General features: G+C 70.5%; 53 protein-coding genes and 1 pseudogene (2 of these 54 running past the window's edge). 22 read left to right on the top strand and 32 right to left on the bottom strand.

All coding sequences use genetic code 11. The features are described from left to right. Nucleotides 1-719, top strand: partial view of an endonuclease/exonuclease/phosphatase family protein gene (locus OHU34_RS32085; RefSeq protein ID WP_405769606.1) — the final stretch only. The gene continues 1,108 nt to the left of window position 1, outside the view; only the last 719 of its 1,827 coding nucleotides appear in the window; its start codon lies off the left edge, out of view; the stop codon is at nt 717-719. Between the two features lie 137 nt (nt 720-856). Here the strand turns inward: OHU34_RS32085 and OHU34_RS32080 are convergent, their stop codons facing one another. Beyond that, complete coding sequence (locus tag OHU34_RS32080; protein WP_230196254.1) at nt 857-1,426, bottom strand: DUF3618 domain-containing protein; 570 nt, start codon at nt 1,424-1,426, stop codon at nt 857-859. Then, entirely contained in the window at nt 1,423-1,869 is a 447-nt protein-coding gene (locus tag OHU34_RS32075) for a phage holin family protein (RefSeq protein ID WP_405772445.1), read from the bottom strand. The genes OHU34_RS32080 and OHU34_RS32075 overlap by 4 nt, the downstream gene beginning before the upstream one ends. A gap of 182 nt (nt 1,870-2,051) precedes the next feature. Between OHU34_RS32075 and dapA the strand changes: the two genes are divergently transcribed. Together dapA and OHU34_RS32065 are read left to right on the top strand one after the other, a co-directional pair. Continuing rightward, nucleotides 2,052-3,029, top strand: a complete 978-nt coding sequence (dapA, locus tag OHU34_RS32070; protein WP_405769603.1) for a 4-hydroxy-tetrahydrodipicolinate synthase — start codon at nt 2,052-2,054, stop codon at nt 3,027-3,029. A 155-nt stretch (nt 3,030-3,184) separates the two neighbouring features. Then, entirely contained in the window at nt 3,185-3,688 is a 504-nt protein-coding gene (locus OHU34_RS32065; protein ID WP_200840062.1) for a hypothetical protein, read from the top strand. A gap of 27 nt (nt 3,689-3,715) precedes the next feature. Here the strand turns inward: OHU34_RS32065 and OHU34_RS32060 are convergent, their stop codons facing one another. After that, nucleotides 3,716-4,342: a DJ-1/PfpI family protein gene (locus OHU34_RS32060; RefSeq protein WP_142269736.1), complete on the bottom strand. Its 627-nt coding sequence runs from the start codon at nt 4,340-4,342 to the stop codon at nt 3,716-3,718. A 78-nt stretch (nt 4,343-4,420) separates the two neighbouring features. On the opposite strand from OHU34_RS32060, the gene OHU34_RS32055 reads away from it, so the two are divergent. Further along, complete coding sequence (locus OHU34_RS32055) at nt 4,421-4,960, top strand: aminotransferase class I/II-fold pyridoxal phosphate-dependent enzyme (protein ID WP_235034725.1); 540 nt, start codon at nt 4,421-4,423, stop codon at nt 4,958-4,960. 164 nt (nt 4,961-5,124) lie between these two features. Here OHU34_RS32055 and dapD read toward each other — a convergent pair whose 3' ends face one another. Next, nucleotides 5,125-6,114 carry a 2,3,4,5-tetrahydropyridine-2,6-dicarboxylate N-succinyltransferase gene (gene dapD, locus OHU34_RS32050; protein WP_142269737.1) on the bottom strand — a complete coding sequence of 330 codons (990 nt, stop codon included), beginning with the start codon at nt 6,112-6,114 and terminating at the stop codon, nt 5,125-5,127. A 145-nt stretch (nt 6,115-6,259) separates the two neighbouring features. Between dapD and OHU34_RS32045 the strand changes: the two genes are divergently transcribed. Further along, nucleotides 6,260-7,168, top strand: coding sequence for a winged helix-turn-helix transcriptional regulator (locus tag OHU34_RS32045; protein ID WP_142269738.1), 909 nt, complete (start codon nt 6,260-6,262; stop codon nt 7,166-7,168). Nucleotides 7,169-7,236: 68 nt separating this feature from the next. Here OHU34_RS32045 and OHU34_RS32040 read toward each other — a convergent pair whose 3' ends face one another. Both OHU34_RS32040 and OHU34_RS32035 read right to left on the bottom strand, forming a co-directional pair. Further along, on the bottom strand, nt 7,237-7,779 hold the full coding sequence (locus tag OHU34_RS32040) for a TetR/AcrR family transcriptional regulator (protein WP_142269739.1): 543 nt from the start codon (nt 7,777-7,779) through the stop codon (nt 7,237-7,239). After that, nucleotides 7,779-8,099 (bottom strand): multidrug efflux SMR transporter, encoded by a 321-nt coding sequence (locus OHU34_RS32035; RefSeq protein WP_142269740.1) that lies wholly within the window; start codon nt 8,097-8,099, stop codon nt 7,779-7,781. Before OHU34_RS32035 ends, OHU34_RS32040 begins: the two co-directional genes overlap by 1 nt. A gap of 237 nt (nt 8,100-8,336) precedes the next feature. Here OHU34_RS32035 and OHU34_RS32030 point away from each other — a divergent pair, with 237 nt between their 5' ends. After that, complete coding sequence (locus OHU34_RS32030) at nt 8,337-9,170, top strand: AbfB domain-containing protein (RefSeq protein WP_405769595.1); 834 nt, start codon at nt 8,337-8,339, stop codon at nt 9,168-9,170. A 72-nt stretch (nt 9,171-9,242) separates the two neighbouring features. Here the strand turns inward: OHU34_RS32030 and OHU34_RS32025 are convergent, their stop codons facing one another. The 8 genes from OHU34_RS32025 to OHU34_RS31990 are packed head-to-tail and all read right to left on the bottom strand — an operon-like array spanning nt 9,243 to nt 15,838. Further along, the gene (locus OHU34_RS32025) at nt 9,243-9,575 is read right to left on the bottom strand and encodes a metal-sulfur cluster assembly factor (RefSeq protein WP_020130530.1); all 333 of its coding nucleotides are present in this window, start codon (nt 9,573-9,575) and stop codon (nt 9,243-9,245) included. Next, complete coding sequence (sufU, locus tag OHU34_RS32020) at nt 9,572-10,039, bottom strand: Fe-S cluster assembly sulfur transfer protein SufU (protein WP_054239147.1); 468 nt, start codon at nt 10,037-10,039, stop codon at nt 9,572-9,574. The genes OHU34_RS32025 and sufU overlap by 4 nt, the downstream gene beginning before the upstream one ends. An 18-nt stretch (nt 10,040-10,057) precedes the next feature. Next, nucleotides 10,058-11,314 carry a cysteine desulfurase gene (locus tag OHU34_RS32015; protein ID WP_142269742.1) on the bottom strand — a complete coding sequence of 419 codons (1,257 nt, stop codon included), beginning with the start codon at nt 11,312-11,314 and terminating at the stop codon, nt 10,058-10,060. Continuing rightward, entirely contained in the window at nt 11,311-12,075 is a 765-nt protein-coding gene (sufC, locus tag OHU34_RS32010) for a Fe-S cluster assembly ATPase SufC (protein ID WP_020130533.1), read from the bottom strand. The genes OHU34_RS32015 and sufC overlap by 4 nt, the downstream gene beginning before the upstream one ends. 7 nt (nt 12,076-12,082) lie before the next feature. Further along, nucleotides 12,083-12,400 carry a non-heme iron oxygenase ferredoxin subunit gene (locus OHU34_RS32005; RefSeq protein ID WP_142269743.1) on the bottom strand — a complete coding sequence of 106 codons (318 nt, stop codon included), beginning with the start codon at nt 12,398-12,400 and terminating at the stop codon, nt 12,083-12,085. Beyond that, complete coding sequence (gene sufD, locus OHU34_RS32000) at nt 12,400-13,617, bottom strand: Fe-S cluster assembly protein SufD (RefSeq protein WP_230196248.1); 1,218 nt, start codon at nt 13,615-13,617, stop codon at nt 12,400-12,402. The genes OHU34_RS32005 and sufD overlap by 1 nt, the downstream gene beginning before the upstream one ends. A 59-nt stretch (nt 13,618-13,676) precedes the next feature. Further along, nucleotides 13,677-15,098 carry a Fe-S cluster assembly protein SufB gene (gene sufB / locus OHU34_RS31995; protein ID WP_020130536.1) on the bottom strand — a complete coding sequence of 474 codons (1,422 nt, stop codon included), beginning with the start codon at nt 15,096-15,098 and terminating at the stop codon, nt 13,677-13,679. After that, nucleotides 15,095-15,838, bottom strand: coding sequence for a metalloregulator ArsR/SmtB family transcription factor (locus OHU34_RS31990; protein ID WP_142269745.1), 744 nt, complete (start codon nt 15,836-15,838; stop codon nt 15,095-15,097). Before OHU34_RS31990 ends, sufB begins: the two co-directional genes overlap by 4 nt. A gap of 183 nt (nt 15,839-16,021) precedes the next feature. Between OHU34_RS31990 and OHU34_RS31985 the strand changes: the two genes are divergently transcribed. The 4 genes from OHU34_RS31985 to OHU34_RS31970 all read left to right on the top strand — a co-directional run bounded on the left by OHU34_RS31985 (nt 16,022) and on the right by OHU34_RS31970 (nt 19,681). Next, nucleotides 16,022-16,822 (top strand): aminoglycoside N(3)-acetyltransferase, encoded by an 801-nt coding sequence (locus tag OHU34_RS31985; protein ID WP_020130538.1) that lies wholly within the window; start codon nt 16,022-16,024, stop codon nt 16,820-16,822. Between the two features lie 100 nt (nt 16,823-16,922). Then, nucleotides 16,923-17,843: an ABC transporter ATP-binding protein gene (locus OHU34_RS31980; RefSeq protein ID WP_020130539.1), complete on the top strand. Its 921-nt coding sequence runs from the start codon at nt 16,923-16,925 to the stop codon at nt 17,841-17,843. After that, a complete protein-coding gene (locus OHU34_RS31975; RefSeq protein ID WP_230196247.1) occupies nt 17,843-18,613 on the top strand; it encodes an ABC transporter permease in 771 nt (256 codons plus the stop codon). Before OHU34_RS31980 ends, OHU34_RS31975 begins: the two co-directional genes overlap by 1 nt. A 57-nt stretch (nt 18,614-18,670) precedes the next feature. Next, the gene (locus tag OHU34_RS31970; RefSeq protein ID WP_142269747.1) at nt 18,671-19,681 is read left to right on the top strand and encodes a heme A synthase; all 1,011 of its coding nucleotides are present in this window, start codon (nt 18,671-18,673) and stop codon (nt 19,679-19,681) included. Nucleotides 19,682-19,693: 12 nt separating this feature from the next. Here OHU34_RS31970 and OHU34_RS31965 read toward each other — a convergent pair whose 3' ends face one another. The 4 genes from OHU34_RS31965 to OHU34_RS31950 form a co-directional block, all read right to left on the bottom strand. Then, entirely contained in the window at nt 19,694-20,440 is a 747-nt protein-coding gene (locus tag OHU34_RS31965; protein ID WP_142269748.1) for a nucleotidyltransferase domain-containing protein, read from the bottom strand. Nucleotides 20,441-20,458: 18 nt separating this feature from the next. Further along, nucleotides 20,459-21,565, bottom strand: coding sequence for an amidohydrolase family protein (locus tag OHU34_RS31960; protein ID WP_142269749.1), 1,107 nt, complete (start codon nt 21,563-21,565; stop codon nt 20,459-20,461). A gap of 74 nt (nt 21,566-21,639) precedes the next feature. Next, nucleotides 21,640-21,996 carry a hypothetical protein gene (locus OHU34_RS31955; RefSeq protein ID WP_054239137.1) on the bottom strand — a complete coding sequence of 119 codons (357 nt, stop codon included), beginning with the start codon at nt 21,994-21,996 and terminating at the stop codon, nt 21,640-21,642. 98 nt (nt 21,997-22,094) lie between these two features. After that, a complete protein-coding gene (locus OHU34_RS31950; RefSeq protein WP_200840063.1) occupies nt 22,095-23,048 on the bottom strand; it encodes a heme o synthase in 954 nt (317 codons plus the stop codon). A gap of 355 nt (nt 23,049-23,403) precedes the next feature. Between OHU34_RS31950 and tkt the strand changes: the two genes are divergently transcribed. The 5 genes from tkt to pgl are packed head-to-tail and all read left to right on the top strand — an operon-like array spanning nt 23,404 to nt 30,079. Further along, complete coding sequence (gene tkt, locus OHU34_RS31945) at nt 23,404-25,491, top strand: transketolase (RefSeq protein WP_405769584.1); 2,088 nt, start codon at nt 23,404-23,406, stop codon at nt 25,489-25,491. Nucleotides 25,492-25,524: 33 nt separating this feature from the next. Beyond that, nucleotides 25,525-26,643 (top strand): transaldolase, encoded by a 1,119-nt coding sequence (gene tal, locus OHU34_RS31940; RefSeq protein ID WP_142269752.1) that lies wholly within the window; start codon nt 25,525-25,527, stop codon nt 26,641-26,643. A 3-nt stretch (nt 26,644-26,646) separates the two neighbouring features. Next, nucleotides 26,647-28,170, top strand: a complete 1,524-nt coding sequence (gene zwf / locus OHU34_RS31935; protein ID WP_142269753.1) for a glucose-6-phosphate dehydrogenase — start codon at nt 26,647-26,649, stop codon at nt 28,168-28,170. After that, nucleotides 28,167-29,300 (top strand): glucose-6-phosphate dehydrogenase assembly protein OpcA, encoded by a 1,134-nt coding sequence (gene opcA, locus OHU34_RS31930; protein ID WP_142269754.1) that lies wholly within the window; start codon nt 28,167-28,169, stop codon nt 29,298-29,300. Before zwf ends, opcA begins: the two co-directional genes overlap by 4 nt. Further along, nucleotides 29,297-30,079 carry a 6-phosphogluconolactonase gene (gene pgl / locus OHU34_RS31925; protein ID WP_020131911.1) on the top strand — a complete coding sequence of 261 codons (783 nt, stop codon included), beginning with the start codon at nt 29,297-29,299 and terminating at the stop codon, nt 30,077-30,079. Before opcA ends, pgl begins: the two co-directional genes overlap by 4 nt. 30 nt (nt 30,080-30,109) lie before the next feature. Here the strand turns inward: pgl and OHU34_RS31920 are convergent, their stop codons facing one another. The 12 genes from OHU34_RS31920 to uvrC form a co-directional block, all read right to left on the bottom strand. Further along, nucleotides 30,110-31,090 carry a hypothetical protein gene (locus tag OHU34_RS31920; protein ID WP_405769580.1) on the bottom strand — a complete coding sequence of 327 codons (981 nt, stop codon included), beginning with the start codon at nt 31,088-31,090 and terminating at the stop codon, nt 30,110-30,112. Between the two features lie 102 nt (nt 31,091-31,192). Continuing rightward, nucleotides 31,193-32,845, bottom strand: coding sequence for a glucose-6-phosphate isomerase (gene pgi / locus OHU34_RS31915; RefSeq protein WP_405769577.1), 1,653 nt, complete (start codon nt 32,843-32,845; stop codon nt 31,193-31,195). Nucleotides 32,846-33,259: 414 nt separating this feature from the next. Further along, on the bottom strand, nt 33,260-33,595 hold the full coding sequence (locus tag OHU34_RS31910; protein ID WP_078077905.1) for an RNA polymerase-binding protein RbpA: 336 nt from the start codon (nt 33,593-33,595) through the stop codon (nt 33,260-33,262). Between the two features lie 211 nt (nt 33,596-33,806). Further along, nucleotides 33,807-34,037 (bottom strand): preprotein translocase subunit SecG, encoded by a 231-nt coding sequence (gene secG, locus OHU34_RS31905; RefSeq protein ID WP_020131907.1) that lies wholly within the window; start codon nt 34,035-34,037, stop codon nt 33,807-33,809. A 127-nt stretch (nt 34,038-34,164) separates the two neighbouring features. Continuing rightward, nucleotides 34,165-34,941, bottom strand: coding sequence for a triose-phosphate isomerase (gene tpiA / locus OHU34_RS31900; protein ID WP_142269757.1), 777 nt, complete (start codon nt 34,939-34,941; stop codon nt 34,165-34,167). Nucleotides 34,942-34,947: 6 nt separating this feature from the next. Beyond that, nucleotides 34,948-36,159, bottom strand: a complete 1,212-nt coding sequence (locus tag OHU34_RS31895; RefSeq protein ID WP_142269758.1) for a phosphoglycerate kinase — start codon at nt 36,157-36,159, stop codon at nt 34,948-34,950. Between the two features lie 155 nt (nt 36,160-36,314). Then, nucleotides 36,315-37,325 (bottom strand): type I glyceraldehyde-3-phosphate dehydrogenase, encoded by a 1,011-nt coding sequence (gene gap, locus OHU34_RS31890; protein WP_020131904.1) that lies wholly within the window; start codon nt 37,323-37,325, stop codon nt 36,315-36,317. Nucleotides 37,326-37,554: 229 nt separating this feature from the next. Beyond that, nucleotides 37,555-40,509, bottom strand: a complete 2,955-nt coding sequence (locus OHU34_RS31885) for a M14 family zinc carboxypeptidase (protein WP_405769573.1) — start codon at nt 40,507-40,509, stop codon at nt 37,555-37,557. 159 nt (nt 40,510-40,668) lie between these two features. Beyond that, nucleotides 40,669-41,658, bottom strand: a complete 990-nt coding sequence (gene whiA, locus OHU34_RS31880; RefSeq protein ID WP_020131902.1) for a DNA-binding protein WhiA — start codon at nt 41,656-41,658, stop codon at nt 40,669-40,671. Then, nucleotides 41,649-42,716 (bottom strand): uridine diphosphate-N-acetylglucosamine-binding protein YvcK, encoded by a 1,068-nt coding sequence (yvcK, locus tag OHU34_RS31875; protein WP_142269760.1) that lies wholly within the window; start codon nt 42,714-42,716, stop codon nt 41,649-41,651. The genes whiA and yvcK overlap by 10 nt, the downstream gene beginning before the upstream one ends. Further along, nucleotides 42,713-43,786 (bottom strand): RNase adapter RapZ, encoded by a 1,074-nt coding sequence (gene rapZ, locus OHU34_RS31870; protein ID WP_142269761.1) that lies wholly within the window; start codon nt 43,784-43,786, stop codon nt 42,713-42,715. Before rapZ ends, yvcK begins: the two co-directional genes overlap by 4 nt. Further along, entirely contained in the window at nt 43,783-45,894 is a 2,112-nt protein-coding gene (uvrC, locus tag OHU34_RS31865) for an excinuclease ABC subunit UvrC (protein ID WP_405769569.1), read from the bottom strand. Before uvrC ends, rapZ begins: the two co-directional genes overlap by 4 nt. Nucleotides 45,895-46,200: 306 nt before the next feature. Here uvrC and OHU34_RS31860 point away from each other — a divergent pair, with 306 nt between their 5' ends. Both OHU34_RS31860 and OHU34_RS31855 read left to right on the top strand, forming a co-directional pair. Beyond that, the gene (locus OHU34_RS31860) at nt 46,201-47,169 is read left to right on the top strand and encodes a hypothetical protein (protein ID WP_405769566.1); all 969 of its coding nucleotides are present in this window, start codon (nt 46,201-46,203) and stop codon (nt 47,167-47,169) included. Between the two features lie 145 nt (nt 47,170-47,314). Beyond that, nucleotides 47,315-48,238, top strand: a complete 924-nt coding sequence (locus OHU34_RS31855; RefSeq protein WP_405769563.1) for a carbohydrate kinase — start codon at nt 47,315-47,317, stop codon at nt 48,236-48,238. Between the two features lie 236 nt (nt 48,239-48,474). Here the strand turns inward: OHU34_RS31855 and uvrA are convergent, their stop codons facing one another. Further along, on the bottom strand, nt 48,475-51,540 hold the full coding sequence (gene uvrA, locus OHU34_RS31850; protein WP_405769560.1) for an excinuclease ABC subunit UvrA: 3,066 nt from the start codon (nt 51,538-51,540) through the stop codon (nt 48,475-48,477). A 223-nt stretch (nt 51,541-51,763) separates the two neighbouring features. Here uvrA and OHU34_RS31845 point away from each other — a divergent pair, with 223 nt between their 5' ends. The 3 genes and pseudogenes from OHU34_RS31845 to OHU34_RS31835 form a co-directional block, all read left to right on the top strand. Beyond that, complete coding sequence (locus OHU34_RS31845; RefSeq protein WP_142269766.1) at nt 51,764-52,450, top strand: maleylpyruvate isomerase family mycothiol-dependent enzyme; 687 nt, start codon at nt 51,764-51,766, stop codon at nt 52,448-52,450. Nucleotides 52,451-52,459: 9 nt separating this feature from the next. Further along, nucleotides 52,460-53,116, top strand: coding sequence for an MBL fold metallo-hydrolase (locus tag OHU34_RS31840; protein WP_405769557.1), 657 nt, complete (start codon nt 52,460-52,462; stop codon nt 53,114-53,116). Between the two features lie 207 nt (nt 53,117-53,323). Then, nucleotides 53,324-53,713: pseudogene (locus OHU34_RS31835) on the top strand (ATP-binding cassette domain-containing protein); the annotation flags it as partial. A gap of 37 nt (nt 53,714-53,750) precedes the next feature. Here the strand turns inward: OHU34_RS31835 and aroQ are convergent. Next, entirely contained in the window at nt 53,751-54,224 is a 474-nt protein-coding gene (aroQ, locus tag OHU34_RS31830; RefSeq protein ID WP_142269772.1) for a type II 3-dehydroquinate dehydratase, read from the bottom strand. Between the two features lie 98 nt (nt 54,225-54,322). Between aroQ and OHU34_RS31825 the strand changes: the two genes are divergently transcribed. Then, on the top strand, nt 54,323-55,369 hold the full coding sequence (locus OHU34_RS31825; RefSeq protein WP_142269773.1) for a S66 peptidase family protein: 1,047 nt from the start codon (nt 54,323-54,325) through the stop codon (nt 55,367-55,369). Nucleotides 55,370-55,439: 70 nt separating this feature from the next. Beyond that, on the top strand, nt 55,440-56,530 hold the 5' portion of the coding sequence (locus OHU34_RS31820) for an MFS transporter (RefSeq protein ID WP_230196242.1). The gene runs 214 nt beyond the window's last position; the window shows 1,091 of its 1,305 coding nt (coding positions 1-1,091); it begins with the start codon at nt 55,440-55,442; the stop codon falls past the right edge of the window.

Genomic DNA, 56,530 nt, shown 5'->3' with positions numbered 1-56,530 from the left:
CCGCGGGCGGCCCCGAGTACGACTGGCGCTCGATCGACCCGACGAACAACACCGACGGCGGCGAGCCGGGCGGGAACATCCGTCAGGTGTTCCTGTTCAACCCGGAGCGGGTCTCCTTCACCGACCGCGCGGGCGGCGACGCGAGCACGGCCGTCGGCGTCACCAAGGTGCGCGGCAAGGCGCAGCTGACCGCCTCCCCCGGCCGCATCGACCCGGCCGACGCGGCCTGGGCGAGCAGCCGCAAGCCGCTGGTCGGCGAGTTCGTCTTCCGCGGCCGCACGGTCTTCGTGATCGCCAACCACTTCAACTCCAAGGGCGGCGACCAGGGGCTGACCGCGCAGTACCAGCCGGTGGTGCGCAGCTCGGAGACGCAGCGCCACCAGCAGGCGACGCTGGTCAACACGTTCGTCAAGGACATCCTCGACACGCAGAAGAACGCGGACGTCATCGCGCTGGGCGACATCAACGACTTCGAGTTCTCCGGCACCGCGCAGCTCCTCGAGGGCGACGGCGAGCTGTGGTCGGCGATCAAGTCGCTGCCGAGGAGCGAGCGTTACACCTACGACTACCAGGGCAACCAGCAGGTCCTGGACCAGATCCTGGTCAGCCCGTCGATCCGGCGCGGCTGCGACTTCGAGTACGACAGCGTGCACATCAACTCGGAGTTCCACGACCAGATCAGTGACCACGACCCGCAGGTGCTGCGCTTCCGGCCGTAGCGCCCGCGGCCGCGATCACCGGGGCCGGCTGAACACCGCGTCCAGCCGGCCCCGCCAGGCGTTGCTCCGACCGCTACCTCTTCGACCCCCTGCCACTTCGACGACCACCGCTCTGACGACCACTGTTTCGACGACGACTACTTCGACGGCTGCTGCTTCACCCTGCGTCGGCCGATCACCCCTGCCGCCACCAGTGCCACGGCCGCCGCGCCCACGATCACCACCGGCCGCGGGTGCCGGAGGGCGAACCGTACGGGTACGCGGACCGGAGCGGGCGCCGAGCGCTCCGCGGTGCGACCCGCGCGGGCCGCGTTGTCCCTGAGGTCGTGACGGGCGTGGAGCGCGTGATCCTGGGCGGTGCGGCCGACGCGGGCGGCGGCGTCCTGCACTGCGTGCCGCGCACGGCCCCCTCGCCCCTGGGCCGTATGGCCCGACCTTGCCTGAGCCGCGTGCCCCACGCGGCTCGCCCGTTCCTGAACGGCGTGTCCCGCACGTCCGGCCCGTTCCTGCATGTGATAGCTCGCCTGGGACGCCGTGCTGCGCAGTTGTACGGTCATCGCGCCCGCGCGGTCCATGAGGTCGGCGGCGCGGGCCCGGGTGCGGCCGCGGACGTCCGCCCTGGCCGCCAACTCCTCGACCGTGGCCCCGAGCCGGTGCCGGGTCCGCTCGATCTGCCGACGCAGGTCGGCCGTTGTCCTGTCCGTCATCGGTGTGCCCTCTCCTTGATCTCCTCGACGTCGGCCCGGACGCTGCCGAGGGTCTCCTCGGGAGTGGGCGGCGCGGCCCGGCGCAGTTGGCCACGGCCGACCGCGGCCAGCACGCCGGCGATCACGAAGAGCACCGCCGTCACGATGAGCGCGGCCGCCCAGACGGGCAGCGTCAGCGAGAGGGCGGCGACGCCCGTGCCCGCGAGCGCCAGCAGCCCGGCGTACGCGAACGCGCCCGCGGCGCCGAGCAGCCCTCCGCCGCGCCCGGCACGCCGCCCCTTCTCGGTGAACTCGTGCTTGGCGAGGGCCAGTTCCTGCCGTACGAGCCGGGAGAGCTGTTCGGTGGCCTGGCCGACGAGTTCACCGACGGTGTGGTGTCCGTCGCCGTGGTGCCCGTTGCTCCGCTGCCCGCTGCCGTGGCGCCCGTTGCTGTTGGGTCGGATGTCCGTGGTCCCGGTCACGGCGTTCCGCCTCCTCTCGGTTCCGGAACATTCGGGTACCCCGGCCGACCCCCGCCACCCCTCACGGCGACCCTCTACCGCGGAACATCTGTACAGGAACACTTATCTGTATGCCGTAGAAGAATTAAGTAGAGCTTCACCTTGGTGAGCCCGAGACTACCCCTATGACGACAGCTCGCCCCACGCCCCCGAGTCCGACTCCCGCGCCGTCCACCACCCCGTCCCCCGTCCCGCCCCCGCCCCCGCGCCCCGCTCCGGTCTTCGGCCGTGCGCTCTGCGCGATGGTCACGCCGTTCACCGGAAGTGGCGCACTGGATCTCGGCGGTGCGCGGCGGCTCGCCGACCGGCTGGTGTCCGCCGGCTGCGACGCACTGGTGCTCTCCGGTACGACGGGCGAGTCGCCGACCACGTCGGACGCCGAGAAGGCGGAACTGGTGGCCGCGGTACGGGAGGCGGTGGGCGACCGGGCGTCGATCGTGGCCGGGGTGGGCACCTCCGACACCCGCCACACCGTCGAACTCGCCCGGGCCGCCGAGAAGGCGGGAGCGGACGGGGTGCTCGTCGTCAGCCCGTACTACAGCAGGCCTCCGCAGGACGCCCTGGAGGCACACTTTCGGGAGGTCGCGGATGCCTCCGGGCTGCCGGTGATGCTGTACGACATCCCCGGCCGCACGGGCACGCGGATCGAGCCGGACACCATGCTCCGGCTCGCCGAGCACCCCCGGATCGTCGCGGTCAAGGACTGCTCCTACGACTTCCTCGGCGCCCAGAAGGTGCTCTCCCGCACCGAGTTGGCGTACTACGCGGGCTGCGAGGAGCACCACCTCGCGCTGTACGCGGTGGGCGGGGCGGGCTATGTCAGCACGGTCGCGAACGTGGTGCCGGACCGACTCCGTTCCGTCCTGGACGCGTTCGACGCGGGTGACACCTCCCGGGCCGCGAGACTCCAGCAACAGGCCATGGAACTGGTCGAGTCGATGATGGCCTCGGGCCTGCCCGGAACCGTCACCGCCAAGGGGCTCCTGGGCGACCTGGGCCTGCCGGCCGGCCCGGTGCGCTCGCCGCTGCGGCCCGCCGACCGCGAGACGGTGGTCGGCCTGCGCGCGGCCTACGACCGGCTCACGGCCCGCCCGGCGTCCTGAGCGCCGGGCGAGGGCCGGTCAGCGGCCCGCGAAGATCGGCGTCCAGCGTCCGAGGGTGCCGTCCCCGGTGGCCCGGAACCAGCCCCAGTCGCTGGTGGGGACTGCCCCCACGAAAATTCCGCCGGCCATCGGACATGCTCACGTACGGTGAGTGCATGAGTCGGCCGCTGCTGTATCTCGACGTCGACGGTCCCCTCAACCCGTACGCCGCCAAGCCCTCGAAGCGACCGGCGGGCTATACGACCGTCAGGGCGTCCGTGGGCCGCGAGCAACCGCTGCGGGTCTGGCTGCACCCCGGGCACGGCGCCGAACTGCTCCGCCTCCCCTACGACCTGTGCTGGGCGACGACCTGGATGTCCCAGGCCAACCGCTGGATCGCGCCGGTGGTGGGACTGCCCGAGCTTCCGTACGTCGACTTCGGCGAGGCGCTCTTCGCCCACCGGCCCGACGGGGTCCACTGGAAGACGGAGGCGATCGTCGCCCACGCCGCGGGCCGCCCCTTCGCCTGGGTGGACGACGAACAGTCCCCCGCCGACACGACCTACGTCACCACCCACCACCCGGCACCGGCCCTCCTGCACCACGTGAACCCCCGACTCGGCCTACGTGAAGAGGACTTCACCGCACTGGCGGAATTCGCGGCAGCACTGCAGGCATGAGGAAGTGGTGAGGAGGTCACCGGTCGTTCAGACGAGCGCCTGCGTGGGAGCGGGCAGGTACGGGGCGATGTTGCGCCAGGCGCGCTCCATGTACTCCTCCTTCTCGCCGACCGGGGCGACATAGTGCAGCGCGCCGTCGGCGGCCTCCTTGCCCCGCAGACGGGCGATGATCCAGGCGGCGAGGTAGTGCGAGGCCAGGCAGCCGCCGGCGGTGGCGATGTTGTCCTTGGCGTAGAAGGGCTGGTTGAGCACCTCGACGCCCGCGGCGACGACCCAGGGCTTGGTCGTCAGATCGGTACAGGCGGGGATGCCGCCCAGCAGGCCGAGCCTGGCCAGTACGAGCGCGCCGGAGCACTGTGCCGCGATGAGCCGGCGCGAGGGGTCCAGCCGGCGCAGGACATTCATGATCGCCGGGTCTTCGACGACCTCGCGGGTGGCGATGCCACTGCCGACGATGACGGCGTCGGCGGCGCACGCCTCCTCAAGGGTGGACATCTGCTCGATGACCACGCCGTTCATCGACGTCACCCTGGGGCCGGGGGTGGCGATGGTGACGCGCCAGTCGTCGGTCTTGATGCGGTTGAGCACGCCGAGCGCGATCAGGGAGTCGAGCTCGTTGTAGCCCTCGAAGGTGAGGATGGCGATGTGAGGCACGGCGGCTGTCCTTCCGCATGGGTGGGTGGGTCTTGACGGTATGGATCCGTGAACAGGACAGTCAAAGAATTGTCATGCATGGTCGAGGACCCTCCCCCGCCTCTGGCGGCAACCGCGCCGGACATCACCGTCTACGTCTCGGGACTGTCCAAGAGCATCGCCACCGGCCTGCGGGTCGGCTTCGTCGTCGCCCCGCCCTCCGCGGTGCCCTCGCTCGAACGCTCGATCCGGGCGACCACCTGGAACAGTCCGGCCCTCACCACCACGATCGCCTGCCGCTGGCTCGACGACGGGACGGTGGACCACCTGGAAGCGCAGAAACGGGACGACGCCGAGGCCCGGCAGGCACTCGCCCGACAAGAGCTGGCGTGCCTCCCGCTCATCGGCCACCCCTCGTCCTGCTTCACCTGGCTGCCGCTGCCCGACGACGCACGCGCCGACCGCCTGACCGCCACCCTCGCACGTCAGCACGTCTCGGTGTCCACGGCCGAGCCGTTCACCACCTCGACGCACACACCGCAGGCGCTCCGCCTCGCCCTGGGCTCAACCGATCCGGACCGTCTCCGGTCGACGCTGCGCACGGTGCGACGAGTCGCCGTCGAGGACGCCCACGCTTGAACGCCCCGATGATGCGGGCTCACACACGAGCGCCCTCCCGGGCCGTCCTCGGGCCGTGGAAGGGCGCTCCATGGTGACCAACGCCGGCGACCACCGACGGCTCGGCAGCAGGCCAGGGCGTTGATCTGTTCCGGCAGCCGCAGGTCACGGCCGCCGGTCACGGATCAGTTGTGGCTGTGCAGGATCTCGTTCAGGCCGCCCCACACCGCGTTGTTCGGGCGGGCCTCGACCGCGCCGGTCACCGAGTTGCGGCGGAAGAGGATGTTCGAGGCGCCGGAGAGCTCGCGGGCCTTGACGATCTGGCCGTCGGGCATGGTGACCCGGGTGCCCGCGGTGACGTACAGGCCGGCCTCGACCACGCACTCGTCTCCGAGGGCGATGCCGACGCCCGCCTCGGCGCCGATGAGGCAGCGCTCGCCGATGGAGATGATCACGTTGCCGCCGCCGGACAGCGTGCCCATCGTGGAGGCGCCGCCGCCGATGTCCGAGCCGTCGCCGACGATGACGCCCGCGGAGATGCGGCCCTCGACCATCGAGGTGCCGAGGGTGCCCGCGTTGAAGTTGACGAAGCCCTCGTGCATGACCGTGGTGCCCTCGGCGAGATGGGCGCCGAGGCGGACCCGGTCGGCGTCGGCGATCCGGACGCCCTTCGGCGCGACGTAGTCCGTCATGCGCGGGAACTTGTCGATGGACGTGACCTGGAGGTGCAGGCCCTCCGCGCGGGCGTTCAGACGGACCTTCTCGACGTCGTCCACGGCGACCGGGCCGAGCGAGGTCCAGGCGACGTTGGCGAGGTGACCGAACATGCCGTCCAGGCTCTGCCCGTGCGGCTTCACGAGCCGGTGGGAGAGCAGGTGCAGGCGCAGGTAGACGTCGTGCGCGTCGAGCGGCTTGTCGTCGAGCGAGGCGATGACCGTGCGGACCGCGACCACCTCGACGCCCCGGCGGGCGTCCGGACCGATCGCCTTCGTCGCACCCTCGCCGAGCAGCTCCACGGCCTTCTCGGCGGACAGGCGCTCGGTGCCGGACGGGCCGGGCTCGGCGACGAGCGCGGGCGCGGGGAACCAGGTGTCGAGAACAGTGCCGTCGGCGGCGATCGTGGCGAGGCCGGCGGCCGCGGCGCCGGTGGTGCGGGGAACAGTCGTGTCGGTCATGAGGGCAACCTAACCGGCGGGGGGCCGCAGAGGCCAACCCGCACAGCGGTGTCTCAGGACGCGGGCCGCGCGCCACCGCCGGCCTGGTGAGTTTCTCTTGGGAACCAACCGTGTCAGCATGGCCGTCATCGACGGGAGGAGGCCCATGGCCCGCAGGACGAGCCCGGAGGATTCCGGCTGCGGCATCGCGCAGGCACTGGACGTCGTCGGGGACCGGTGGACCCTGCTGATCGTCCGCGACACCGCTCGCGGAGTGCAGCGTTTCGACGAGCTCCAGCGCGAACTCGGCCTGTCCCGGAAGGTGTTGACCGAGCGGCTGCGGCTTCTCGTCGAGGCCGAGGTGCTCGCGCGGGTGCCGTACCAGGAGCGACCGGTGCGCCACGAGTACCGCCTCACCCCGCGCGGCCGGGCCCTGTTGCCCGTCCTGGTCGCCCTCCAGGACTGGGGCGACGCCTGGGTCCTGGGTGACGGCGGCACCACGGCCACGGCGGAGCAGGCGTCCGCGGAGGCCCGCCGCGTGCACGCCCTGACGGGCACCCGGCTGCCCGATCTCCGGCTGGTCGACGACCGGGACTCACCGCGCGATCCGGTCGCCGGCGACGCGCTCCACACCGTTCTCTACTGCTTCCCCGGCGCCTACGCCCGCCCCGACGCCTACCCACCGGGCTGGGCGGAGATCCCGGGCACCCCGGGCTGCACACTGGAGTCCCGCACCTACCGCGACCGGCTCGCCGGGTTCCGCGCGGCGGGCGCTGCGGTGCACGGGGTGTCCACCCAACGCCCTGACGAGCAGCGTGCGTTCGCGCAGGAGGAGCGGCTGGACTTTCCGCTGCTGTCCGACGCCGAGTTGGTGTTGATCACCGCGCTGCGGCTGCCGACGTTCCGGGCGGCGGGGGCGAGCCGGCTTAAACGGCTGACCCTGGTCGTGGACCGGGAGCGGGTCGTCCGGCATGTGCAGTATCCGGTGACGGACGTGGCGGGGAGCGTCGAGGAGGCGCTCGGCGTCGTCCGGCGCCTGGGCGAGGACGCCTCACCGGAGCGCCACCAGGGGTAGCGGGGGACCACGGGCGGCGGAGGGACCGGGAGTTGCGCGGGAACCGGGCGCGGCGGGGATGAGCCAGGTCAGCGCGGGGGGATGAGCCGGGTCAGCGCTTCCCGGGCGTACTCCTCGTCGTAGGGCGCGTCCGTCAGCAGCACCTGGAGACAGATCCCGTCCATCAGCGCGACCAACGCGCGTGCGGTGAGCGGGTCGACGTGCCCGGCAAGGAGGGTGGCGAGGTCCTCGGCCCACTCGGCGGCGACGGGACGCAGCGCGGGCCGTCGCAGGGCGGCCAGGTAGAGCTCGTACTCCAGCTCGACGCCGGTACGCTCGCCGGCCAGCCATTCACCGAGCAGTCCGGCCAGTTCGGCGGGCAGGTCGAGGCGGGTGTCCGTCAGCCCGCCGTGCGTCGCGACCGCCTTGGCGAAGCCCTCGTTGGCCTGCCGCAGGGCGGCGATCATCAGTTCGTCGAGGGTGGCGAAGTGGTAGGTGGTGGAACCGAGGGGTACGTCCGCCTCGGCGGCGACCGAGCGGTGACTCAGTCCGGCCAGTCCCTTCGCCCCGACGACCCGGATCGCCGCGTCGATGATCCGCTGCCGTCGCTCGGGGTCGTGACGCCTGGGCATCAGTGCGCACCTCCCAGGTTCAGTACGACCACTCCCCCGACGATCAGCAGGATGCCGACGGCCTTGGTGGGCGTCAGGGACTCCCCGAACAGGGCGAGCCCTATGACGGCGATGGTCGCGGTGCCGACCCCGGCCCAGATCGCGTACGCCGTACCGATGCCTACGGTCTTGAGGGTCTGGGCGAGGAGCAGGAAGGAGACGACATAGCCGGAGGCCGTCAGCAGCGACGGCCAGAGCCTGCTGAAGCCGTCGCTGTACTTCATGGCCGTCGTCGCGGCCACCTCGGCGGCGATCGCGCCGGCGAGCGTCAGGTATCCCATGCGTACAAGCGTACACAACGATGCGTACGGGTGTACACAACGAGGTGCGCACCGGCCGTTCCCTCCCAAGTCGGCGCGAAGTCGGAAGTGTTACCGACGGGGAGTCGAAAGCGTTATGGAAAGCGCTCGCCCAAACGGATGAACCTGAGCCACAGGTTCCACTACTGTTTCACCGTTCACACACCGGGTCATCGCAGCCGCGGCCGCCGTCAGGGAACGCCGCTGGAGGAACAGCGCATGCCAGACAACAAGTCCCGGCCCTCTCAGGAACAGCCCTGGGAGAACGGCTGGGCCCCGGACACCTCCCGGGCACCCGGAACACGGCGCCTCTGGCTGGCCGGCGGTCTCGCCGTGGCCACCATCGTGGCGTGCGTGACCGCAATCGCCTTGAACGACAAGCCTGTTGACGACAAGTCGGAGGCCCGTCAGGGACAGACGCTGTCGGACGAGGAGACGGAGGGCGGCCTGATCTCCTTCGCCACCCCTTCCGCGAGCGGGTCGCCGACACCGACGGGGAAGAAGAGCACGGCCGCGTCCGCGTCGCCGAAGACCTCCTCCTCCCCCGAGGCGCAGGGCAGTTCGACGCCGCACGCCCCGGCCGCACCGTCCGCGTCGTCGACGACGAAGCCGCCCGCCCCCAAGCCGGCCGCCACCCGGCGTTCGGTCCGCTCGGTCAACTACCCCGACCGCTACTGGCAGGTGAGCGGCGGCCTGGTGAAACTCGATCAGGCCGACGGCTCGGAGTCCCGTGCGGACTCCACGTTCACCGTGGTGAAGGGCCTGGCCGACAGCTCCTGCTCCACCTTCGTCACGGCGGACGGCACGTACCTGCGACACCGCGACTTCGTCCTGCGCGCCGAGCGCGACGACGGCTCGGCCCTCTTCAAGCAGGACGCCACCTTCTGTACCGTCCCCTCCTCCTACTCCTCCGGCGCGGTCATGCTGGAGTCGGTGAACTACCCCGGCCGTTTCCTGCGCCACAAGAACTTCGCGCTGCGCCTGGACACGTACGGCTACGGCTCCAACCACCGCGAGGACTTCTCGTTCAACCTGGTGGACGGGCTGGCCTGAGCACACACGAGAGCGGCGGCACCCGGTGGGTGCCGCCGCTCTCGTGTGCCGGGGAAGATCTCGGGCTGGATCTCAGACGTTGAACCCGAGCGCGCGAAGCTGCTCGCGGCCGTCGTCCGTGATCTTGTCCGGGCCCCACGGCGGCATCCAGACCCAGTTGATGCGCAGCTCGTTGACCAGGCCGTCCGTGGCGGACTTCGCCTGGTCCTCGATCACATCCGTCAGCGGGCAGGCCGCCGAGGTCAGGGTCATGTCGATCGTCGCGATGTTCGCGTCGTCGATGTGGATGCCGTAGATCAGCCCGAGGTTGACGACGTCGATGCCCAGTTCGGGGTCGACGACGTCGTACAGCGCCTCGCGGACTTCCTCTTCGGAGGCCGGCTTCATCTCAAGGGTCTCGCTCATGCCGTCTTCCTTTCGGCGTCGGCTCCGCCCAGGGCTTGGGCCGTCGCGTCCTTCCACGCCATCCAGCTGAGGAGGGCGCACTTGACCCGTGCCGGGTACTTGGAGACACCGGCGAACGCGACCGCGTCCTCCAGCACCTCCTCCATCGCGTCGTCGGGCTCGATCCTGCCCTTGGACTGCATCAGCTCCAGGAAGGTCTCCTGGATCTTCTGCGCCTCCGCCAGATCCTTGCCGACCAGCAGGTCGTTCAGGACGGACGCGCTCGCCTGGCTGATGGAGCAGCCCTGGCCCTCGTAGCTGACGTCCTCGATCTTCGTGCCGTCGTACTTCACACGGAGGGTGATCTCGTCGCCGCAGGTCGGGTTCACATGGTGCACCTCGGCGTCGCCGTCGCGCAGACCACGCCCGTGCGGGTGCTTGTAGTGATCCAGGATGACTTCCTGGTACATCGAGTCCAGCTTCACGGTCTCAGCTCACGCCCCTCAGCCGAAGAAGTTCCGTACATGCTCCAGACCGTCGACCAGAGCATCGATCTCGGCCGGCGTGGAGTACAGATAGAACGACGCTCGCGTGGTCGCGGGAATTCCGTAGCGCAGGCAGACGGGCCGGGCGCAGTGGTGACCCACCCGGACCGCGATGCCCTGCTCGTCCAGCACCTGGCCCACGTCGTGCGGGTGGATGTCGCCGAGCGTGAAGGAGATCGCCGCGCCGCGGTCCTCGGCCGTCGCCGGGCCGATGATCCGCAGGTCGGGCACCTCGGTCAGGCGACGCACCGCGTACTCGGTGATCGCGTGCTCATGGGCGAGGATCTTGTCCATGCCGATCGCGGACAGGTAGTCGACGGCCGCGCCCAGACCGACCGCCTGCGCGATCGGCGGGGTGCCCGCCTCGAACTTGTGGGGCGCCGGGGCGTAGGTCGACGAGTGCATCGACACCGTCTCGATCATCTCGCCGCCGCCGAGGAACGGGGGGAGGTCCTCGAGCAGCTCCTGGCGACCCCAGAGGACGCCGATGCCGGTCGGGCCGCACATCTTGTGGCCGGTGAAGGCCACGAAGTCGGCCTGGAGGGCCTGCACGTCCATCGGCATGTGCGGCGCGGCCTGCGAGGCGTCGATCAGGACCAGGGCCCCGACCTCCTGCGCACGGCGCACTATCGCCTCGACCGGGTTCACGGTGCCGAGGATGTTCGACACCAGCACGAAGGAGACGATCTTCGTCTTCTCGGTGATGATCTCGTCGATGTTGGAGAGGTCGAGCCGGCCGTCGTCGGTCAGGCCGAACCACTTCAGTTTCGCGCCGGTGCGCTGCGACAGCAGCTGCCACGGGACGATGTTGGAGTGGTGCTCCATCTCGGTGATGACGATCTCGGTCTCGTGGTCCACGCGGTAGGGCTCGTCGGCCCAGCCCAGCATGTTCGCCACGAGGTTGAGCGACTCGGAGGCGTTCTTGGTGAAGATCACCTCGTCGCGGCTCGGCGCGTTGATGAACGCGGCGACCTTGTCGCGCGCGCCCTCGTACAGCGCCGTGGCCTCCTCGGCGAGCACATGCACACCGCGGTGGACGTTGGCGTTGTAGCGCTCGTAGTACTCGTTGAGGGCGTCCAGCACCTGGCGCGGCTTCTGCGAGGTCGCCGCGTTGTCCAGGTACACGAGCTTCCTGCCGTCGTGGACCTGCCGGTCCAGGATGGGGAAGTCCTTGCGGATCGCCTCGGTGTCGAGGAGGCCCGGCAGCTGCGTCACGCGGATACGCCACCCTTCGTGTATGCCTCGTAGCCCTCGTTCTCCAGCTTGTCGGCGAGCTCGGCGCCGCCGGACTCGACGATGCGGCCGGCCGAGAAGACGTGGACGAAGTCGGGCTTGATGTAGCGCAGGATGCGCGTGTAGTGCGTGATCAGCAGGGTGCCGACCTCACCGGTCTCGCGGACCCGGTTGACGCCCTCGGAGACGATGCGAAGGGCGTCGACGTCCAGACCGGAGTCCGTCTCGTCGAGGATCGCGACCTTCGGCCGGAGCAGCTCCAGCTGGAGGATCTCGTGGCGCTTCTTCTCGCCGCCGGAGAAGCCCTCGTTGACGTTGCGCTCGGCGAAGGAGGTGTCCATGTGGAGACGCTCCATGGCCTCCTTGACCTCCTTCACCCAGGTGCGCAGCTTGGGGGCCTCGCCGCGGATGGCGGTGGCGGAGGTGCGCAGGAAGTTCGACACGGAGACGCCGGGGACCTCGACCGGGTACTGCATGGCGAGGAACAGGCCCGCGCGGGCGCGCTCGTCGACGGACATCTCCAGGACGTCCTCGCCGTCGAGCAGCACGGTGCCGCCGGTGATCGTGTACTTCGGGTGGCCCGCGAGCGAGTAGGCGAGGGTCGACTTGCCGGAGCCGTTCGGGCCCATGATGGCGTGCGTCTCGCCCTGCTTCACGGTGAGGTCGACGCCCTTGAGGATCTCCTTCGTGGCGTTGTCGGCCTCGACGGTGACGTGCAGGTCTCGGATTTCAAGCGTTGCCATGGGTGCCTCAGGACTCCTGGGTGAGGGAGACGAGCACGTCGTCCCCTTCGATCTTTACGGGGTATACGGGGACGGGGCGCGTCGCGGGAAGGCCGGACGGCTTGCCGGTGCGGAGGTCGAAGCTGGAGCCGTGCAGCCAGCACTCGATCTGACAGTCCTCCACCTCGCCCTCGGAGAGCGAGACGTTCGCGTGGGAGCAGATGTCGTGGATGGCGAACACCTCCCCCTCGGTACGGACGACCGAGACCGGCGTGCCGTCGAGTTCCACCCGTCTCGGGGTGTCCTCTTCCAGCTCGCTCAGCCCGCAGGCGCGTACGTAGGCCATCAGACGGTGGCCTCCAGCTCGGTCTCGATCCTGGTGAGCAGGCGCTCCTCGATGTCGTCGACACCGATCTGCTGGACCAGCTCGGCGAAGAAGCCGCGGACCACCAGGCGACGGGCCTCGTCGGCCGGGATGCCGCGGGCCATCAGGTAGAAGAGCTGCTCGTCGTCGAAACGGCCGGTGGCGGAGGCGTGTCCGGCACCGACGATCTCACCGGTCTCGATCTCCAGGTTCGGCACCGAGTCGACCCGCGCGCCGTCCGTGAGGACCAGGTTGCGGTTCATCTCGTAGGTGTCCGTGCCCTCGGCCTTGGCCTCGATGAGCACGTCACCGATCCATACGGCGTGCGCGCCCTCGCCCTGGAGGGCGCCCTTGTAGACGACGTTGGACTTGCAGTGCGGGACGTTGTGGTCGACCAGGAGGCGGTGCTCCTGGTGCTGACCGGCGTCCGTGAAGTACAGACCGAACAGCTCGGCCTCGGCGCCGGGGCCGGCGTACGCCACGCGCGGGTGGAGACGGACCAGGTCGCCGCCGAAGGTCACCACGACCGACTTGAAGGTCGCGTCGCGGCCGACGAGGGCGTTGTGCTGGGCCACGTGCACGGCCTTGTCGTCCCAGTCCTGGACGGAGACGACGGTCAGCTTCGCGCCGTCCCCGAGGACGTAGTCGACGTTGGCGGCGAGCACGGCGTCACCGGTGTGGTCGATGACGACGACGGCCTCGGCGAAGGCACCCAGCTCGATGACCTGGTGACCGTAGGAGACCCCGCCCTCGCCGTGCACCGCGATGCGGATCGGCTCGGTGAGCACCGTCTCCTTGGGGACGGTGACCACGCCGGCCTTCTCGAACGCGGAGTACGCCTGGGCGGCGACCCGGTCCACCGGGGTGCCCGCCTTCCCCAGGCGCGGGTCGTCGCGGTCCACGAGCTCGACGGTGACGCCCTCGGGCGCCTCGACGGCGACCTTCACGCCCTCGCCGGTCGCGACGGCGGTGCCGTCGTGCAGCCCGCGAAGCCGCTCCAGCGGCGTGAACCGCCACTCCTCCTCGCGACCGTGCGGGACCGGGAAGTCCTTCACGTCGAAGGAGGCGGGCGCGCTCATGCGCGTGGCGACGGTCGATTCGGCGGCCACCGCGATCTGGCCCGCGGTGGTGGAGCCCACGGGTGGGGGTCCCCCCGGTCGAGTGGATTCGAGATTGGGGGCGTTCTGAGCCTCAGCCATGGCTGTCGGTCTGCTCTCTTCCTACGTCAGAAAATTGCTGCTGCTGTCGGGGGCGGGTCTTAACCGACCGCGCCTTCCATCTGCAGCTCGATCAGCCGGTTGAGCTCGAGGGCGTACTCCATGGGCAGCTCCTTCGCGATGGGCTCGACGAAGCCGCGCACGATCATCGCCATCGCCTCGAACTCGGTCATGCCCCGGCTCATCAGGTAGAAGAGCTGGTCGTCGCTGACCTTGGAGACGGTGGCCTCGTGGCCCATGGACACGTCGTCCTCACGGACGTCCACGTAGGGGTACGTGTCGGAGCGGGAGATGGTGTCGACGAGCAGCGCGTCGCACAGCACGTTGGACTTGGAGCCGTGGGCTCCCTCGCCGATCTCGACGAGACCGCGGTAGGACGTCCGGCCGCCACCGCGCGCCACGGACTTCGACACGATGTTGGACGAGGTGTTCGGCGCCATGTGGACCATCTTGGAGCCGGCGTCCTGGTGCTGGCCCTCGCCCGCGAAGGCGATGGAGAGGGTCTCGCCCTTGGCGTGCTCGCCCATCAGGTAGACGGCCGGGTACTTCATCGTCACCTTGGAGCCGATGTTGCCGTCGATCCACTCCATGGTCGCGCCCTCGTATGCCACGGCGCGCTTGGTGACCAGGTTGTAGACGTTGTTCGACCAGTTCTGGATGGTCGTGTAACGGCAGCGGGCGTTCTTCTTGACGATGATCTCGACCACGGCGCTGTGCAGCGAGTCCGACTTGTAGATCGGGGCCGTACAACCCTCGACGTAGTGCACGTAGGCGCCCTCGTCGACGATGATCAGGGTCCGCTCGAACTGGCCCATGTTCTCCGTGTTGATACGGAAGTAGGCCTGGAGCGGGATCTCCACGTGCACGCCCTTCGGCACGTAGATGAAGGATCCGCCGGACCACACCGCGGTGTTCAGCGACGCGAACTTGTTGTCGCCGACCGGGATGACGGTGCCGAAGTACTCCTTGAAGAGCTCCGGGTGCTCCTTCAGCGCGGTGTCGGTGTCGAGGAAGATGACGCCCTGCTCCTCCAGGTCCTCACGGATCTGGTGGTAGACGACCTCGGACTCGTACTGGGCCGCGACACCGGCGACGAGGCGCTGCTTCTCCGCCTCGGGGATGCCGAGCTTGTCGTACGTGTTCTTGATGTCCTCGGGCAGGTCCTCCCAGGACTCCGCCTGCTTCTCCGTGGAGCGCACGAAGTACTTGATGTTGTCGAAGTCGATGCCCGAGAGGTCCGAGCCCCAGTTGGGCATGGGCTTCTTGCCGAAGAGCCGCAGGCCCTTGAGGCGCAGCTTCGTCATCCACTCCGGCTCGGACTTCTTGGCCGAGATGTCCCGGACGACGTCCTCGTTGATGCCGCGCTTCGCAGAGGCGCCGGCCGTGTCGGAGTCGGCCCAGCCGTATTCGTACTTACCCAGGCCCTCGAGTTCGGGGTGGGCAGTCTCCGTGGGGAGCGTCATGCGGGGTTCCTCCCGGCCGTGCTTGCAGATGCGTTGTGGGTGGCTGTGGAAACTTTGGGGATGAACGTCGTGCAGACGCCGTCGCCGTGGGCGATGGTCGCCAGTCGCTGGACGTGCGTCCCGAGCAGCTGGGAGAAGATCTCGGTCTCCGCCTCGCAGAGCTGCGGGAACTTCTCGGCGACATGGGCGACGGGGCAGTGGTGCTGGCACAGCTGCTCGCCGACCGGTGCGCTGCGCGCCGTAGCAGCGTACCCGTCCGCGCTCAGGGCCTTGGCCAGGGCTTCGGTGCGCTCCTCCGGAGCGGCCGCCTCGATCGCCGCGCGGTACCCGGCGGCCTGTTCGGCGATCCGCGCGCGGGCGAAGGCGGCGACGGCCTCGTCCCCGCCGAAGCGCTCCTGGATCCAGCTCAGGGCGTCCGCGGCGAGCTTGTCGTAGGACTGGTCGAAGGCGTCCCGGCCGCAGTCGGTGAGGGCGAAGGCCTTGGCGGGCCGCCCGCGCGTCCGTGCTCCGTACACCCGCTGCTCGCGGGCTGCCACGATGTCGTCGGCGACCAGCGCGTCGAGGTGGCGTCGTACGGCGGCCTGGGTGAGGCCCAGCCGGCCGGCCAGCTCGGCGACGGTCGACGGCCCGTGGTCCAGGATGGACCGAGCGACCCGGTTGCGCGTCGAGCGCTCACCGGTCGCGATCTCCTCCTGCGGGGTCCCCGTGGGGGTCTCCCGAGCCTCGCCGACGTATTTCACAACGCCATTGTTGCGTAATTCCTCAGACACAGGCAAGCCGTGTCCGGATCGGCGGGCGGTGCCCTGCGTCACTTAGGTAAACCTAATCTGACCTGCGGAAACGATCTTTGATCGATCAGAAGGGGACGGTGACGCGATAAAACCACTGGTCTCCGCAGCCCCCTTCCTGGACACTGCCGGACCATGCCCACACCCCCTCCCACCGGCCCACTTGTCACCCGCGACAGCCTCGCCGCGGAGCTTCGCGCGCTGGGTGTCGAACCCGGAGAAATCCTGCTCGTGCACTCCTCGCTCAGTTCGCTCGGCTGGGTCTGCGGAGGCGCCGTCGCGGTGGTACGAGGACTGCTCGACGCAATCGGCCCGGACGGCACTCTGGTGGTCCCCACCCAGTCCGGCGACCTCTCCGACCCGGCCCTGTGGAGCAATCCGCCGGTCCCTGCGCAGTGGTGGGAGCGGATCCGGACGACCATGCCCGCCTACGACCCCCTCATCACTCCCGCACTGGGCGTGGGCGTGATCCCGGAGACGGTCCGCACCTGGCCCGGCGCCCTGCGCAGCGCCCACCCGCAGACCTCGTTCGCGGCGCTCGGGGCGCGGGCCGCGGAGCTGGTCGAGGGGCACGCCCCCGACTGCCGGCTCGGCGAGCACAGCCCGCTGGCCCGACTGGAGAAGGCGGGGGCGCGGGTCCTGCTGCTCGGCGCCGGCTACGCCACCTGCACCAGCTTCCACCTGGCCGAGTACCGGATCCCGGCCCCGCTCGTCGCGGTGGGCCGGCCGGGACCCGGCGGGACGTGGGAGGTCGTGACCGAGGTGTCGATCGACTCCGACCGCTTCGACGAGCTGGGCCATGACTTCGAACGCGACCGTGACGTCGTGCGGGGCACCGTCGGGGCGGCCGACGTACGGCTGTTTCCGGTCGCGGACGCGGTGGCCTACGCGCAGCGGTGGCTGCCGCTGCACCGCTCCCGCGAGGAGGAACTCTGATGCGGCCCGCCCGCCGCCGGGGCCCCCGCCACCGCCGCGTCCGGCCGGTTCCCGCACCCCCCGGTCCGAGCCCCCACCCGCGAACCTAGACTCTTGAGCCATGCGAAGTGAGCCTGTCGTCCGGGTCGAGGCCCTGGTGAAGCGGTACGGGACGAAGTCCGCGGTGAACGGCCTCGACCTGACGGCCGGGGCGGGCGTCACCGCCGTCCTCGGACCCAACGGCGCCGGCAAGACGACCACCGTCGAGACCTGTGAGGGGTACCGCAGGCCGGACGCCGGTACGGTGCGCGTCCTCGGCCTCGATCCGCAGAGACAGGCCGCCGACCTGCGCCCCCGGATAGGCGTGATGCTCCAGTCGGGAGGCGTGTACTCCGGCGCCCGGGCCGACGAGATGCTCCGGCACGTGGCCGGGCTGCACGCCCACCCCCTGGACGTCGACGCCCTCGTCGAGCGCCTCGGCCTCGGCTCCTGCGGCCGGACGACGTACCGCCGCCTCTCCGGCGGCCAGCAGCAGCGGCTCGCGCTGGCGATGGCCGTCGTCGGCCGCCCGGAGCTGGTGTTCCTGGACGAGCCGACGGCCGGCCTCGACCCGCAGGCCCGCCGCGCCACCTGGGAACTCGTACGGGACCTGCGAGCGGACGGCGTCTCCGTCATCCTGACCACGCACCACATGGACGAGGCGGAGCAGCTCGCCGACGACGTCGCGATCATCGACGCGGGCCGGGTCATCGCCCAGGGCTCCCCCGAGGAGCTGTGCCGCGGCGGCGCCGAGAACACCCTGCGCTTCACCGGCCGCCCCGGCCTCGACGTGACCTCCCTGCTCAAGGCCCTGCCCGCCGACAGCTCGGCCGCCGAGCTGACCCCCGGCTCCTACCGGGTGACGGGCAAGGTCGACCCGCAGTTGCTGGCGACGGTCACCTCGTGGTGCGCGCAGCACGGGGTGATGCCGGACCGGATCTCGGTCGAACGGCACACCCTGGAGGACGTCTTCCTCGAACTGACCGGCAAGGAGCTGCGCTGATGACCGCCACGGGTACCTACACCCCCCGGCCCGGCGCGGCTCCGCTGCCCCGCATGATCGCGGCCCAGGCGGTGCTGGAGACGAAGATGCTCCTGCGCAACGGCGAGCAGCTGCTGCTCACCGTCGTGATCCCCACCCTGCTACTGGTGCTGTTCAGCAGCGTGGACATCATCGACACCGGCGCGGGCGAGGCGGTGGACTTCCTCACGCCCGGCATCCTCGCGCTCGCCGTGGTGTCGACGGCCTTCACCGGCCAGGCCATCGCGACCGGCTTCGAACGCCGCTACGGGGTGCTGAAGCGGCTCGCCGCCTCTCCCCTGCCCCGCTGGGGCCTGATGGCGGCGAAGACGCTGTCGGTGCTGGTCACGGAGATCCTCCAGGTGATCCTCCTGACGGCGATCGCCTTCGCCCTCGGCTGGGACCCGCACGGCAACCCGGCGGCCGTCCTGCTGCTCCTGATCCTGGGCACGGCCGCCTTCTCGGGCCTCGGCCTGCTGATGGCGGGCACCCTGAAGGCGGAGGCGACGCTGGCCGCGGCCAACCTGGTCTTCCTGCTGCTGCTGGTGGGCGGCGGGGTGATCGTCCCGCTCGACAAGTTCCCGACCGGCGCCCAGGACGTACTCGGTCTGCTGCCCGTCTCGGCCCTCTCGGACGGGCTGCGGGACGTGCTCCAGCACGGCACGGGCATGCCCTGGGGCGACCTGGGGATCCTGACGGTGTGGGCGGTCGTGGGACTCGCGGCGGCCGGCCGGTTCTTCCGCTGGGAGTAGTGGCGTGCCGCCGGCCCGGGGGACCCTCGTGAACGCGTGCACAAGCGGGCGCCTACGATGGGGCGCGTGCCAAACGTGACCCGTGCCGACGCCGTAGCCGCCGTGCGCAACCCGCTCGCCTTCATCGCCGAACGCTGGACCCCCACCCGCCGGACCGTTCAGCGGGCGGCGTTGTACCCGCTCGTGATGTCGGTGGTCATCGTGGTCACCGGCGGTGCCGTCCGGCTCACGGGCTCCGGCCTGGGCTGCCCGACCTGGCCGAAGTGCACCGACGACTCGCTCACCGCGACCGGCGCCATGGGCTTCCACGGCGCCATCGAGTTCGGCAACCGCATGCTGACGTACGTGCTGTGCGCGGCCGTCGGCTGGGCGATCATCGCCGCGCGGTCCGAGAAGCCGTACCGGCGGAGCCTGACCCGGCTGGGCTGGGCGCAGTTCTGGCTGGTGATGAGCAATGCCGTGCTCGGCGGGATCGTGGTGCTCGTCGGCCTCAACCCGTACACGGTCGCGGCGCACTTCCTGGCCGCCACGGCGCTGCTCGCGGTCGCCGCGGTGATGTGGCAGCGCGCCCGGGAGGGCGACGGGGAGCCCCGTCCGCTGGTCGGCAGGCCCGTGCAGCAGCTGGTGTGGTTCCTGGTCGTCGCCTCGACGCTGCTGATCGGCGTCGGCACGGTGGTGACCGGCGCGGGCCCGCACGCCGGTGACTCCAGCGAGGTCGAGCGGATGCCGCTGGACTGGGAGACGGTCGCCAAGCTGCACGCCGTGCTCGCCTGGATCGTGGTGACGCTGACCTTCGCCCTGTGGTTCATCCTCAAGGCGGTGGACGCGCCGAAGAACCCGCTGGACCGCACCCGGGACCTGTTCCTGGTGCTGCTCGGGCAGGGTCTCATCGGCTACGTCCAGTACTTCACGGACCTTCCCGAAGCCCTGGTCGGGCTGCACATGTTCGGCTCCTGCCTGGTGTGGATCGCGGTGCTGCGCGTGCTGCTGGCGCTGCGCGAGCGCCCCTGGACGACGATCGACCTGCCGGGCCCGGCGGCCGAGGCGACGGTCGGCACGCGCGCGTGAGCCATCCGAGGCTCACGCGTACGAGGTGACCAGCCCGTCGATCGCCGGCGCCAGGTAGTCCCGGGTCAGCTCGGCGCGGCGGGCGGGCCACCCCGCGTCGGCCTGCCCGTCCCCCTCGGCGTAGCGGCGGCGCGCGATGTCCGCCACGACCTCCGAGGGCGCCCCCAGCGCGAGCAGCTCGTCGAGGGCCTCGCGCTTGGAGATCAGCCGGCCGTCCCGCACGGTCACCGTCGCCCGCGCGAAGGTCAGCAGGCCCAGATCGACCCAGACGTTCTCACGCCACAGGTGGGCCTTGTCGACGGCGGGCCGCCAGAAGTCCCGCTGGTCGCGGACGACGAACGCCCCGAGTGCGCGATCCGGCACGGGCGGCACAAGCGCGCCGGGCGGCTTGCCGTGCAGCACCCGGCCGAAGTCGTGCAGTTCGCGCCGGGTCACCGGGGTGACCGTCCGCCGGAACAGTTGGCCGTGCGCCCAGGTGAGGTGCCGCCGCTCCGGGTCGGTGATCCGGCCGGGCGTGAGATAGGTGCAGTGCAGCAGCGGGGCGAGCGGCTCGTTCCGCAGGCGGGCGTGCAGCCGGGCAAGGTGCCACACCGCGCGCGGGGCTGCGGGCCCCGCCAGGACCGCGATGAGGTCCAGGTCGCTGCGGCCCTCCTGGTAGTCGCCCCCGGCGAGCGAACCGTGGGCCCACACGGCGACGGGGTCCAGGGCCTGGAGGCCGGCGAGAAAACGGTCCAGTAATGCGTCCGTGCGGCTGGTCATGCGCCCAGTCTGTCCACCTCAGCCGAGCCCGTACACCCGGCGCGCGTTGCCCGCCGCGATCAGTCCCGCCACCCGTTGCGCGTCCGCCTGCGACCAGGCGCCCTCCGCGACCCAGCTGCCGAGCACCCGCGCCAGTGCCTCGCGGAACAGCCGCGCCCCGACCACGTGCAGCTCGGGCAGCCCCCCGGCCCCGCTGGAGAAGAGGATCTTGCCGAAGGGGGCCAGCTCGAGGATCTCCGCGAGGATCGTCGCGGCGCGCGCGCCGGTGCGTACGAGCGCTGCGCCGGAGTCGGCGTACACGTGCGGGAAGACGCCGGCGAGGTGGGCGGCGTGCCGGTGGTAGGGGTAGCCGTGCAGCAGGACGAGGTCGGTGCCGAGGCCGGCCGTGGCCCGTACGAAGTCCGTCAGCAGGACCGGATCCGTGCGGTCGACGCGCGCCCCCGGCTCGCCGAGTCCCGCGTGCAGTTGGAGGGGCAGCCCCGAGGCGACGGCGATCCACAGCAGATGACGCAGCAGCACCGGGTCGCTCAGCTCACCGCCGACCCTGCGGCCCGCCAGCCAGCGGCCCGCCGCGCCCCGCACCTCGCCGGGCCCGGGCGGCTCGGGCGCCAGGGCGAGGCCGTGCCGGACCCCCGCGACGGACGTGAAGGCCACGGCGTTCGCGGCGGCCCCGTGCACCGACTCGGCGAGGTTGGCGAGGAAGGACTCGACGGTGCCGGAGGTGTCGGCGACCTGTTCGGCGAGAGGTTCCAGGCGCACGATCTCGCGCGCCTCGGCGGCACCGGCCGAGGCGAGCTCGCCCGGTCCGGTGAGGTCTCCGGGCAGGCCCGTGTCGACCAGGTACGTCGTGATGCCGCTGCCGCGCAGCAGCCGGCGGCCCGCTTCCAGTACGCCGAGTTCACGACGCCGGGCGAGATAACGGGCGGGGGGCGCGTGCGGTTCCAGACCGAGGAGCGGGGGGCACCAGCGGCGTACCGCGAACCCCGTCTGGGTGTCGAACAGCGTCGTGCCCGGGGCCGGCGGACCCTCGGTGCGGGCCAACTGGGCCTCGAAGGTACCGAGACCCAGCTCCGTTCTCAGGACGCCGTGGCAGTACTGGTCCACCAAGGACGGCGTTTCGATCATCCGGACTCCCGGGGGACGGCCCACGTAGTTCCTACGGGTCCTAACGGGTGACCGGGGTGTCAGGTTGTTGCTGCTCAGCCGTTCTTCGGTCCGCCGACCTGGATCCCGGCCATCCGCGTCCACTCGTACGGCCCCGTCTTCACCTTCGCCGCGAACTCGCCGTCGAAGGTCTCGTGCACGGTGATGCCGGCCTTTCCGACGGCCAGCTCGGCGACGGCGACCGAGGGGGCCACCAGGTCGCCCCAGCCGCCGTCGTCGCCGACCAGGACGATACGGGCGCCGCGCTCGCCGATGTACGCGATCTGGCCCTCGGCCCCGCCGTGCTGCTTGGCGAAGGAACTGATCTGCTTGGCGAGCCGGGCCGCCTTGCGCTCGGCCTTCGCGGCCTGCTTGGCGTCGGCGGTCTCGTCAACCTGCTTGGTGTCTGCCATGGCCAGGATGCTACCGACGGGTAGATCGAGCGGCGACGGCCGGGGTGCGTGGTGTTGACCACGCACCCCGGCCGTTCGGCGATGCGGACTCGGAGGTGTCAGCGCAGGAAGGGGTCCACCGCGACCGCCACGAACAGCAGCGACACATAGGTGATGGACCAGTGGAACAGCCGCATCTCCTTCAGCTTCCCGCCCGTCGCCTCCGCCTTCGCGCGGTTCTGGAGCGCGTGCGCCTCCCACAGCCACCAGCCGCCGGCCACCAGCGCGACCGAGGTGTAGAACCACCCGGTGTAGCCCAGCGGGGTCAGCAGCAGCGAGACGGCGACCATCACCCAGCTGTAGAGGACGATCTGCCTGGCGACGGTCTTGTTGGAGGCGACGACCGGCAGCATCGGCACGCCCACGCGCGCGTAGTCGTCCCTGACCTTCATGGACAGCGGCCAGTAGTGCGGCGGCGTCCAGAAGAACATGACGAGGAAGAGCACGACCGGCGCCCAGGAAACCGAGTTCGTCACGGCCGACCAGCCGATCAGCACAGGCATGCAGCCGGCGATGCCGCCCCACACGATGTTCTGCGAGGTACGGCGCTTGAGGATCATCGTGTAGACGACGACGTAGAAGAGGAGTGCGCCGAGGGCGAGCCAGGCCGACAGCCAGTTGACGGTCAGCCCGAACAGGAGTGTGGAGACCACCGCGAGGGTGATGCCGAAGGCGAGGCATTCACGCGGGCTGACCATTCCGGTGACCAGCGGGCGCTGCGAGGTCCGGTCCATCAGCGCGTCGATGTCGCGGTCGATGTACATGTTCAGCGCGTTGGCGCCGCCCGCGGACAGGTAACCACCGAGGCAGGTCAGGACCACCAGACCGAGGTCCGGAACGCCCTGCTGCGCCAGGAACATCACCGGAACGGTGGTGATCAGCAGCAGCTCGATGATCCGCGGCTTGGTCAGCGCCACGAACGCCTTGACCCGGGCCCCGAACGGCCGCCGGCTCGGGCTCTGGCTCGTCCCGATAAGCCCCGCTGGACGGGATTCAACGGCCGTCACGCACACCCCTGACAGAGACTCCCAGCAAGCCTCCCCGTGTGAATGCGGGGTAAAGGCTCGCGCGTACCACGCCACTGTAGACGTTGCCCAGACCCCGACATTCGCGGGGGTGGGGTCGTGTTGGACGGCACCTGCGGAAGAGCCGGAGGGCACTCTGTTGAGCACTCGTACGAGCGGCTCCGTATTCACTTGCCGAACAGGGAACACACCGGTCGGCAGGCGGATCACCAAGTCTCCCGGCAGTCTGGAATGACTCGAAAAAATGCACGTTCTCACGGGGGTAGGCTCGACAACGGCCGGTGGGCGCCGCGTGCACCGGCATTCGACATGCGTGACATGTGGAGAGGAGCCCTGACCCAGGGTGAGCACCAAGCCGACCACCACAGACCTCGAGTGGACCGAGTTGGACCAGCGGGCCGTGGACACCGCCCGCGTCCTGGCCGCCGACGCCGTACAGAAGGTCGGCAACGGCCATCCCGGTACGGCGATGAGCCTGGCGCCTGCCGCGTACACCCTCTTCCAGAAGGTGATGCGGCACGACCCGGCGGACGCCGACTGGGTCGGCCGCGACCGCTTCGTGCTGTCCGCGGGCCACTCGTCCCTGACGCTCTACACCCAGCTGTACCTGGCCGGCTTCGGCCTGGAGCTGGACGACCTGAAGGCGTTCCGTACCTGGGGTTCGAAGACCCCGGGTCACCCGGAGTACGGCCACACCACGGGCGTCGAGACGACGACCGGCCCGCTGGGCCAGGGCGTGGCGAACGCCGTGGGCATGGCGATGGCCGCCCGCTACGAGCGCGGTCTGTTCGACCCGGAGACCCCGGCCGGCGAGTCGCCGTTCGACCACTTCGTCTACGCGATCGCCGGTGACGGCTGCCTCCAGGAGGGCATCTCCGCCGAGGCGTCCTCCATGGCCGGGCACCAGAAGCTCGGCAACCTGGTCCTGTTGTGGGACGACAACCACATCTCGATCGAGGGCGACACGGAGACGGCCGTCTCCGAAGACACGGTTCTGCGCTACGAGGCGTACGGCTGGCACGTGCAGCGCGTCGCCCCCAAGCCGGACGGCGACCTGGACCCGCACGCCCTCTACGACGCGATCGAGGCCGCGAAGCAGGTGACGGACAAGCCGTCCTTCATCGCGATGCGCTCGATCATCGCCTGGCCCGCGCCGAACGCGCAGAACACCGAGGCCGCCCACGGCTCGGCGCTCGGCGACGACGAGGTCGCGGCCACCAAGCGCGTCCTCGGCTTCGACCCGGAGAAGTCCTTCGAGGTCGCGGACGAGGTCATCGCCCACACCCGGGGCGCCCTCGAGCGCGGCCAGGCGGCCCGCGCCGTGTGGGAGAAGTCCTTCCAGCAGTGGCGGGACAACAACCCCGACCGCGCCGCCGAGTTCGAGCGCGTCGCCGCGGGCGAGCTGCCCACCGGCTGGGAGGAGAAGCTCCCGGTCTTCGAGTCCGGCAAGGGCGTCGCCACCCGCGCCGCGTCCGGCAAGGTGCTCCAGGCGCTCGGCGCGGTCATCCCCGAGCTGTGGGGCGGCTCCGCCGACCTCGCGGGTTCCAACAACACGACGATCGACAAGACGTCGTCGTTCCTCCCGGCGGACAACCCGCTGCCGGAGGCGGACCCGTACGGCCGCACCGTCCACTTCGGCATCCGCGAGCACTCGATGGCCGCGGAGATGAACGGCATCGCGCTGCACGGCAACACCCGTATCTACGGCGGCACGTTCCTCGTGTTCTCCGACTACATGCGCAACGCCGTGCGGCTGTCCGCCCTGATGCACGTGCCGGTGACGTACGTGTGGACGCACGACTCCATCGGCCTCGGCGAGGACGGCCCCACCCACCAGCCGGTCGAGCACCTGGCCTCGCTGCGCGCCATCCCGGGCCTGAACGTCGTCCGCCCGGCCGACGCCAACGAGACGGCGATCGCCTGGCGCGAGATCCTCAAGCGCTGGACGAAGGTGTTCGGCAAGGGCGCCCCGCACGGTCTGGTCCTCACCCGACAGGGCGTGCCGACCTACGAGCCCGACGAGAACGCGGCCAAGGGCGGGTATGTCCTGTTCGAGGCCTCCACCGGGACGCCGGAGGTGCTCCTCATCGCGACCGGCTCCGAGGTGCACGTCGCCGTCGAGGCACGCGAGCGGCTGGAAGCCGAGGGTGTGCCCACCCGCGTGGTCTCGATGCCGTCCGTCGAGTGGTTCGAGGAGCAGGACCAGGGGTACCGGGACAGCGTTCTGCCCCCGTCCGTCAAGGCCCGCGTCTCGGTCGAGGCGGGTATCGGTCTCACCTGGCACAAGTACGTCGGGGACGCCGGCCGCATCGTTTCCCTGGAGCACTTCGGTGCTTCCGCCGATGGCAAGGTCCTCTTCCAGGAGTACGGCTTCACTGCCGAGAACGTGGCCGCCAAGGCCCGGGAATCCCTCGCCGCCGCCCAGCGCTGACGCTCACATACGACACGTAGGAGATGTAATTCCATGACAGACGCACTCAAGCGCCTCTCCGAAGAAGGCGTCGCGATCTGGCTGGACGACCTGTCGCGCAAGCGGATCACGTCCGGCAACCTGGCCGAACTGATCGACCAGCAGCACGTCGTGGGCGTCACCACCAACCCGTCGATCTTCCAGAAGGCGATCAGCAGCGGCGACGGTTACGAGCAGCAGCTCTCCGACCTCGCCGCCCGCAAGGTCACCGTCGAAGAGGCCATCCGCATGATCACGACGGCGGACGTCCGCGACGCCGCCGACATCCTGCGCCCGGTCTTCGACGCCACCGGCGGCCAGGACGGCCGGGTGTCGATCGAGGTCGACCCGCGCCTGGCGCACCACACCAAGCCGACGGTCGCCGAGGCCAAGCAGCTCGCCTGGCTGGTCGACCGCCCCAACACGCTCATCAAGATCCCGGCCACGATGGGCGGCCTGCCGGCGATCACCGAGGTCATCGGCCTCGGCATCAGCGTCAACGTCACGCTGATCTTCTCGCTGGAGCGCTACCGCCAGGTCATGGACGCCTACCTGGCCGGCCTGGAGCAGGCCAAGGAGCGCGGCCTGGACCTGTCGAAGATCCACTCCGTGGCGTCCTTCTTCGTGTCCCGCGTGGACACCGAGATCGACAAGCGGCTCGACGCGCTCGGCACCGACGAGGCCAAGGCCGCCCGCGGCAAGGCGGGCCTCGCCAACGCCCGGCTCGCCTACCAGGCGTACGAGGAGGTCTTCGCCGGCGAGCGCTGGGCCGCGCTGGAGAAGGCGGGCGCCAACAAGCAGCGTCCGCTGTGGGCCTCCACCGGTGTGAAGGACCCCGCCTACAAGGACACCCTGTACGTGGACGACCTGGTGGCGCCGAACACGGTGAACACCATGCCGGAGGCGACCCTGTTCGCCGCCGAGGACCACGGCGCGATCACCGGCAACACCGTCGCCGGCACCTACGAGCAGGCCCGCGCCGAGATCGACGCCCTCGAGAAGCTCGGCATCTCCTACGACGAGGTGGTCCAGCTCCTCGAGGACGAGGGCGTGGACAAGTTCGAGGCGTCCTGGAACGACCTGCTCAAGTCGACCGAGGCGGAGCTCCAGCGCCTCGCCCCCTCGGAGGGCTGAACTCTGTCGAGCAGCAATCCGCTGCGTGACCCCGCCGACCGACGGCTCCCGCGTATCGCGGGGCCGTCGGGCCTGGTCATCTTCGGCGTCACGGGCGATTTGTCCCGGAAGAAGCTCATGCCCGCCGTGTACGACCTCGCCAACCGGGGTCTGCTGCCGCCGGGCTTCTCGCTGGTCGGCTTCGCCCGCCGCGAGTGGGAGCACGAGGACTTCGCGCAGGAGGTCCACGACGCCGTCAAGGAGCACGCCCGTACGCCCTTCCGCGAGGAGGTCTGGCAGCAGCTCGTCCAGGGCATGCGCTTCGTGCAGGGCACCTTCGACGACGACGACGCCTTCGAGCGGCTGCGCGGCACGATCGAGGAACTCGACAAGGCGCAGGGCACGGGCGGCAACTTCGCCTTCTACCTGTCCGTGCCGCCGCGGTCCTTCCCGGTCGTCATCCAGCAGTTGAAGAAGCACGGGCTGGCCGACCAGACGAGCGGCTCCTGGCGGCGCGCGGTCATCGAGAAGCCCTTCGGTCACGACCTCGCCTCGGCCGAGGAGCTCAACAAGGTCGTCCACGAGGTCTTCGGCTCGGACCAGGTCTTCCGCATCGACCACTACCTGGGCAAGGAGACCGTCCAGAACATCCTGGCGCTGCGCTTCGCCAACACCATGTTCGAGCCGATCTGGAACCGGTCCTTCGTGGACCACGTCCAGATCACGATGGCCGAGGACATCGGCATCGGCGGCCGGGCCGGCTACTACGACGGCATCGGCGCCGCCCGTGACGTCATCCAGAACCACCTGCTCCAGCTGATGGCCCTCACGGCCATGGAGGAGCCGTCCTCCTTCGACGCGGACGCGCTGGCCGCCGAGAAGACCAAGGTGCTCGGCGCCGTGCGACTGCCGAAGGACCTGGGCCGCGCCACCGTGCGCGCCCAGTACACGGCCGGGTGGCAGGGCGGCGAGAAGGCCGTCGGCTACCTCGAAGAGGACGGCATCGACCCCAAGTCGAAGACCGACACCTACGCGGCCGTCAAGCTGGAGGTCGACAACCGCCGCTGGGCGGGCGTCCCCTTCTATCTGCGCACCGGCAAGCGCCTCGGCCGCCGGGTCACCGAGATCGCGGTCGTCTTCCAGCGGGCCCCGCACTCCCCCTTCGACTCCACGGCCACGGAGGAGCTCGGCGCGAACGCGATCGTCATCCGCGTCCAGCCCGACGAGGGCATCACGGTCCGCTTCGGCTCGAAGGTGCCCGGCACCTCGATGGAGATCCGGGACGTTTCGATGGACTTCGCCTACGGCGAGTCCTTCACGGAGTCCTCGCCCGAGGCGTACGAGCGCCTCATCCTCGACGTGCTGCTGGGCGACTCGAACCTCTTCCCCCGCACGGAAGAGGTGGAGCTGTCCTGGAAGATCCTCGACCCGATCGAGCACTTCTGGGACAAGCACGGCAAGCCCGCGCAGTACCCGGCGGGCACGTGGGGGCCCGTCGAGGCCGACGAGATGCTCGAGCGAGACGGACGGAGCTGGCGCCGGCCATGAAGACAGACCTCACGGACACCACTGCCAGCAAGATCAACAAGGCGTTGGTGCAGGGCAGGCGCGCGATAGGCACCCCCGCCGTCGGCATGGTGCTCACCCTCGTCGTCGTCACGGACGAGGAGAACGCCTACGACGCCCTGAAGGCCGCCAACGACGCGTCGCACGAGCACCCCTCGCGCACGCTCGTGGTCATCAAGCGCGTCTCGCGGTCCCCCCGGGGCCGCACCCAGTCCCGCCTCGACGCCGAGGTGCGGCTGGGAGCGGACGCGGGCAGCGGCGAGACGGTGATCCTCCGCCTGTACGGCGAGGTCTCCGACCACGCCCAGTCCGTCGTCCTGCCGCTGCTGCTGCCGGACGCGCCGGTGGTGGTCTGGTGGTCGGTGGACGCCCCGCGCGACCCGGCGGGCGACCCGCTGGGCGCCCTGGGCCAGCGCCGGGTCACCGACAGCTACGCGGCCGAGAAGCCCATCAACGAGCTGCGGGCCCGTGCCGAGAGCTACGAGCCGGGCGACACCGATCTGGCGTGGGCCAGGATCACCCCGTGGCGCTCGATGCTGGCCGCCGCCCTCGACCAGGTCAGCTGTGAGATCGTCTCCGCCGAAGTGGCGGGCGAGGAGGCCAACCCGAGCGTCGAGCTGCTCGCCATGTGGCTCGCCGACCGGCTCCATGTGCACGTCCGCCGCGCGATCTCGGCCGGTCCGGGTCTGACCCAGGTCCGGATGGAGACGACCGGCGGTCCGATCACACTGCACCGGTCGGACGGCGCGATGGCCACGCTGGCGCTGCCGGGCCAGCCGGACCGCGCGGTGGCGCTCAAGCGCCGCGAGACGTCCGAGTTGCTCGCGGAGGAGCTGCGCAGGCTCGACCCCGACGACACGTACGCCTCCGCCCTGCGGTTCGGCGTGGACCGGCTGGGCGGGATCCAGTCGGCCGCGGAGCGGGAGGCGGAGCGGGCCGAGGCCGCAGGCCAGCCCACACCGTCCCTCCCGGTCCGCGCGGTGTCGGACCCGGCGGCCGCGGGCCGTGACACCGCGTCGACTCCGCCGTCCGCCGCCCCGGCGGGCCACGGCGACGCCGAGCGGCCGACTCCGGCGCAGATGCCCCCGGTCAGGAAAGCGGATCCGCAGTGAGCACTCCCCAGCTGGTCGTGCACCACGACAAGGAACTGATGGCGCAGGCCGCGGCGGCCCGTCTCATCACGAAGATCGTGGACGCCCAGGCCTCCCGGGGCCAGGCGTCCGTGGTCCTCACGGGCGGCCGCAACGGCAACGGCCTGCTGGCCGCGCTGGCCGCCGCGCCCGCCCGCGACGCCGTCGACTGGGCCCGGCTGGACCTGTGGTGGGGCGACGAGCGCTTCGTGCCCGAGGGCGACCCGGAGCGCAATGTCACGCAGGCCCGTGAGGCCCTGCTGGACTCCGTCCCGGTGGACCCGAAGCGCGTGCACGCCATGCCCGCGTCCGACGGTCCGTACGGCGCCGACGTGGAAGCGGCCGCGGCCGCCTACGCGGAGGAGCTGGCCCGCGCGGCCGGCCCCGAGAACCATGGCAACGTGCCCGCCTTCGACGTCCTGATGCTGGGCGTCGGCCCGGACACCCATGTGGCCTCGCTCTTCCCGGAGCTGCCGGCCGTGCGGGAGACCGAGCGCACGGTGGTGGGTGTGCGCGGCGCGCCCAAGCCCCCGCCGACCCGGGTCACCCTCACCCTCCCGGCGATCCGGGCGGCCCGTGAGGTGTGGCTGCTCGCGGCCGGCGAGGACAAGGCGCAGGCCGCGGCGATCGCCCTGTCCGGCGCGGGCGAGATCCAGGCCCCCGCGGCGGGCGCCCGGGGCCGCTCCCGCACCCTGTGGCTGCTGGACACGGCGGCGGCGTCCCGGCTCCCGAGGTCGCTGTACCCTCCGGCGTCCGCCTGACACGGTCACCGCTGCACAGAACCCGTACGGTCAACCGCCGTACGGGTTCTGCCCGTTGTGGGCCCGATAGGACCCGTGCGGGTTGCCCTGGGGATACGGCTGGTACGGCTGGTACGGCTGCCCCGGGTGCGGTGCGTACGGCTGCCCGTACGGGTTTCCCTGCGGCTGCCCGTACGGGTTTCCCTGCGGGTGTCCGTACGGGTTTCCCTGCGGGTGTCCGTACGGGTTTCCCTGCGGCGGGGCCTGGGGCGGCGCCCCGGCGGGTGTCGGCGGCAGGGTGGCCGGGTGGGCCGCCAGCCGGATGCCGTACCGCCGCTTGAGGCGGCGCATCTCCAGCAGCGCGAGCCCGGTGACCGTCACCGGTGCGCCCAGGATGAAGACGATGCCCATGGTGAGGCTGAGGCCGTGCAGGTCACCGGTGATCAGATCGGGGACGGCCATCAGCCAGGTCGTCACCGTGGCGAGCAGCGGCGGCAGACAGCGGTGCACGGCGGCGGAACCGAAGAAGTTCCCGGAGAGCCGGACGGCGCCGGCCATCACGAAGAAGGCCATCCAGAGGCCCAGGAGGGTGAGCAGCATCCTCGGCACCAGCCCGAACATCTCGCTCGACCGGAAGATCCCCACGGTCGTCATGACACAGCCGATGAAGAGCAGCAGCAGCTTGAGCGAGTCGAGGAGCGGTCTCTTCAGCTGTCCGACGGTGCCGGTGCGGCGCCAGACGAAGAGCATCACGCCGACCGTCACCGGGGTGAGGAAGAACAGCACGGCGGAGGCGATCGCCGTGTTCTCCAACATCTCCTCGAAGGCGAAGCCGCCCTCGACGAAGGTGTAGACGCCGACGGCCGCCACCGCCCCGGCGATGACCCTGCCGCGCTTGAGCCGTTCCACCGTCGGATCGAGCGCCTGGGGTATCCACGCCGGGTGGAACACCGCCCACGCCGCCTTGTGGGGCTTCAGGAACGAGCGGCCGGACAGCGAGCCGTCGGTCCAACTCCTGCGTGCACCGGTCACGTTGCTCTCCCCCGAGAGATCGCCACTCATGATCGCCCGGGAGTCTACGGGAAGCGGACGACCGACCGCCGCCCGCTTCCCGTTTCCCCCGTCCGGTGACCGCTACCGGCCGCGCAGCTCCCGGTACTTGGCGACCAGGGCCTTGGTGGACGCGTCCAGGCCGGGGACCTCGGCGCCCTCGGTGAGGGCGGGCTCGACGCGCTTGGCGAGCACCTTGCCGAGCTCCACGCCCCACTGGTCGAAGGAGTCGATGTTCCACACCGCGCCCTGCACGAACACCTTGTGCTCGTAGAGCGCGACGAGCTGGCCGAGGACCGAGGGGGTCAGCTCACGGGCGAGGATCGTGGTCGTGGGGTGGTCGCCCTTGAACGTCTTGTGGGCCACCAGCTCCTCCGGGACGCCCTCGGCGCGCACCTCCTCCGGCGTCTTGCCGAAGGCCAGCGCCTGGGTCTGGGCGAAGAAGTTGGCCATCAGCAGGTCGTGCTGCGCCTTGAGTTCGTCGCTCAGCTCGGCGGCCGGCTCGGCGAAGCCGATGAAGTCGGCGGGGATGAGCTTGGTGCCCTGGTGGATGAGCTGGTAGTAGGCGTGCTGTCCGTTGGTGCCCGGCGTGCCCCAGACGACGGGGCCGGTCTGCCAGTCGACCGGCCGGCCGTCCCGGTCTGTGGACTTTCCGTTGGACTCCATGTCCAGCTGCTGGAGGTAGGCGGCGAACTTGGACAGATAGTGACTGTAGGGCAGCACGGCATGCGACTGCGCGTCGTGGAAGTTGCCGTACCAGATGCCCAACAGGCCCAGCAGCAGCGGCACGTTGGACTCGGCGGGCGCGGTCCTGAAGTGCTCGTCGACGAGGTGGAAGCCGTCGAGCATCTCGCGGAAGCGGTCCAGGCCGATGGCGATCATCAGGGACAGGCCGATCGCCGAGTCGAAGGAGTAGCGACCGCCGACCCAGTCCCAGAACTCGAACATGTTGGCCGTGTCGATGCCGAAGTCCGCGACCTTTTCGGCGTTCGTCGACAGCGCGACGAAGTGCCGGGCGACGGCCCGGTCGTCGCCGTCCAGTCCCTTGAGCAGCCAACTGCGGGCCGAGGTCGCGTTGGTGATCGTCTCGATCGTGGTGAAGGTCTTCGACGCGATGATGAACAGCGTCTCAGCCGGGTCCAGGTCGCGGGTGGCCTCGTGCAGGTCGGCGCCGTCCACGTTGGACACGAAACGGACGGTGAGATCACGGTCGGTGTAGCCGCGCAGCATCTCGTAGGCCATCGCCGGGCCCAGGTCGGAGCCGCCGATGCCGATGTTCACCACGTTGCGGATGCGCCGGCCGGTGTGGCCGGTCCAGGCGCCGGAGCGGACGCGGTCGGCGAAGCCGGCCATCTTGTCGAGCACGGCGTGCACCGCCGGGACGACGTTCTCCCCGTCGACCTCGATCACCGCGTCGCGCGGGGCGCGCAGGGCGGTGTGCAGGACGGCACGGTCCTCGGTGGTGTTGATCTTCTCGCCGCGGAACAGGGCGTCCCTCAGGCCGAAGACGTCGGTGGCGACGGCCAGTTCACGCAGGAGCCGCAGCGTCTCGTCGGTGACGAGGTGCTTGGAGTAGTCGATGTGCAGGTCACCGACCCGTAGCGTGTATCCCGCGCCGCGCTCGGGGTCGGCGGCGAACAGCTCCCGCAGCCGCACCTCGTCGAGTTCCTCGCGGTGTTTGGCCAGAGCGGTCCACTCGGGCGTCTGGTTGAGCCTCGTACGGCCGTCTGCGTTCATGTCGGACTTCAGCCCTCTTTCCTCATCTGTCCGTGCTGCGCACGCCTTGCCCCGCCGGTTCCAACCTAGTTGATCAGCGCGTCGGGTGAGCGGACGGGCCACGGTCGTACGGGACAACAACAGGTACGTCCGCCCGGCCCACGGGTATCAACGCGGCGACGGCGAGTGCGCGGCACGAGCGGGGCCCGCGTCGCCGTATCGGCGCGCACGAGCAGGCCGGCCGGCAGTGCGCCGGCCGGCTGGGTGACCGGTCATCAGGCAGGCGTGGACCCCGCCGAGGGCCTCGATGTCCACCAGGGCACGCCGCAGGGGCGCGTGAAGGGAACCACTGTCGTCAGACGGCCCGCGGGTGAACATGCACGCGTGAAACACGTCCGGCCAGGCACCCTCGGGCACCCGGCCGGTCTCGATTCGTCAGATCTCGCCCCGCAGTTTGGCGAGCGCCTCGGCGAGGATCGCCTCGCCGTCCGCGTCGCTGCGCCGCTCCCGCACATAGGCGAGGTGCGTCTTGTAGGGCTCGGTTCGCGGCGGGTCCGGGGGGTTGTCCCGGTCCTGCCCGGCGGGAAAGCCGCAGCGCGGGCAGTCCCAGGTGTCGGGAACCTGCGCGTCGCTGGCGAAGCTGGGCACCGTTTCGTGTCCGTTGGAGCACCAGAAGGAGATGCGCAGACGCGGCGCGGACTCGCCCCGCTCGGCCTCGCCCATCGGCCCCGCCCCGACCCGGCTTCCTCGGATCGCGTTGCCACTTGCCACGGTCGTAACTCCCTGCGTGATGGTGCCGCAAAGCGAGTCGGCGTTTCGCTTCGCTGCGAGCGCCTCAGTCTACGTAAGGCCCAACGCGCGTCCAGTGATTGGAGTTACAGCTTCCACACCTAGACGCAAGCCCCATGATAGGCCGCGCTCAGCTGCGCGTACCGAACATGGGGCCTTACGTACCGGAATGTGCGTGACTGTGCGAAGCTGATCAGCTGTTCGTCTTCATGACGATGCCGAGAACGATGATGCAGGCGAACCACAGCAGACCGATCACGACGGTGATGCGGTCGAGGTTGCGCTCGGCGACCGAGGAGCCGCCGACGGAGGACTGCATGCCGCCACCGAACATGTCGGAGAGGCCGCCGCCCTTCCCCTTGTGCATCAGCACCAGCAGCATCAGCAGCAGGCTGAAGACGATCAGGGCGATCGAGAACCCCAAAACCACGGCTGGACCAACTTCCTCGGATTCGGATAACGACTCGGACGAACGACGGGGGCATAGCGACAACCGCTATGCCCCCGCAAGGGTACGACGGATCGCCGCTACCGCATACACACAGCTCGGATCACTGGTCGCGGAAGCGCACGATCTTGACGAACTCGTCGGTGTCCAGCGAGGCACCGCCGACCAGCGCGCCGTCGATGTCGGCCTGCGCCATGATCTCGGCGACGTTGCCGGACTTCACGGAGCCGCCGTACTGGATGCGGACCTTGTCGGCCAGCTCCTGGGTGTAGAGCTCGGCGATCTTGCCACGGATGGCGGCGCAGACCTCCTGCGCGTCCTCGGCACCGCAGACCTTGCCGGTGCCGATGGCCCAGACGGGCTCGTAGGCGATCACGATGGTCTCGGCCTGCTCGGCCGGGAGGTCCTTCAGACCGCCCTCGACCTGGGTGAGGGTGTGGGAGACGTGGTTGCCCGCCTCGCGGACGTCCAGCTCCTCGCCGACACACAGGATCGGGGTCAGGCCGTGCCTGTAGGCGGCCTTGACCTTGGCGTTCACGAGCTCGTCGGTCTCGTTGTGGTACTGGCGGCGCTCGGAGTGGCCGATCGCCACGAACGTGCACTTCAGCTTGGCGAGCATCGAGCCGGAGATCTCGCCGGTGTAGGCACCGGAGTCATGCGCCGAGATGTCCTGGGCGCCGTACTTGATCTTCAGCTTGTCGCCGTCGACCAGGGTCTGCACGGAGCGCAGGTCGGTGAAGGGCGGCAGGACGGCGACCTCGACGGCCTCGTAGTCCTTGTCGGCCAGGGCGAAAGCGAGCTTCTGGACGTGGGCGATGGCCTCGAGGTGGTTGAGGTTCATCTTCCAGTTGCCCGCCATCAGCGGCGTGCGAGTGGTCATGCGGGGTCAGCCCTCCAGTGCGGCGAGGCCGGGGAGCGTCTTGCCCTCGAGGTATTCGAGGGAGGCGCCACCGCCGGTCGAGATGTGGCCGAATGCGTTCTCGTCGAACCCCAGGAGGCGGACGGCCGCGGCGGAGTCGCCGCCGCCGACGACCGTGAAGGCCGGGGAGTCGATGAGGGCCTGGGCGACCGCCTTGGTGCCCTCGGCGTAGTCGGGGTGCTCGAAGACGCCCATGGGGCCGTTCCAGAAGACGGTGCCGGCGTCGGCGAGCTTCGAGGCGTACAGGACACCGGTCTCGGGACCGATGTCGAGGCCCATCAGGTCGGCGGGGATCGCGTCCGCGGCGACGGTGACGGGGTCGGACGGGGCCTTGGTCCTCAGGTCCGGGAACCGGGCCGCGGCCACGACGTCGACGGGCACGACCAGCTCGACGCCGTTCTTCTCGGCGCGCTCGACGTACTCGTTGACGACGGGCAGCTGATCGTCCTGGACGAGGGAGGCACCGATCTCGTACCCCTTCGCCTTGAGGAAGGTGAAGGCCATGCCGCCGCCGATGAGGATGCGGTCGGCCTTGCCGAGCAGCTGGTCGATGACGGCGAGCTTGTCGGAGACCTTGGAGCCGCCGAGGGCGACGACGTAGGGCCGCTTGACGTCCTCGGTGAGCTGCTTCAGGACGCCGACCTCGGTGGCGATCAGGAAGCCGGCCGCGTGCGGCAGCCGGGCCGGGAGGTCGTAGACGGAGGCGTGCTTGCGGTGCACCGCCCCGAACCCGTCGCCGACGTAGAGGTCGGCGAGTTCGGCGAGCCGGTCGGCGAAGGCGCCGCGCTCGGCGTCGTCCTTGCTGGTCTCGCCCGCGTTGAAGCGCAGGTTCTCGATGACGGCGACCTGGCCGTCGGTGAGGCCCGCGACGGTGGACCGCGCCGACTCGCCGACCGTGTCGGTCGCGAAGGCCACGGCCGTGCCGAGGAGTTCGCCCAGCCGGGCGGCGGCGGGGGCGAGGGAGAAGGCCGGGTCCGGCGCACCCTTGGGGCGGCCCAGGTGCGAGGCGACGACCACCTTGGCGCCCGCGTCCGCGAGGGCCTTGACGGTGGGCAGGACGGCACGGATGCGGCCGTCGTCGGTGATGGTGCCGCCGTCGAGCGGCACGTTGAGGTCGGCGCGGACGAAGACCCGCTTGCCTGCGACGCCTTCGGCGAGAAGTTCGTCGATCGTCTTCATTACGGGGGCTCCTGAGGAGGGCTCGTGGTACTCGTGATCACTCGTGGTCGCCGGGGACCGTGAGGAAGGCTGATCCGTACGTGCGTCAGGGCTCGGGCGGCGCGTCCCTGCGCCGCCCGAGCCCTGCACTCACATCGAGTTGCCTGATCCGACGATCAGAGCTGGTTGCCGACGAAGACCGTCAGGTCGACGAGGCGGTTGGAGTAGCCCCACTCGTTGTCGTACCAGCCGAGGATCTTCACCGAGTTGCCCTCCTGGACCATGGTCAGGGAGGAGTCGAAGGTGCAGGAGGCCGGGTCGCCGACGATGTCCGAGGAGACGATCTGGTCCTCGGTGTATGCCAGGTAGCCCTTGAGGTCGCCGTCGTCGGAGGCCTTCTTGAACGCGGCGTTGACCTCGTCCTTGGTGACCTCGCGCTGGAGGGTCACGACCAGGTCGGTGGCCGAGCCGGTCGGGACCGGGACGCGCATGGCGATGCCGTCCAGCTTGCCCTTGAGCTGCGGCAGGACCAGGGCGGTGGCCTTGGCGGCACCCGTCGTGGTCGGGATGATGTTCTCGGCGGCGGCGCGGGCGCGACGCAGGTCCGAGTGCGGGAAGTCCAGGATGCGCTGGTCGTTGGTGTACGCGTGGACCGTCGTCATCAGACCCTTGACGATGCCGAAGTTCTCGTCGAGGACCTTGGCCATCGGCGCCACACAGTTGGTGGTGCAGGAGGCGTTGGAGATGACGTGGTGGTTGGCCGCGTCGTACTTGTCCTGGTTGACGCCCATCACGATGGTGATGTCCTCGTCCTTGGCCGGAGCCGAGATGAGGACCTTCTTGGCGCCGCCGGCGATGTGCTTCTCGGCGTCGGCCTTCTTGGTGAAGATGCCGGTCGACTCGATCACGATGTCGACGCCCAGGTCGCCCCACGGGATGTCCGCCGGGTTGCGCTCGGACAGCACCTTGATGGTGTGACCGTCGACGGTGATCGTGTCGGCGGTGTGCGACACCTCGGCCTTGAGGCGGCCCAGGATGGTGTCGTACTTGAGCAGATGTGCGGTGGTCGCGGTGTCACCCAGGTCGTTGACAGCCACGATCTCGATGTCAGCACCCTGCTCCAGCAGCGCGCGGAAGTAGTTACGACCGATGCGGCCAAAGCCGTTGATGCCTACGCGGATCGTCACGAACCGATCTCCTCGTTGGTACGCCGGCTATGCGGTGCCGGCGAGCTGTATTTGGGATGTCCCCGACCACCCACGACCCTACCTCTCCGAGGCCGCCGGAGTGACATCGACTTCGCCCATACACGGCAGGGCGGTCCGTACCCGCCAGTAGGGGTACGGACCGCCCGGACCGGAAGACCCGATCGCTCGATGTGATTACGAACTGTCACACGGAGTTGACAGCCGTTCCTCAGCTCTCAAGTGAGGCCAGTGCCTTCCTGATGAGCGCGACACGGTCTGCCGCCGCGGTGACATGCTCCAGGCCGAAACCCAGCAGCACGGTGTCGTCGGTGGTGACCGCTCCGTAGGTCTGGAACAGGGCGCCCGTGCGCGCCCAGTCCTTCAGGACGGCCGGGCTGCCCGCGGGCGGACCCGCGACCTGCCAGACGCCGAGCGAGGTCTCGAAGCCCTCCGTCCCGGTGGCGGTGCCGCCGACGACCAGCGAGGTGTCGTCCGCGAGGACGCCGTGGCCGCCGCTGCCGGGGTCGGTGACATAGGCGATCGAGACCTCGACCTGCTTGCCCGCGTAGGCGCTCAGGTCGAAGTTCACCTGCTGCCAGCCGCTGGAGGCACCGGTGAGGGCGTTCCAGGAGCCGGTGCTGCCGGTGGCGGTGCAGTCACCCGCGCCGAGGGTGAGGTAGTGCCGCAGCCACGGGTGCTCGCCGATGTAGAAGCCGCCGCCGCACTCCGCGGGGACGGCGGTGCTGGTGGCGCCGCCCGCCTCGGGAAGCGTCGTCCAGTCGTCGGCGCCGACCGTGTGGATCTCGACGATCGCGTTGTCGTAGCCGGGCTCGGTGTCCCACAGCAGCTGGGTGCGCAGGGCCGGCTTGCTCGCCGCGCCGACACCGGTGAGGTCGATGGTGCGGGTGAGGCGCTTGTAGCCGTCGTCGGTGTGCACGGCGGCTGCCATGTACGAGCCCGTGAACGGCCCGTACGGGTTGACCGTCCCGGCGAACCGGCCGGCTCCCGCGCTGGCGAACTGCGGGTACGCGCCGGCCGGCAGCTCGTCCGAGGTGACGCCGTAGGTGCCCGCCCTGTCGAGCGGGTTGCCGGTCGCCGGGCCGAGGGCCCCGCCGGCACCGGCGAGCTTGCCGGAGCCGGTGAAGCCGGTGGCGCCGGGGGTCGACGTACGGGAGTAGGCGCCCAGGTAGTACTGGCTGAAGTCGTTCGACGGGGTGCCGTCACCGAGGTCGACGTTGCCACCGGCCAGCTCGCCCGCCTCGATCAGCTTGCCGCCCTCGTTGAGGAAGGCACGCAGTTCGAGCTGGGTCGGATTGCCGGGGACGCTCGCGGCCGTGTAGTGGACGACCGTGTCGAAGTGGCTCAGCACGCCGAGCGCGTCGGGCGCGCCCTGGGTGGCGACGTCCCAGACGATCGCCTTGTGGCCGTTGGCCTTCAGCGCGTCGACGTAGGTCTGCGCCTGTGTGGCGGCCGTCCCTTCCTCGGCCACGACGAGGGTGTCGGCCTTGGGCCGCGTGGCGATCGTGTAGGTGAAGTGCGCGCTGGAGACCTTCTTGCCGTTCTTGGTCTCGCCCGTGAACCAGACCTCGACCTTGTCGCCGGGTTCGCCGTCCTGCACCTTGGCCCGGTACTCGTCGTAGTAGAGGTTGTCGTCACCGCCGAAGGTCTCGCCGCCCTTCCAGGCCTTGAGCGCCCGGTCCCGGGTACGGCCGCCGTTGACGCGGTACTTGAGCTCCTTGTCGCGGATCGCCTTGCGTACGACGACGGAGATCTCCTGGTCGGCGCCGCGCGAGTACGAGGTGGTGAACGGCGCCGGGGTGAAATCGGCGGCGGACAGACCGACCGAGGACTTCGGCTGGTCGGGTTGCGCCGCGGACTCGGCGACGGAGAGCGCGAACGGGACGTTCTTGGCGAACTCGTCCTGGATCAGCTTCTCGTCGTCCGGGAAGTTGAAGACCGACTGACAGTCGGAGGCGTTCCACTGGTCGTCCGGATCGATGCCGGACGCGGTCTGGCAGGTGGACATCTCAGGGGTGAACATCGCCGTGCCGTTGACGTTCGCCGCGTGCCCGTCGGCCTCGCCGTTGGTCGTGTACAGCTCCGAGGAGACCTGCGGGTGGTAACCCGGGACCGCGGAGTTGTCGGGGGTGCCGGCGAGCGCCTTGTAGACGACGTCGTCCGGGGTGTCGGTCGCGACCTGCCAGCCGACGCCGTAGAGCAGCAGTTCGGCGGCGGAGTGGTAGTTGATGCCGTACGTGAACCCGATCCGCTTCTCGAAGGCGTCGAGCGCCTTGGTCTCGGGTTCGGAGCCGGGGCTCGCGCCGCGGTAGGTCTGGCTGGTGGGGTTGGGGGACGAACCCTCGTCGTCGTAGCCCCACTTGTAGGGGAAGTTGCGGTTGAGGTCGACGCCGTCGCCGGTGGAGATCGCGCCGTCGCCGTTGACGTCCCGCAGGTTCTTGCGCCAGAGGCGGTTGTCGGTGTTCTCGAAGGTGTAGTCGTAGCCGTCGGGGTTGGCCGACAGGACGAACCACAGCTCGCTGGAGTCGACGATCTTCTTGACGCGCCGGTCGGTCTTGTAGCTGTCCAGGTAGTAGTGCATCAGGCGCCGGGTCATCTCCGGCGTGATCCACTCCCGCGCGTGCTGGTTGGACATGTAGAGGACCGAGGGCTTGGAACCGTCCTTGGACTTCTTCGCGTTCCTGGTCAGCTTGAGCGCGAGGATGTCCTGGCCTTCGACCGTCTTGCCGATGGAGACGACCTTGGTGAGGCCCGGGTTCTCCCGGGCGGTGCGCAGGATCTCCTCCTGGAGCCCGCCGCTGCCGCTGTACGGTCGGAACACGCCGTCGGCGGCGGCCTCGACGCGGTTCTCCGCCTTGGCCGAAAGTGTGTGCTCGGTGAGGGCGACGCCCTGCTTCTCGAGCTTCCTCGCCTGCTTGTCGGTGAGGTAGACCTCGACCGTCGCGCTGCCCTTCTCGGGCGCCTGCTCGCTGAGTTCGTGACCGTCCTGGCCGGCCGCCAGCAGCAGGGGTACCTGCTGCTTGGTGACCTCGGCGCGGAAGACCTTGACCTCGTCCGCGTCGGGTTTCGGTGTGGTGCCGGGCTGTGCCTGGGCGATGGGTGCGAGTGCCGCTCCGCCGAGCAACAGCGCGCCGACAGCGAGGATCGATCTCGCTCTTCGTCTCATGAACCCCCCTAGCCTGAGTTCGCCCCAGCAGCGAACTCTGCCAGGCTCATGACACTTGATGATCCAGTCAAGAGCGCCTCAAAGCCACGCAAACGCCGGTGGTGTCACCCGAAGGGGCGATACCACCGGCGTTTTGAAGAGCCGTCAGGAGAGCCGGGGTCAGCCGACCAGATTGTCGGCCAGCTCGTCGCTGAGGTTGGCGTCCGTACCCGCGATGCCGAGGTCGGAGGCCCGCTTGTCGGCCATCGCCAGCAGCCGGCGGATCCGTCCGGCGACCGCGTCCTTCGTCAGCGGCGGGTCGGCGAGCGCGCCCAGCTCCTCCAGGGAGGCCTGCTTGTGGTCCATCCGGAGCCGGCCGGCCGCCGCCAGGTGCTCGGGCACCTCGTCACCGAGGATCTCCAGGGCGCGCTGGACCCGGGCCCCGGCGGCGACCGCCGCACGCGCCGAGCGGCGCAGATTGGCGTCGTCGAAGTTCGCCAGACGGTTCGCCGTGGCCCGCACCTCGCGGCGCATCCGGCGCTCCTCCCAGGCCAGCACCGACTCGTGCGCGCCCAGCCGGGTGAGCAGCGCGCCGATCGCGTCGCCGTCCCGGACCACGACGCGGTCGACTCCGCGCACCTCACGGGCCTTCGCGGCGATGGACAGCCGACGGGCGGCGCCGACCAGCGCGAGCGCGGCCTCCGGGCCCGGGCAGGTCACCTCCAGGGAGGACGAGCGGCCGGGTTCGGTGAGCGAGCCGTGCGCCAGGAAGGCCCCGCGCCAGGCCGCCTCCGCGTCACAGGTCGCGCCGGAGACCACCTGCGGGGGCAGCCCCCGGATCGGGCGGCCCCGGCCGTCGACGAGCCCCGTCTGCCGGGCCAGCTGGTCACCGCCCGCGACCACCCGCACCACATAGCGCGAGCCGCGGCGCAGACCGCCCGGGGCCATCACGATCAGCTCCGAGCTGTGGCCGAAGATCTCCAGGATGTCCCGCTTGAGCCGGCGGGCCGCCATCGCGGTGTCCAGCTCCGCCTCGATCACGATCCGCCCGCTCACCAGGTGGAGGCCGCCGGCGAACCGCAGAACGGCGGAGACCTCCGCCTTTCTACAGCAGGTCCGGGTGACGGGGAGCCGGGAGATCTCGTCCTTCACCGCTGCCGTCATCGCCATGGGCCGATCCTTCCATGCATCCGAAAAATACGGTCGTACGCGGCAGCCAACAGCTCCGGGTCATGCCTCGGGGTTCCGTCGGGCCGGGCCACCGGCGCCAGCTCGACCGCGGCCCCGAACCTTTTGGCGGCGTCGGTCAGCGAGTCGCGGTCGAGCACGGCGGCCACGTCGGCCAGCACCACGTCCAGGGCGAGTTTAGGGGCGTGTCGGCCCAAAACCTCCAAATGACGCTGCGGGGAGAAGCCGTCGGTTTCTCCGGGCTGCGGGGCGAGGTTCAGGGAGAGCACCCGGCGCGCCTTCGTCTCCATGAGGGCGTCCAGCAGATCGGGCACCAGCAGGTGCGGCATGACCGAGGAGAACCAGGAGCCGGGGCCGAGCACCACCCAGTCGGCGTCCAGGACGGCTTCGACCGCCTCCGGGACGGCCGGCGGGTCGTGCGGCACCAGGTGCACGGACTGCACCTCGCCGGGCGTCAGCGCCACGGTCGCCTGTCCCCGGACCGTGTCGACGTCGTCCGGCCGCTCCGGATCGTGGCCCTTGACCAGCGCCTGGAGCTCCAGCGGTACGGCGGACATGGGCAGCACGCGCCCCTGCGCGCCCAGCAGCTTGCCGACCAGGTCCAGAGCCTGGACGTGGTCGCCGAGCTGCTCCCACAGGGCGACGATCAGCAGATTGCCCACCGCGTGGCCGTTGATCTCGCCCTGCGACTGGAAGCGGTGCTGGATGACCCGGGCCCAGGTCTGGCCCCAGTCGTCGTCACCGCACAGCGCGGCCAGCGCCTTGCGCAGGTCACCGGGCGGCAGTACGCCCAGCTCCTCACGCAGCCGTCCGCTGGAACCACCGTCGTCGGCCACCGTGACGACCCCGGTGAGGTCGCCGGTGATCCGGCGCAGCGCGGTGAGCGAGGCGGACAGTCCCATGCCGCCGCCGAGGGCGACGACCTTGGGCTGGGTGCCGCGGCGGCGCGGTTTGCCGCCGCGTGCCTCGATCGGCCGGACCACGCGCCCGTCGGAGGCGTTCCTGCGCAGCCGGCCGAGCCGTGGAGAACGTCCTGTCATTCCCGTCCCATGTCCCGGTGCACGACCACCGTCTCCACGCCCTCGGCCGCGAGACGCGCGGCGAGCTTCTCCGACATGGCCACCGAGCGGTGCTTGCCACCCGTACAGCCGACCGCGATGGTCACATAGCGCTTGCCCTCCCGGCGGTAGCCCGCGGCGACCAGCTGGAGGAGCTCGGCGTACCGGTCGAGGAACTCCTTGGCGCCGGGCTGGTTGAGGACGTACGCCGACACCTCCTCGTTGAGGCCGGTGTAGGGGCGCAGCTCCGGGACCCAGTGCGGGTTGGGCAGGAAGCGCATGTCCACGACCAGGTCGGCGTCGACCGGCAGGCCGTACTTGAAGCCGAACGACATCACCGTGGCCCGCAGCTCGGGCTCCTCGTCGCCCGCGAACTGGGCGTCCATCTTGGCGCGCAGCTCGTGCACGTTGAGGCTGGAGGTGTCGATCACCAGGTCGGCGTCGCCGCGCAGCTCACGCAGCAGCTCACGCTCGGCGTCGATGCCGTCGACGATGCGGCCGTCGCCCTGGAGGGGGTGCGGGCGGCGCACGGACTCGAAGCGGCGCACCAGGGCGTCGTCGGAGGACTCCAGGAAGACGATCCGCCGGGTGACGCCCTTCGACTCGAGGTCGGCGAGGGACTCGCGGAGGTTGTCGAAGAAGCGCCGGCCGCGGACGTCGACGACGACCGCGATCCGCGCCACGTTGCCCTGGGAGCGGGCGCCCAGCTCCACCATGGTGGGGATCAGGGCGGGTGGGAGGTTGTCGACGACGAACCAGCCGAGGTCCTCCAGGCACTTGGCTGCCGTCGAGCGACCGGCCCCGGACATGCCGGAGATGATCACCAGCTCGGGGATGGCCGCGTCGGGGATCCCGGGCGGCGTGACGTCCGTACTCACCTGTGCTCCGTCTTCCTGGCGTACTTCTTGCTGAGGGCTGTCGGGGACCGCGGGGTGCGGGGTGGAATTCTCGCCTGCTTCCCTGGGTCCCTGCTGGGGCGCGGCTGTGGGCACAGTAGTGGGCGCCTGTTCCTGTTCCGCTGCGGGGTGTGCGTCGTGCTCGTGCTCGGTCATGTCTCCTGCCCCCGTCGTTCTTCCGGGGCGCCCGTCGTCACCGGGTCACCGGGGGAACCCGCCGTCGTATCGGGTTCCTCATCATCAATGATCTCTCCGGTCGCCGTGTTCACGGCGGGGGCGGGCGATGCCGCCCGGGCGAGGGCCACGGCGATGGTCTCGGCCGTCTTGCGGCCTATGCCCGGAACCTCGCAGATCTGTTCGATCGTCGCGGCCCGGAGCCTCTTCACCGAGCCGAAGTGCTTGATCAGTGCCTGCTTGCGCGTCTCGCCGAGGCCGGGCACCTCGTCCAGGGGACCGGCGCGGAAGCGCTTGGCCCGCTTGGTGCGCTGGTAGGTGATGGCGAAGCGGTGGGCCTCGTCGCGCACGCGCTGGAGCAGATAGAGACCCTCGCTGCTGCGGGGCAGGACGACCGGGTCGTCGTCGTCCGGCACCCAGACCTCTTCCAGCCGCTTGGCCAGGCCGCAGACGGCGATGTCATCGATGCCGAGCTCGTCCAGCGCCCGCTTGGCCGCCGCGACCTGCGGCTGTCCGCCGTCGACGACGACGAGCTGAGGCGGGTAGGCGAAGCGCTTGGGGCGGCCGTCATCGTCCTTGAGGCTGCTGGTGAGGGGCGCTTCGGCGGCGTCGGTCAGGGGCGCGTCGGCGAGGGGCGTCGCGGTGGTGTCGGCGAGCGCGTTCTCGCCGTCGGTCCACTCCCCCGTCCGCTCCTTCTCGGCGATGTAGCGCCTGAAGCGGCGGGTGATCACCTCGTGCATGGAGCGGACGTCGTCCTGGCCCTCGAAGCCCTTGATCTGGAAGCGGCGGTACTCGCTCTTGCGCTGCAGGCCGTCCTCGAAGACGACCATGGAGGCCACCACGTCGTCGCCCTGGAGGTGCGAGATGTCGTAGCACTCGATGCGCAGCGGCGCGCTGTCCAGGTCGAGGGCCTCGGCGATCTCCTCCAGGGCGCGCGAGCGCGTGGTCAGGTCGGAGGCGCGCCTGGTCTTGTGCAGGACGAGCGCCTGCTGCGCGTTGCGCTCGACGGTCTCCATCAGGGCCTTCTTGTCGCCCCGCTGCGGGATGCGCAGCGAGACGTTGGACCCGCGGCGCTCGGTGAGCCACTCCTGGACGGGTTCGACGGGCTCGGGCAGGGCCGGGACCAGGACCTCCTTGGGCACGGAGTCGCCCCGCTCCTCGCCGTACAGCTGCTGCAGGGCGTGCTCGACGAGGGCGCCGGTCGTGACGTCCTCGACCTTGTCGGTCACCCAGCCGCGCTGGCCGCGGACGCGTCCGCCGCGTACGTGGAAGATCTGGACGGCCGCCTCCAGTTCGTCCTCGGCGACCGCGATCAGGTCGGCGTCGGTCGCGTCCGCGAGCACGACCGCGTTCTTCTCCATGGCCTTCTTCAGGGCCTCGATGTCGTCGCGCAGGCGGGCGGCCCGCTCGTACTCCATCTCCTCGGCCGCGTCCGCCATCTGCTTCTCCAGCCGGCGGAGGTAGGTTCCGGTGCGGCCGGCCATGAAGTCGCAGAACTCCTCGGCGAGTTCGCGGTGCTCCTCGGCGGAGACCCGGCCGACGCACGGCGCGGAGCACTTGCCGATGTAGCCGAGCAGACAGGGCCGGCCGGTGCGGGCGGCGTTCTTGAAGACGCCTGCGGAGCAGGTACGCACGGGGAAGACCCGCAGGAGCAGGTCGACGGTGTCCCGGATCGCCCACGCGTGCGCGTACGGCCCGAAATACCTGACGCCCTTCTTCTTGTGCCCGCGCATCACCTGGACGCGCGGGAACTCCTCGTTCATCGTCACGGCGAGGTAGGGATAGCTCTTGTCGTCGCGGTACTTGACGTTGAACCGGGGGTCGTACTCCTTGATCCAGGAGTACTCCAGCTGGAGCGCCTCGACCTCCGTGGACACCACCGTCCACTCCACCGACGCGGCCGTGGTGACCATCGTGCGGGTGCGCGGGTGAAGGCCGGACAGGTCCTGGAAGTAGTTCGCCAGGCGCTGACGCAGGCTCTTCGCCTTTCCGACGTAGATCACCCGGCGGTGCTCGTCGCGGAATCGGTACACCCCGGGGGAGTCCGGGATCTGTCCCGGCTTGGGGCGGTAACTGGAGGGGTCGGCCATGTCTCACACCCTACTGGCGCGGGGTGACACTCCGGCGGGCTGTGGACGACGGCCGGGTGTCCGACGGCCTGTAAACAAGCGAGGTGCCGAGGGCGGGACCCGGAGGCATCGACTCGGCCACACGCATGTGCCACTCGGGCATCAGGTGTTGTCGGGACTTGGTCAACACGCTTCAATGCGGGGGGACTCGGGCCCTGAGGGCCGCCCTACGGATGTGAAGGAGTCCCGGCGACGCCGGAAAAGGCCCCGACCACCCGCACGAACGGTCCGACCAGCCGTCGTGAGCATTCACAGAGAGGCCCCTGCATGCCGCACGCCACACAGCACGCGGACGCCGCCGTCGACGCCACCTCCGCGGAACTGGACACGGCCCTGCGAGGCGGTCCTTTCCATGTGGCGCTGCGTGCCGCGATCGCCGCCCGTGGCCTGCCCCTGCAACGCGTCCAGCACCATCTGTCGCGGTACGGGGTGAAGGTGGGCGTGACCAGTCTGAGCTACTGGCAGCAGGGCGCCCGGCGGCCGCAGCGCCCCGAGTCGCTGCGCGCCGTGCGTGCGCTGGAGGAGATCCTGCACCTGCCGGACGAGTCGCTGATCCGGCTGCTCGCGGAGCCCGACGGCGGGGACGCCGGCGCGACGACCGGGCAGTCCGCGGGCCGCTCCTACCGCTCGCTGCTGAAGGCCTCCGGCATTCTCGAACAACTGCTCGGCGAACTGGAGTGCCCCGTCGACGGGGGGCTGCACATCCTGGGCCACCACGAACGGGTCCGCATCGGGTCGCGCCGCGAGTTGCTGGGACGCGAGTCGCAGCACATCGTGCGCGCGCACCGCGACGGCGTCGACCGCTTCGTGGCCGTCCATCACGGCGACCCCGGCTGCTCACCGGAACGGATGACGGTGCACGCCCTGGAGAACTGCCGGGCCGGCCGGGTCCGCAGCCACCACGACACCGGCGTGCTCGTGGCGGAACTCCACTTCGACACCCGGCTGAGGACCGGCGACACCTTCCTCTTCCGCTACGCCGTCGAGGACGGCACCGCCGACGTGTCCCGTGAGTACGTCCGCGGCTTCGGCGCGGCGGGCGGCCAGTACGCCCTCCAGATCCGCTTCGCCGAGAACGCCGTGCCCGTGCGCTGCCACCGGTTCACCCAGCACTCGGCGGCGGCCCCGCGCGGCGGCCGCCAGGAGCTGCCGCTCAGCGGCCGGCACCGTTCGGTGCACCTCGTCGAGCCTCGGGTGCGGTCGGGCATGGTCGGCATCGGCTGGGACTGGGAGTGAAGGGCGCAGGCTTTCCGCGCGGCTCCGGAATGGGGTAGCTTCCCGGCCTGCGGCTCACCTGTTCCTGCGTCCGCCGCACCCGGTGCGGCTGCCCCCGCGGGCACGGTCCGAGCGGCCGCAGACAGCCAGAGAGAGGAACCGCCCCGTGATCGTCGTCGCCGGTGAGGCCCTGATCGACCTGGTACCGCAGGGCGCGGGCGCCCTCGCCGGTCTCCAGCCGGCGCTCGGTGGCGGCCCCTACAACACGGCCGTCGCCCTCGGCCGCCTGGGCTCTCGCACGGCCTTCTGTTCCCGCACCTCGCAGGACGCCTTCGGCGAGGCACTGCTCGCCGGGCTGCAGGACTCGGGCGTGGACGTGTCCGCGGTGCAGCGCGGCACGGAGCCGACCACGCTCGCGGTCGCCACCCTCGACGGGAACGGTTCGGCCGCCTACTCCTTCTACGTCGACGGCACCGCCGACCGCCTGTTCACGGCCCCGGCCACGCTGCCCGCGGGCACACGCGCGGTGTCCTTCGGCACCTGCTCCCTGATCCTCGAACCGGGTGCGAGCGCGTACGAGGAGCTGATGCGGACCGCCGCGACGCAGGGACTGTTCACGGCGCTCGACCCGAACATCCGGGCCGGGCTGATCCCCGACGCCGACGCCTACCGGGCCCGCTTCAAGAGCTGGCTGCCCTCGGTCTCCCTGCTCAAGCTCTCCGAGGAGGACGCCGCGTGGCTGGGCGGCACCCCGGGCGAGTGGCTGTCCGCCGGTCCCTCGGCCGTCGTGATCACTCAGGGCGGCGACGGGCTGACCGCCTTCACGCAGGACGGGGCCGTGTACGCGGTGCCGGGCGAGCGGGTGGACGTCGTGGACACCATCGGCGCCGGGGACACCGTGAACGCGGCTCTGCTGCACGGCCTTTCGGTGCGGGACGCCCTGTCCCCGGCCGGTCTCGCGGGCCTGGGCGCCGACGGGTGGGAGCAGTTGCTGCGGTTCGCCGCCCGCGCGGCGGCGATCACCTGCTCCCGGGCCGGCGCGGAGCCGCCGTACGCCTCCGAACTGGGCGGCTTCCCGAACCCGTCGTAGGGCTGCCGAACAGCCGGTGCAGCCGGTGCAGCCGGTGCAGCCGGTGCAGCCGGTGCAGCCGGTGCAGCCGGTGCAGCCGGTGCAGCCGGTGCAGCCGGTGCAGCCGGTGCAGCCGGTGCAGCCGGTGGAACGACGGACGGCGCCTCGCGGGGAGTTCCCGCGGGGCGCCGTCCCTTTCACCGGCTCGCCAGGCCTCTCGGCCCAGGTCTTGAGCGGGCCGCGCGGCCCGTGTCGGGTCAGGCCTTGCGGGCCCGTGTGGCCTTCTTCGCGGGGGTCGCCTTCGTGGTCGCCCCGGCGGCCTTCTTGGCCGCCGTGTTGTTCGCGGCGGTCGTCCGGGCCGTGGCCGTCTTGGCGGTCGTCGTCTTGGCGGTCGCGGTCTTGCGCGCGGTCGTCTTCGCCGCGACCGTCCTCTTCGCCGCCGTCTTGCGCGGGGCCTTCACCGGAGCCGCGTCGCTGATCCGGTCGGCGCCGAGCACCTCCCGCAGGAACTTGCCGGTGTGGCTGGTCGACACCGCGGCGATCTCCTCCGGCGTGCCCTCGGCGATGACGAGGCCACCCCCGGCGCCGCCCTCGGGACCCATGTCGACGACCCAGTCGGCGGTCTTGATCACGTCGAGGTTGTGCTCGATGACGATGACCGTGTTGCCCTTGTCGACCAGGCCGGCGAGCACCTTGAGCAGCTTGCTGATGTCCTCGAAGTGCAGACCCGTGGTCGGCTCGTCCAGGACGTAGACCGTGCGGCCGGTGGAGCGGCGCTGGAGCTCGCTGGCGAGCTTCACACGCTGTGCCTCACCGCCGGACAGGGTGGTCGCGGACTGGCCGAGCCGGACGTAGCCGAGGCCGACGTCCTTCAGGGTGTTGAGGTGGCGGGCGATCGCGGGGACGGCCTCGAAGAACTCCGTCGCCTCCTCGATGGGCATGTTCAGGACGTCGGCGATGGACTTGCCCTTGTAGTGGACCTCCAGGGTCTCCCGGTTGTAGCGGGCACCGTGGCAGACCTCGCACGGGACGTAGACGTCCGGGAGGAAGTTCATCTCGATCTTGATCGTGCCGTCGCCCGCGCAGTTCTCGCAGCGGCCGCCCTTGACGTTGAAGGAGAAGCGGCCCGGCAGATAGCCGCGGACCTTCGCCTCGGTGGTCTCCGCGAACAGCCTGCGGACGTGGTCGAAGACACCGGTGTACGTGGCCGGGTTGGACCGCGGGGTGCGGCCGATGGGCGACTGGTCGACGTGCACGACCTTGTCGACGAGGTCGTCGCCGTCCACGCGCGTGTGCCGCCCCGGCACGTTCCTGGCACCGTTCAGTTCACGGGCCAGGTGCGTGTACAGGATGTCGTTGACCAGCGTCGACTTGCCGGAGCCGGAGACGCCGGTGACCGCGGTGAACAAGCCCAGCGGGAAGGACACGTCGATGTCCTGAAGGTTGTTCTCGCGGGCGCCGTGGACGGTGAGCCGACGGGACGGGTCCTGCGGCCGCCGGATGTCGGGCAGCGGGATCGCCTTCTTGCCGGACAGGTACTGCCCGGTCATCGACTCGGTGTTGGCGAGGAGTTCCTTCAGGCCGCCGCTGTGCACGACCTTGCCGCCGTGCTCGCCGGCGCCGGGACCGATGTCGACGATCCAGTCGGCGACCTTGATGGTGTCCTCGTCGTGCTCGACGACGATCAGCGTGTTGCCCATGTCCCGCAGCCGGACCAGGGTCTCGATCAGCCGGTGGTTGTCACGCTGGTGCAGGCCGATGGACGGCTCGTCGAGGACGTACAGGACGCCGACGAGGCCGGAGCCGATCTGGGTGGCCAGGCGGATGCGCTGGGCCTCGCCGCCGGAGAGCGTGCCGGCCGCGCGGTTGAGCGAGAGGTAGTCCAGACCGACGTCGACGAGGAACCGCAGCCGCTCGTTGACCTCCTTCAGGACCCGCTCGGCGATCTTCTTGTCGCGGGCGTCCAGCTTCAGCTCGCCCAGGAAGTCCGCGCAGTCGCTGATGGACATCCCGGAGACCTCGGCGATGGACTTCCCCATGACCGTGACCGCGAGGACGAGCGGCTTGAGGCGCGTGCCCTCACAGGTGGGACAGGGCACCTCACGCATATAGCCCTCGAAGCGCTCCCGGCTGGCATCGCTCTCGGCCTCGCCGTGCCGGCGCTTCACGAACGGGAGGGCGCCCTCGAAGGGGGTCGTGTAGACGCGCTCGCGCCCGTACCTGTTGCGGTAGCGGACCTCGATCTGCGTCTTGTGGCCGTGCAGCAGGGCCTTCCTGGCGCGCAGGGGCAGCCCCGCGAAGGGGATGTCGGTGCGGAAGCCGAGCGCGTCCGCGAGGGCGCCGATCAGCCGGCCGAAGTAGTCCTTGGTGTGGCCGTGCGACCAGGGGTGGATGGCGCCCTCGTCGAGGGACTTGTCCTCGTCCGGGACGATCAGCTCGGGGTCGACCTCCATGCGCGTGCCGATGCCGGAGCACTCGGGGCAGGCGCCGAAGGGCGAGTTGAAGGAGAAGGAGCGGGGCTCCAGCTCCTCGAAGGACAGGTCGTCGTACGGGCAGTACAGGTGTTCCGAGTACATGCGCTCGCGCTCGGGGTCGTCCTCGGGGAGGTCGACGAAGTCGAGCACGACCATGCCGCCGGCGAGGCCGAGCGCGGTCTCCACCGAGTCGGTGAGCCGGCGCTTGGCGGACTCCTTCACCGTGAGGCGGTCGATGACCACCTCGATGGTGTGCTTCTCCTGCTTCTTCAGCGTGGGCGGGCTGGACAGCTGGATCGTCTCGCCGTCGACCCGCGCGCGGGAGTAGCCCTTGGTCTGGAGGTCGGCGAAGAGGTCGACGAACTCTCCCTTGCGCTCGCGCACCAGCGGCGACAGCACCTGGAAGCGGCTTCCCTCGGGCAGCTCCAGGACCCGGTCGACGATGGCCTGCGGCGACTGGCGCGTGATCGGCCGGGAGCACTCGGGGCAGTGCGGCTTGCCGATGCGCGCGAAGAGCAGGCGCAGGTAGTCGTAGACCTCGGTGATGGTGCCGACCGTGGAGCGCGGGTTGCGCGAGGTCGACTTCTGGTCGATGGAGACAGCCGGGGAGAGACCCTCGATGAAGTCGACGTCCGGCTTGTCCATCTGGCCGAGGAACTGCCGGGCGTACGAGGAGAGGGACTCGACGTAGCGCCGCTGGCCCTCGGCGAAGATGGTGTCGAAGGCCAGCGAGGACTTGCCCGACCCCGACAGGCCCGTGAAGACGATGAGCGAGTCGCGTGGCAGGTCGAGCGAGACATTCTTGAGGTTGTGCTCGCGCGCGCCACGGACGATGAGACGGTCGGCCACGCCGGTCCGCACCTTTCTTGAGAGAAGTGACAGGGGCGGGGCCCCCGTCTTTCTCAGACTAGGGCGAGCCACTGACAACGCCGGTCGGGATTCACCGGTTCACAACAATCCCCGGCCTTCCAGCATGCCCGACGCCGCCACCGACCATATAGCACGTGCATTCGATTTGCGGGCTCGGTCGACCACCTTCACCCGAAGGGGTGGCGAGGCTAGGGTCAGCACCATGATTGATCACGCTCATGACCTGGAGTCTGTACGTGAAGCGACGGAGCGGCTCCTCACCGCAGTCGCCGAACTGGACAACGCGTCGGCGGCCGAGCCGTCACGCCTGCCCGGCTGGAGCCGCGGACATGTCCTGGCTCACATCGCCCGCAACGCGGATGCCCTCACGAACGTCCTCGAGGGCCGTCCCATGTACGCCGACGCCTTCGTCCGCGACGCCGACATCGAGCGGGACGCCCCACGCCCCCTGGACGTCCAGCTCACGGACGTCAGGGAGAGCGCGGCCCGATTCCAGGCGACGGGAGCCGTGCCCGCGGACTGGTCACGCACGGTGGAGCTGCGCAACGGGGTCGTCGACACGGCGGCCCGCGTGCCGTTCCGGCGGTGGGTGGAGGTGGAGCTGCACTCCGTGGACCTCGGCATCGGCTACGAGCTGGAGGACCTGCCGGAGGAGTTCACCGCGCGGGAGATCGAGTTCCTCGCGGAGCGGTTCACCGGGAGTCCCGACGTGCCGCCGACGCGCCTGACGGACGGCACGCGCGCGTGGCACACGGGCCGCGCGGCCGAGCGGCCCGAGGTGACCGTCACCGGCACCCCCGCGGACCTCCTGGGCTGGCTCGCCGGGCGTCGCGACGGTTCCGGACTGACGGCGGACGGCGGGCCGCTGCCGGCCCTTCCGCCGCTATAGGCTGCCGCCATGACGTACAGCGGTGAGGTGACGGTCGGCGGACCGGCGGACGTGCACGAGCTCAAGGACCTGATGATCACCAAGATCGCGGTCGGCCCGATGAACAACAACGCCTATCTGCTGCGCTGCCGGGCCACGGACGAGCAGTTGCTGATCGACGCGGCCAACGACGCGCACGCCCTGCTCGGCACGATCGGCGACGACGGCATCGCGTCCGTCGTCACCACGCACCAGCACGGCGACCACTGGCAGGCACTCGCCGAGGTCGTGGCGGCCACGCACGCGCGTACCTACGCCGGCCGGGAGGACGCCGAGGGCATCCCCGTGGCGACCGACGTCCCGGTCGACGACGGTGACGTCATCCGGGTGGGGAACGTCGAGCTCACCGCGCGCCATCTGGTGGGGCACACGCCCGGCTCGATCGCCCTGGTCTACGACGACCCGCACGGCCACCCCCATGTGTTCACCGGTGACTGCCTCTTCCCCGGCGGCGTGGGCAACACCCGTAAGGACCCCGGGGCGTTCGCCCGTCTCATCCACGACGTCGAGACGAAGATCTTCGACGCGCTGCCGGACGAGACCTGGGTCTATCCGGGGCACGGCAACGACACCACGCTGGGCGCGGAGCGGCCGCACCTTCCGGAGTGGCACGCGCGCGGGTGGTGAGTCCGCACGACAGGGGGCGCGCGTTGCCGACCGCGCGCCCCGTGTGAATCGCGCGCACATGCCGGTCCCCCACGCGCGCTCCCCGCACTCGTGGTCGCGCGGTCGACTGGTGTCAGTTCCGCGCGGGATGACGGCTCCGGCGCGGATCGGGCCGCCGGTCCACGATCCCCGCCCTCGACCGGCGGCCCAGGCGGGTCCGCCGAGCCTGCCGGGGAGCTCCTGGAGCGGCTCGGGCTGGCCGGCAAGGCCGGCGAGTATCCCGACCGGCTCAGCGGTGGTCAGCAGCAGCGGGTCGCGATCGTGCGCGCGCTCGCCGTGCGTCCCCGGCTGCTGCTGCTCGACGAGATCACGGCCGCCCTCGACCCCGAACTGGTGGGCGAGGTCCTGAACGTCGTCCGCGACCTGGAGGCCGACGGCATGACCATGGTGCTCGCCACTCATGAGATGGGCTTCGCGCGCGAGGTCGCCGACCAGGTCTGCTTCCTTGACGGAGGCGTCGTGCTGGAGCGGGGCACCGCCGAGCAGCTCTTCGGCGACCCGCAGCAGGAGCGCACACAGCGCTTCCTGCGGCGGATCGTGGAGGCGGGCCGCCTCTGAGGGGCGCGGTAAGGGGCTACGGCCTGGAGGGCGATGCTTACGCGTCCGCCTTGCCCGCCCCCGCCAGCGCGGCCACGCGCTCCACGCCGAACACGTATCCCTGCACCCCGCAGCCCGCGATGACACCGTCGGCGCGCAGCGAGACGTAACTGTGGTGCCGGAAGGACTCGCGCTGGTGGATGTTGGAGATGTGGACCTCCAGCACTGGCAGGCCGTCACAGGTGTTGAGGGCGTCCAGGATCGCGACCGACGTGTGCGAGTAGGCGCCCGGGTTGATCACGATGCCGCAGTGCTTCAGCCGCGCCTCGTGGATCCAGTCGACCAACTGCCCCTCGTGGTTGGACTGCCGGAAGTCCACCGTGCCGCCGTGCGCGGCCGCCGCCTTGACGCACAGCGCCTCGACGTCGGCGAGCGTGTCGGAACCGTAGATCTCCGGCTGCCGCTGGCCCAGGAGGTTCAGGTTGGGGCCGTTCAGGATCATGATCGGGGCGTTGGCCAGGCTGCGGGGCACGGTTCCTCCGGTCCGTTCGTGGACGGCCCGTCCAAGGCCGCCGCTCACACCGGTTTATCACGGTGAAACCGCAGGGCAGCAGGCCGTACCCTCCCGCCATGACCGCGCCCTCGTATCCCCCGAAGCCGTCGCCCGGCGACCGCATAGCCGTCATCTCGCCCTCCGCGGGCCTGCCCGGGCTCTTCCCGCGCCCCTACGAGCTGGGCGTGCAGCGGCTGCGCGAGGAGTTCGCTCTGGAGCCCGTCGAGTACCCGACGACGCGCAGGATGGGGGCGACGCCGCAGGAGCGCGCCGACGACATCCACGCCGCGTTCGCCGACCCGGGCGTGCGGGCGGTCATCGCGTCGATCGGCGGCGAGGACCAGATCACCGTACTGCCGCTGCTGGACCGGGAGTTGCTGCGCGCCGACCCGAAGCCGTTCTTCGGGTGGAGCGACAACACCAACCTGCTGGCGTTCCTGTACAACTCCGGCGTCGTCGCCTACCACGGCGCGAGCGTGATGTGCGAGCTGGGACGCCCCGGAGCCATGCACCCGCTGACCGCCGACTCGTTGCGCGCCGCGTTGTTCACCTCGGGCCCCTACGAGTTGCGGCCCGCCGACCGGTGGAACGACTTCGGCGGCGACTGGGGCGACCCGGCGACCTTCGCGTCGGAGCCCGACGGCCGGCCCGGCGCCGGCTGGAGCTGGGTCAACGCCGACCGCGTGGTGGAGGGGCGCAGTTGGGGCGGCAACCTGGAGATCCTCTCCTGGCTGCTGATGGCCGACCGCGAGATCGCCCGCGACCTGGCGGTGTACGACGGCGGGGTGCTGATCCTGGAGACGTCGGAGGAACTGCCGAGCGCCACCGAGGTCTTCCGGATCCTGCGCAACATGGGCGAGCGCGGTCTGCTGCGGCGCTTCCCCGCACTGCTGATGGCCCGGGCCAAGAGCCGGTCCTTCGAGCGCCCCAACAGCCCGGAGGAAGGCGCCCGTTACGCGGCCGACCAGCGTGCGGCGGTGGAACGCGCGCTGCGCGCGTACGCCCCCGAGACCCTGGCCGTCTTCGACGTGGACTTCGGCCACACCGACCCGCAACTCGTCATCCCCTACGGCGGCACGATCCGCGTCGACGGCCCCGCGCGGCGCATCACCGTGACCTACTGAGCCCCCTGGCGGCGGTCCGCGCCCCCACACGCCCCCGTAACCCGCGATCACTGTGGGTAGTTGACGCGGCATGCACGACGTACACACCGTGAAGGCGCTCTCCATGCCGCGGCTCGCGGCGGCCTCGCTCGCCGGGACGGCCATCGAGTTCTACGATTTCTTCGTCTACGGGACGGCTGCCGCGCTGGTCCTGGGGCCGCTGTTCTTCCCGACGTTCTCGCCGCTGGCGGGGACACTGGCCGCGTTCGCGACGTTCGGCGTGGGCTTCGTGGCGCGGCCGCTGGGCTCGGTGCTGTTCGGGCACATCGGGGACCGGCACGGGCGCCGGCCGGTCCTGGTCGTCTCCCTGCTGCTGACCGGTGCCTCGACGGTCGCGGTCGGCTGCGTGCCGACGTACGACACGATCGGGGTGGCCGCTCCCCTGCTGCTGCTCGTCCTGCGCTTCCTCCAGGGGCTCGGGCTCGGCGGGGAGTGGGGCGGCGCGGTACTGCTGACCGCGGAACACGCGCCCGCGGAGCGGCGCGGGCTGTGGTCGAGCTTCCCGCAGGTGGGGCCCGCGGTGGGCTTCGTGCTCGCCAACGGAGTGGTGCTGGTCCTGTCGGTGACGCTGACAGAGGCGCAGTTCGCGCAGTGGGGGTGGCGGGTGCCGTTCTGGGCGGCCGGGGTGCTGGCCGTGCTCGGGCTGTGGCTGCGGTCGTCGCTGCCCGAGAGCCCCCGGTTCCTGGAGATCGACGACCACGCGCGTGTGCCGCTCGTGGAGGTCGTGCGCGACCACTGGCGGCTCGTCCTGCTGACCGCCGGCGCGCTCTCCGCCGGCTACGCGATCTTCTACGCCGTGACGACCTGGTCCCTGGCGTACGCGACGGAACGGCTCGGGGTCAGCCGTACCGTCATGCTGGTCTGCATCATGGCCGCCGTGGTGGTGAAGGGTTCACTGACTCCCGTGATGGCGATGCTCGGCGACCGCTTCGGCCGCCGGCCGTTGTGCCTCGTCGGCTGCGCGGCGGCCGCGCTGTGGATGTTCCCACTGGTGGCGCTGCTCTCGACCGGCGAGCCGCTGCCGATGTTCCTCGGCTTCCTGGGGGCGCTGCTCGCCTTCGTCACCATGTTCGCGGTGATCTCGGCGTATCTGCCGGAGCTCTACGCGCCGCGCGTGCGCTG

The organism is Streptomyces sp. NBC_00080, from assembly GCF_045041255.1.
Lineage (GTDB): Bacteria > Actinomycetota > Actinomycetes > Streptomycetales > Streptomycetaceae > Streptomyces > Streptomyces coriariae.
The sequence above is the reverse complement of the archived record's forward strand: the minus strand, read 5'-3'. Positions and strand labels throughout refer to the sequence as shown.

Bases quoted from the DNA above. Each gene is read 5' to 3' on its own strand.
- OHU34_RS31955 (WP_054239137.1), bottom strand. From the start codon at position 21,996: ATGGCAGACACCAAGCAGGTTGACGAGACCGCCGACGCCAAGCAGGCC.
- tpiA (WP_142269757.1), bottom strand. From the start codon at position 34,941: ATGACCACTCGCACGCCGCTGATGGCGGGCAACTGGAAGATGAACCTC.
- tal (WP_142269752.1), top strand. From the start codon at position 25,525: ATGACAGACGCACTCAAGCGCCTCTCCGAAGAAGGCGTCGCGATCTGG.
- OHU34_RS31895 (WP_142269758.1), bottom strand. From the start codon at position 36,159: ATGAAGACGATCGACGAACTTCTCGCCGAAGGCGTCGCAGGCAAGCGG.
- OHU34_RS31885 (WP_405769573.1), bottom strand. From the start codon at position 40,509: ATGAGACGAAGAGCGAGATCGATCCTCGCTGTCGGCGCGCTGTTGCTC.
- sufD (WP_230196248.1), bottom strand. From the start codon at position 13,617: ATGGCTGAGGCTCAGAACGCCCCCAATCTCGAATCCACTCGACCGGGG.
- opcA (WP_142269754.1), top strand. From the start codon at position 28,167: ATGAAGACAGACCTCACGGACACCACTGCCAGCAAGATCAACAAGGCG.
- yvcK (WP_142269760.1), bottom strand. From the start codon at position 42,716: ATGACAGGACGTTCTCCACGGCTCGGCCGGCTGCGCAGGAACGCCTCC.
- whiA (WP_020131902.1), bottom strand. From the start codon at position 41,658: ATGGCGATGACGGCAGCGGTGAAGGACGAGATCTCCCGGCTCCCCGTC.
- uvrC (WP_405769569.1), bottom strand. From the start codon at position 45,894: ATGGCCGACCCCTCCAGTTACCGCCCCAAGCCGGGACAGATCCCGGAC.
- OHU34_RS32030 (WP_405769595.1), top strand. From the start codon at position 8,337: ATGCCAGACAACAAGTCCCGGCCCTCTCAGGAACAGCCCTGGGAGAAC.
- sufC (WP_020130533.1), bottom strand. From the start codon at position 12,075: ATGGCAACGCTTGAAATCCGAGACCTGCACGTCACCGTCGAGGCCGAC.
- OHU34_RS32005 (WP_142269743.1), bottom strand. From the start codon at position 12,400: ATGGCCTACGTACGCGCCTGCGGGCTGAGCGAGCTGGAAGAGGACACC.
- OHU34_RS32055 (WP_235034725.1), top strand. From the start codon at position 4,421: ATGGTCGAGGACCCTCCCCCGCCTCTGGCGGCAACCGCGCCGGACATC.
- sufB (WP_020130536.1), bottom strand. From the start codon at position 15,098: ATGACGCTCCCCACGGAGACTGCCCACCCCGAACTCGAGGGCCTGGGT.
- OHU34_RS32080 (WP_230196254.1), bottom strand. From the start codon at position 1,426: ATGACGGACAGGACAACGGCCGACCTGCGTCGGCAGATCGAGCGGACC.
- OHU34_RS32035 (WP_142269740.1), bottom strand. From the start codon at position 8,099: ATGGGATACCTGACGCTCGCCGGCGCGATCGCCGCCGAGGTGGCCGCG.
- OHU34_RS32040 (WP_142269739.1), bottom strand. From the start codon at position 7,779: ATGCCCAGGCGTCACGACCCCGAGCGACGGCAGCGGATCATCGACGCG.
- dapD (WP_142269737.1), bottom strand. From the start codon at position 6,114: ATGACCGACACGACTGTTCCCCGCACCACCGGCGCCGCGGCCGCCGGC.
- OHU34_RS31975 (WP_230196247.1), top strand. From the start codon at position 17,843: ATGACCGCCACGGGTACCTACACCCCCCGGCCCGGCGCGGCTCCGCTG.
- rapZ (WP_142269761.1), bottom strand. From the start codon at position 43,786: ATGACCGAGCACGAGCACGACGCACACCCCGCAGCGGAACAGGAACAG.
- dapA (WP_405769603.1), top strand. From the start codon at position 2,052: ATGACGACAGCTCGCCCCACGCCCCCGAGTCCGACTCCCGCGCCGTCC.
- OHU34_RS31965 (WP_142269748.1), bottom strand. From the start codon at position 20,440: ATGACCAGCCGCACGGACGCATTACTGGACCGTTTTCTCGCCGGCCTC.
- OHU34_RS31845 (WP_142269766.1), top strand. From the start codon at position 51,764: ATGATTGATCACGCTCATGACCTGGAGTCTGTACGTGAAGCGACGGAG.
- OHU34_RS31980 (WP_020130539.1), top strand. From the start codon at position 16,923: ATGCGAAGTGAGCCTGTCGTCCGGGTCGAGGCCCTGGTGAAGCGGTAC.
- OHU34_RS32065 (WP_200840062.1), top strand. From the start codon at position 3,185: ATGAGTCGGCCGCTGCTGTATCTCGACGTCGACGGTCCCCTCAACCCG.
- OHU34_RS31825 (WP_142269773.1), top strand. From the start codon at position 54,323: ATGACCGCGCCCTCGTATCCCCCGAAGCCGTCGCCCGGCGACCGCATA.
- OHU34_RS32045 (WP_142269738.1), top strand. From the start codon at position 6,260: ATGGCCCGCAGGACGAGCCCGGAGGATTCCGGCTGCGGCATCGCGCAG.
- OHU34_RS31840 (WP_405769557.1), top strand. From the start codon at position 52,460: ATGACGTACAGCGGTGAGGTGACGGTCGGCGGACCGGCGGACGTGCAC.
- OHU34_RS32025 (WP_020130530.1), bottom strand. From the start codon at position 9,575: ATGAGCGAGACCCTTGAGATGAAGCCGGCCTCCGAAGAGGAAGTCCGC.
- OHU34_RS31985 (WP_020130538.1), top strand. From the start codon at position 16,022: ATGCCCACACCCCCTCCCACCGGCCCACTTGTCACCCGCGACAGCCTC.
- OHU34_RS31860 (WP_405769566.1), top strand. From the start codon at position 46,201: ATGCCGCACGCCACACAGCACGCGGACGCCGCCGTCGACGCCACCTCC.
- pgi (WP_405769577.1), bottom strand. From the start codon at position 32,845: ATGAACGCAGACGGCCGTACGAGGCTCAACCAGACGCCCGAGTGGACC.
- OHU34_RS31970 (WP_142269747.1), top strand. From the start codon at position 18,671: ATGGGGCGCGTGCCAAACGTGACCCGTGCCGACGCCGTAGCCGCCGTG.
- OHU34_RS31960 (WP_142269749.1), bottom strand. From the start codon at position 21,565: ATGATCGAAACGCCGTCCTTGGTGGACCAGTACTGCCACGGCGTCCTG.